This window comes from Streptacidiphilus sp. EB103A (assembly GCF_041261405.1).
Classification (GTDB): domain Bacteria; phylum Actinomycetota; class Actinomycetes; order Streptomycetales; family Streptomycetaceae; genus Streptacidiphilus.
The window spans coordinates 112,201-169,351 of record NZ_JBGCAQ010000020.1 but is presented as its reverse complement, the minus strand read 5'-3'; the positions used below and the strand labels follow the sequence as shown (position 1 = coordinate 169,351).

Here is a 57,151-nt window from a genome sequence, read left to right as displayed (position 1 = left end):
TGGTCTCGCTCGTGTCAGCCACGTGTGCCTGCTCCTGTCGTCAACTCGCCCGAGCCGCGCCGGATCAGGCGGGTGGGCACGGTGAGGGTCCCGGCCTGCGAGGTGTCGCCGTCGAGTCGGCGGAAGAGGGTCCCGGCGGCGAGCCTGCCCAGCGCGTCGGCGTCCTGGGCGATCACCGAGATCCCCGGTTCCAGCATGTCGGCGAGCGGGAAGTCGTCGAAGCCGACCATGGCCACCGCGTGGTGCCGCCTCAGCCGGCGCAGCGCTCGGCAGGTGGCGATGGTGACCAGGTTCTGACTGGTGAACAGGGCGGTGGGTGGGTCGGGGAGGGCGAGCAGCTGCTCGACGGTCTGCTCCGCGGCCTCGGCGGTGCGCAGACCGTGGCGGATCAGGGCCGGGTCGAGGGGGATGCGGGCGAAGCCCAGGGCGTGCTGGTAGCCGTCGAAGCGCTGGGCGGCGGTGGGGATGGAGATCTGGTCCCCGAGGTAGGCGATGCGCCGGTGTCCTGCGGCGAGGAGGTGCTCGACCGCGGTGATCGCGCCGTGCCGGTTGTCGGACACGACTGCGTCGGCGTTGAGCAGGCTGGGTTCGCGGTCGACGAAGACCAGTCGGGTGCCGGCCTGCTGCTCGGTGACCAGGTAGCTGTGGTCGAGCCCGGCGGGCACGATCACCAGCCCGTCCACGCGCCGGTCGAGGAGCGCGCCGACCAGCTCCCGCTCGCGCGCCGGGTCCTCGTCCAGACTGCCGAAGAGCACCAGGACGCCGCGGCTGCGGGCGATGTTCTCGACCGCGCGCATCAGCGCCGCGGAGAACGGGTTCGCGGCGTCCTCGACGAGCATGCCGATGGTCGCGGTGCGCCCGTCCCGGCGGCGCAGGTTGCTCGCCGTCAGGTTCGGTCGGTAGCCGAGCTTGCGGGCGGCTTCCTGGACCCGGGCGGCCAGTTCGGGATCCACCGTGCTGACGCCGTTGACGACCCGGGAGACGGTCTTGATGGAGATCCCGGCCAGTGCCGCGACGTCCTTCATCGTGGGCCGGGCGCCGCGCGCCTCAGCCCCGAGCTCGCCCTCGGGCATCGTTGTCTCCAGGAGTCCCTGCGTTGCCAACTTGTTACTGATGGGCTTCCATCAGCGTCTTGACGCAGTCTGGCACGGAGAGAACTATCACGTCGAGTCAACGTTGTCTCACCATCGCGATGTGATGGCCACGAAGGGACGAACCCTCATGAACCACTCCGACACCGTTCATGTCCCGAACTCGCGCCGTCAGGTCGGGCGCACGACAGCGACAGCGGGCCTCGCGCTCTGCGTCGCGACCGCGCTGGCCGCCTGCAGCTCCTCCAGCACCACCGCCGGCTCCGGAAGCAGCTCCTCCAGCTCCTCCGGCGGCTCCGGCGGCAGCAGGGTCGGGGTCTCCCTCATCCTGAAGACCCTGACCAACCCCTACTTCGTGAGCATGGAGAACGACGCCAAGGCCGCGGCCGCCAAGGACAACGTGAGCCTCACGGTGGCCGCGGGCACCAAGGACGGCGACACCCAGACCCAGATCAGTGCCATCGACAACGCCATCTCCCGGGGCGACAAGGGCATCCTGATCACGACCAACGGGGACGCGGTCAACGCCGCACTCAACCAGGCCAAGCAGGCCGGCCTCTTCGTCATCGCGCTGGACACCTCGCCGAACCCGCCCAGCACCGCCGACATCACCTTCGCCACCGACAACACCGCGGCGGGCAAGCTCGACGGCCAGTACGCGGCGACGGCCCTGGGCGGCAAGCCCGCCGTCATCGCCATGCTCGACCTCTTCAACAACCAGGTGGTCTCCGTCGACATCGACCGCGACCACGGATTCCTCCAGGGCCTGGGCATCAACCCCGGCAGCACCACCCAGAACGGTCAGGAGGCCAAGACCGGCAGCTACTCCGGCGGCAGCTACACCATTGCCTGCCACCAGCCCACCCAGGGCGCCATCGACGGCGGACGCACCGCGATGGAGAACTGCCTGTCCGCCAATCCCAACATCAACGTCGTCTACGCCATCAACGAGCCGGCCGCCGAGGGCGCCTACAACGCGCTGAAGGCCGCGGGCAAGGCCGGCCAGGTCGCGGTCTACGCGATCGACGGCAGCTGCGCCGGACTGAAGTTCGTCACCAGCGGCGAATTCACCGCCGACGCCGTGCAGTACCCCGGCAAGATGGCCTCGCTCGGAGTCGACTCGATCGCCAAGCTCGCCCGCGGCGGCTCCAAGCCGAGTGTGACCTCCGGCAAGTCCTTCTACGACACCGGCACGGCCCTGGTCGCGACCAAGAGCGTCTCGGGTGTCACCATCCAGTCGCCCACCGACGCCGCCTCCGCCTGCTGGGGCAGCTGAACCTCCGGGCCACCCCCGGGCCACCCCGCGGGCCCTCCTCCCCGGGCCCCGTGGTGCCCCGGGGGTGCCGGCGGCATCCGCGCCTGCCGCCGGCGCCCCCGGCCGACCACCCCGACCAGACCTTCGAGGTCGACCGACCAGCCTCGACGTTAGGACAGTTGTGACCATCCAATCGAGCGGCGATACCGCGCCCGTGACGGCGGAGGACTTCCTCAACCGCCCCGCCGGCATCGGCCAGCGCGTTCACTCGGTACTGCACCGGCAGCCGGCGCTCAGCCCGGCGATCGTCCTGCTGCTGGCAGGCATCGCTTTCGCGCTGCTCAACAGCCGTTTCTACTCGCTGCAGAACCTCTCCCTGGTCGCCCAGCAGGTGGCCGTCGTCGGCGCCCTCGCGGCCGGCCAGACCCTGGTCGTCCTCACCGCCGGAATCGACCTGTCGATCGGCGCGGTGATGGTGCTCGCCTCACTGGTGATGTCCAAGCTGGTCTTCGACAGCCACGTCAACGGGCTCCTCGCCCTGCTGATCGGAGCGGCTGTCGCGATCGCGGCCCAGGCGGTCAACGGCCTGCTGGTCACCCGGATCAAGCTGCCCCCGTTCATCGTCACCCTCGGCTCGCTCAGCGTCTTCACCGCGATCACGCTGATCTACGCCAAGGGGCAGACCGTCGCGCTGCAGCCGGGCAGCTTCCTGCTGTGGACCGCGGACACCATCTCCATCGGCTCACTCCACGTCACCACCGGTGTGCTGCTGATGATCGCCCTCTACGCGGTGCTCGGATTCGCGCTGCGCTACACCGCCTGGGGACGCCACCTCTACGCGGTGGGCGACGACGTCGAGGCATCCCGACTGGCCGGCATCTCGGTCAGCCGCGTGCTGCTCAGCGCCTACATGGTCGCCGGGCTCGCCATCGCGGTGGCGGCCTGGATCCTGGTCGGCCGCGTCGGCGGCGGCGACCCCAACAGCGGCATCAACGCCAACCTGGAGTCGATCACCGCCGTCGTCATCGGCGGCACCAGCCTCTTCGGCGGCCGTGGCGTCATCTTCGGCTCGCTGATCGGCGCGCTGATCGTCCAGGTCTTCGACAACGGCCTGGCGCTGGCCGGCTTCGACCCGAACTACCAGGTCCTCGCGGTCGGCCTGCTGGTCATCGCCGCGGTGTCCGTCGACCAGTGGATCCGGAGCGTGAAGGCATGACCACCCCCATCCTCCAGGCCAGGGGCCTGGTCAAGACCTTCGGCCGGGTCGTCGGCCTGGACGACGTCGACCTCACCCTGCGCCAGGGCGAGGTGCTGGCCGTCATCGGCGACAACGGCGCCGGCAAGTCCACCCTGATCAAGTGCCTGTCCGGCGCGCTCGTCCCGGACGAGGGCACCATCCTCGTCGACGGCGCGCCCGTCCACTTCAAGCGCCCGCAGGACGCCCGCGAGGCCGGGATCGAGACGGTCTACCAGACCCTGGCCGTCGCGCCGGCCCTGGACGTCGCCAGCAACCTCTTCCTCGCCCGGGAGATCCGGCGCAAGGGCCCGCTGGGCTCGGTGCTCCGGATGCTCGACACCGGGGAGATGAAGCGTCAGGCCGAAGCCCACGTCAAGCGGTTGGGCATCAGCACCCTGCAGAACATCAACCAGGCGGTGGAGACCCTGTCCGGCGGCCAGCGCCAGGCCGTCGCGGTCGCCCGGGCCGGGGCCTTCGGCGGCAAGGTCGTCATCCTGGACGAGCCGACGGCGGCGCTCGGCGTCCGCGAGACCGGCCAGGTCCTCAAACTGGTCCGCGACCTGCGCGACCAGGGCCTCGGCGTGATCCTGATCAGCCACAACATGCCGAACGTCTTCGAGGTCGCCGACCGCATCCACATCCAGCGGCTCGGCGCCTGCGTGGGCGTCATCACCCCGGACACGCACTCCATGGAGGACGCGGTGGCCATCATGACCGGCGCCAAGAAGCTCCCCCCGGCAGTCGCATGAGCGGGTGGACCGTCGAGCCGTTCAGCTGGGAAGGCGAACCCTGCCTGGCGGTCGGCAGCCACGGCGGCACCGTGCGCGCCGCCGTGGCCCTGCACGGGGCGACCCTGCTCAGCTGGCGGATCGACCAGGACGGCGAGCCCCTTGAGCTCACCGACGGCTACCACGACCCCGCCGAGCTGCACGAGCAGTCCGGCGTGCGCAACGGCGTGCTGGCGCCCTTCCCCAACCGCATCGCCGACGGCCGCTACCGTTTCGACGCCCGGGAGCACGACCTGCTCCCGGGCGTGACCGGCGACCGGACCGTCTACCACGGCTTCGCCCGCACCGCGCCCTTCGTCCTGGAACGCGCCACCACCACGGCCGACAGCGCCCAACTGGTCCTGCGCAGCCACGGGATCCGGCCGGGACGCTTCGACGGCTACCCCTTCTCGCTCGACCTCACCGTCACCTACACCGTCACCGAGGACGAACTCGTCCTCGACATCCACGCCGTGAACACCGGCGACGTGGCAGCGCCGTACGCAGCCGGCTGGCACCCCTACTTCCGACTCGGCAACGGCGCCGCGGACATCGACGACCTGGAACTGCGCATCCCGGCCCGCACCCTCGTCCGCACCGACGACGAACTCATCCCCGTCGACGGCGCCGACTGTCGCATCGACCTGAACGACCTGCCGGAGATGGACTTCCGTGGCGCGAATCCGGTCGGCCAACGCGTCATCGACGCCTGCTACGCCGACCTCCACTTCGGGCCCGACGGCCGCGCCGAGACCGTCCTGCGCGACCCGAAGACCGGCCGCGAGCTGCGGATCTGGCAGGAGAGCGGTTTCCTGCACGTCTTCACCGGTGACACCCTGCCCAGAGACCGGCGCACATCCATAGCCATCGAGCCGGTCGAGACCATGACGAACTCCTTCAACCGCGACGAATTCGCAACCGCGATCACCATCGCCCCCGGGCAGAGCCGCCGCTTCCGCTGCGGCGTCAGGCTCGTCCGCCCCGCGAAGGGCGGTACGAAGGCTCCGACACGCAAGCCGTAGCCCGAGTCGACGGAGGATCACATCTGCTGCGCTGTACACGAACCCGACAAAAGGAGCACCGTGTCCAGACCCACCCGCCGGAGCCGTAGCCTCCTCGCCGCCACGGCCGTCCTGTCCGGACTGGCCCTCGTCGCCTCTTCACCCGCCACTGCCGACACTCTCTACCACGAGCAGTACCGGCCCCAGTTCCACTTCACCCCGGCCCAGAACTGGATGAACGACCCCAACGGCCTGATCTGGTACAAGGGCCGGTACCACCTCTTCTTCCAGTACAACCCCTCCGGCAACACCTGGGGCAACATGTCCTGGGGCCACGCTGTGAGCACCGACCTCGTGCACTGGACGCAGCTCCCGGTCGCCATCCCGCAGGATGCCGACGAGATGGTCTTCTCCGGCAGCGTCGTCCTGGACAAGGACAACAGCTCCGGCCTCGGCACCAAGGCAGACCCGCCCCTGGTCGCCGTCTACACCAGCCTGGTGAAGGCCACCGGGATCCAGCGGCAGTCCCTCGCCTACAGCACCGACGGCGGCCTGACCTGGAAGAAGTACGCCGCCAACCCGGTGCTCGACCTCAACTCGCAGAACTTCCGCGACCCCAAGGTCTTCTGGTACGCCCCCACCCACAGCTGGCTGATGGCAGTCGCCCTCTCCGACCAGCACAAGGTCTCCCTCTACAGCTCCACCGACCTCAGGAACTGGACCCACCTGAGCGACTTCGGCCCTGCCGGAGCCACCGGCGGGGCCTGGGAGTGCCCGGACCTCTTCCCGCTCGCGGTGGACGGGGACCCGAGGAAGACCACGTGGGTGCTGGCAGTCGGAACCCAGTCGATCGCCGGCGGCACGGGAGTCCAGTACTTCACCGGCGACTTCGACGGTACCCACTTCACCTCCGACGACGCCGGCACCTACACCGCGCCCCCCGGCACCGCGCTGCAGGACTTCGAGTCCGGAACCTACGGCGCCTGGGCGCCCTCCGGCACCGCGTTCGGCGACGCGCCGGCGGCCGGCGCGCTGGCCGGCCAGTCCACGGTCACGGGCGCGGAGGGCGCGTACTTCGCCGACAGCTTCAACGGCGGCGACGCCTCCACCGGCACCCTCACCTCCCCGGCGTTCACCGTCACCAGCAACTACATCAACTTCAAGGTCGGCGGCGGCAACCACCCCTACGTCCCCGGAACCGTCCTGGGGAATGAACCGGTACCCACCGGCGAAGTCCTCTCCGACTTCGAGGGCACGACCTATTCCAGCCCCATCGGGGACTGGACGACCACCGGCACCGCCTTCGGGACCGGCCCGGCCCAGGGCACCCTCCCCAACCAGCAGCAGGTCTCCGGCTACCTCGGCCACGGGCTGGTCAACAGCTACCTCAACGGCGACGCCTCCACCGGCACCCTCACCTCCCCGGCGTTCACCATCGACAAGAAGTACGTGGACTTCCTCATCGGCGGCGGTGACCACCCGGCCTCCTCCGACGCTCCCACCGCGGTCGAACTCGTCGTCGACGGCCAGGTGGTGCGCTCTGCCACCGGCACCAACGACGAAGCCCTGAACTGGGCCTCCTGGGACCTGTCCGACCTGCAGGGCAAGCAGGCCCAGATCAAGGTCGTGGACGCCGATACCGGCGGCTGGGGCCACATCAACCTCGACCAGGTCGTCCTGTCCGACACCCGGGCCCAGCCCGTCTCCACCGAGACCGGCGTCAACCTCCTCGTCAACGGCCAGGTGGTGCAGAGCGCCACTGGCACCGACTCCGAGAACCTCGACTGGGCCTCCTTCAACGCCACCGCCTACCGGGGCAAGCAGGTCCAGATCCAGATCGTCGACAACAACACCGGCGGCTGGGGCCACGTCCTGGCCGATCAGTTCGCAACCGCCGACCAGCCTGCGCTGTCCGTCCTCCAACGCGCCCACTGGATCGACTACGGCGAGGACTTCTACGCCTCCCAGACCTACAACGACGCCCCCGGCGGCCGCCGCATCATGATCGGCTGGATGAACAACTGGAACTACGGCGGGAGCATCCCCACCAGCCCGTGGCGCAGCGCCGACACCTTCCCCCGCCGGCTCGCGCTGCGAACGGTGGACGGCAAGGTCCAGCTGATCCAGCAGCCGGTCGACGGACTGGCCGGCCTGCGCCGCGCCGGTGCCCACGTCTCCACCACCCGCGTCACCAACACCACCGCGGCCCTCGGCGTGCAGGGCAGCAGCCTGGAGCTCCAGGCCGACCTCACCGCGGGCAGCGCCACCGACTTCGGCCTCGACGTGCGTACCGGGTCCGGGCAACGCACCCGGATCGGCTACGACACCACCACCGGCGAGGTGTACATCGACCGCACCGCTTCAGGAGCAGTCGACTTCGACCCCTCCTTCCCCGGCGTCCAGCGCGCCCCCCTCGCTCTCCACGGCGGGACCCTGCGCCTGCACGTCCTCGTCGACTCCTCCTCGGTCGAGGTGTACGCCGAGAACGCCCGCGGCGAACAGGTCGTCCTCACCGACCAGGTCTTCCCCGACCCTTCCAGCACCGGAGTCGACCTCTTCGCCGACAACGGCACCGCCACCCTCCGCAGCATGAAGGCCTGGCAACTGGGGTCCATCCAGCCATGACTGAGTTGAGCCTTCAAGTCGATGGGTCTAGAGTTCGACTTGAAGGCTCAAGTTATGGAGGAGATCGTCATGACCGCCCGCCGCAACCCTCCGCTCGCGTTCGCAGGTTCGTACGCTCTCGGCCCCTGGCGGGTGCGCCGGATCGGCTATGGCGCGATGCAGCTGGCCGGTGACAACGTCTTCGGCCCGCCCCGCGACCGCGACGAGGCGCTGCGCGTGCTGCGCGCCGCGGTCGCCGAAGGCGTCAACCACATCGACACCGCGCAGTACTACGGCCCCGGCGTCGTCAACGAGTTGATCCGTGAGGCACTGCACCCCTACCCGGACGACCTGGCCATCGTCAGCAAGGTCGCCGCACGGCGCGACGAGAGCGGCGCCGTCCTGCCCTACGACGAGCCCGACCAGCTGCGCGAAGGCGTCGAGGAGAATCTCGCCACCCTCGGCGTGGAGCGCCTGGCCGCGGTGAACCTGCGGATGGTCGACCGGACGGCCGCACCGGGCAGGCGTTTCGACGCCCAGCTGGCGGCGCTCGTCCGGGCCCGCGACGAGGGGCTGATCGACGGCATCGGCCTCAGCAACATCTCGCGGGAGCACCTGCTGCGGGCGGTCGACCAGACGGAGATCGTCTGCGTCCAGAACCTCTTCAACCTCGCGGACCAGGGCTCCCTCGACGTGCTCCAGGAGTGCACGAACAGAGGGATCGCGTTCGTGCCCTTCTGCCCGCTCGGCTGGCCGCGCGGCGTCCAGAACCGGATCCTCTCCAGTCCCGTCCTCGGTGACCTCGGCAGACGTCTGGGGGCCACCCCGGCGCAGCTCGCCCTGGCCTGGCTGCTCGACCTCGCGCCCAACATCCTGCTCATCCCCGGCACCCGCACCCGCACGCACCTGGCCGAGAACGTCGCCACCGCGTCGGTGCGACTCGACGAGGCGTCACGGGAGGAGCTGGCCCGGGAGTTCCCCGCGCGTGTCAGCCGAGAGCGCGGTCGAGGTTGAAGGCGGCGCTGATCAGCGAGAGGTGCGTGAAGGCCTGGGGGAAGTTGCCGAGTTGTTCGCCGGTCGGGCCGATCTCCTCGGCGAAGAGGCCGAGGTGGTTGGCGTAGGTGAGCATCTTCTCGAAGGCCAGCCGGGCCTCCTCCAGCCGGCCGGCGCGGGCCAGTGCCTCGACGTACCAGAAGGAGCAGATCGAGAAGGTGCCCTCGGGGCCGTGCAGGCCGTCCGGGCTGGTGGCCGGGTCGTAGCGGTAGACCAGCGAGTCGGAGACCAGATCGGCAGTGAGGGCGTCCAGGGTGGAGAGCCACTTGGGGTCGGTGGGTGAGACGAACTTGGCCATCGGCATCATCAGCAGTGAGGCGTCCAGCACGTCGTCGTCCAGGGCCTGGACGAACGCGCCGCGCCGGGCCGACCAGCCGCGCCGCATGATCTGCCGGTAGATCGCGTCGCGGGACGCCTGCCAGCGGGGCAGGTCGGCCGGCAGGCCGCGGCGGTTCGCCAGCCGGATCGCCCGCTCCAGCGCCACCCAGCACATCAGCCGCGAGTACACGAAGTTCCTGCGGCCCGCCCGGGTCTCCCAGACACCTTCGTCGGGCTGGTCCCAGTGCTCGCACAGCCAGTCGACCACCGCGCCGACCTCGTCCCAGCGGTCGCTGCTGATCGGCTGTCCCCACTTGTCGTAGAGGTAGATCGAGTCGATCAGGGCCCCGTAGATGTCCAGCTGGAGCTGACCGGTGGCGGCGTTGCCCACGCGGACCGGCGCCGACCCCAGGTGGCCCTCCAGGTGCGGCAGCTCGTACTCGGGCAGCTCGCTGCGCCCGTCGATGCCGTACATGATCTGCAACGGGCCGGTGGCGCCGGTGCCGCGCAGGATGCCGCGTTCGGAGAGGAATCCCATGAACGCCTCGGCCTCCGAGGTGAACCCGAGGCGCAGCATGGCGTAGACGCAGAAGGCGGCGTCGCGGACCCAGACGTACCGGTAGTCCCAGTTGCGCTCGCCGCCGATCTGCTCGGGCAGGCTGGTGGTGGGCGCGGCGACGATCGCCCCGGTCGGCGCGTAGGTGAGCAGTTTCAGCACCAGCGCGGAGCGGTTCACCATCTCCCGCCACCGCCCGTGGTAGCGCGAACCGGCCAGCCAGTGGCGCCAGAACCTGACCGTCGCCTCGGCCTGCTCCTGCGCCTCGGCGCGCAGGCAGGACCGGGCCGGGACGTCGTCGCCGATCCGGTCGAGGGCGAAGACGTTGGACTCGCCCTCAAGGAGCTTGAAGTGCGACCGCACGTCCAGGCCGTCGCACTCCAGCGGTGCGGTGGAGGTCAGCGCGAGCGTCAGGGACGGGGAGCGGAACACCGCCGCGTCGCCTTCGAGGTGCGCGGTGTGCGCCTCGGCGCCGTAGCCGAAGCGTGGGGCGATCCGCGCCCTGAACGGGAGGGTGCCGCGGACGCAGACCACCCGCCGGATCAGCCGGTGCCGGGCCGCCTCCCGCGACTCGTCGACCACCGGCATGAAGTCCTGGATCTCCGCCACCCCGTCCGCCGCGAAGAACCGCGTGATCAGGACGTTGGTGTCGGGGAAGTAGAACTGCCTGGTGCGGGTCGGCACATCGGCCGCCAGCTCGAACGAGCCGCCGCGGTCGGTGTCGAGGATGGACCCGAAGACGCTGGGCGCGTCGAAGCGCGGGCAGCAGTACCAGTCGATGGTGCCGTCCGTGCCGACCAGGGCGGCGGTACGGAGATCGCCGATCAGGCCGTGTTCGGAGATCGGCAGGTAGCGGCAGCTGTCCGCCTGCTCATAACCGGTCGTGTTGAACGTGTTGAACGCCATGCCGGCCTCCCTGCCGCTGTGGCGCGGGCCCGGAGATGATGCCTTGCTCTTCATGCTAGATCGCGGCGGTCTGCCGATCCTGGTGACCCGGGGTGCGGGCGAGGGCGCGCAGCCCCGCGCGCACCTCCGCGACGAACTCGGCCGGAGCCTCGTAGGCGGCGAAATGACCGCCCCGCGCCGGCGTGCCGTAGTAACGCAGATCGGTGTAGCGGGTCCGCGCCCAGCGCTCCGACAGCGCGACGTTGTCCGCGGGAAAGCGGGAGTACGCGGACGGCGCGGGCACCTCGTCGAAGCTCCCCACGCTCGACGCGAGCGAGTGCCAGTACAGGCGGGCCGAGGAGGCCGCCGCGGCGCAGGTCCAGTAGACCATCACATGGTCCAGCAGCTCGTCCTTGGTGAAGGAGTTCTCCGGGTCGTCGCCGCAGTCCGACCAGGTCTTGAACTTCTCGACGATCCAGGCGAGCTGGCCGGTCGGCGAATCGGTCAGGCCGTATCCGAGCGTCTGCGGCTTGGTCGCCTGCTCGATCGCGTAGCCGCCCTCGGCCTCGCCGGCCTGCCGGAGTCTCGCGAGGTAGCGCTGCTCCTCCTCGGTCGGCCCGCCGAGCTCCGTCAGCTTCGCCGGGTCGGCGAGCGCCCAGTTGAGGTGGATCCCGATCAGCTTCTCGGGATCGGCCAGCCGTCCGATCGCCGAACTGACCAGAGCTCCCCAGTCGCCGCCCTGTGCCGCCCAGCGTTTATGGCCGAGCCGGTCCATCAGCTCGATCCACGCCTGCGCGATCTTCTCGACGGTCCAACCGGTCACGGCCGGCTTCCCGCTCCACCCGTGGCCCGGGAGCGACGGGATCACGAGTTCGAGCGCGTCGGACGCCTCCCCGCCGTGGCCGACCGGATCCACCAGCGGATCGATGACCTTGACGAACTCCACCACCGACCCCGGCCAGCCGTGCGTCATGATGCACGGCGTCGCCCCGGCGACGGGGGAGCGGACGCGCAGGAAGTGGATGTCGACCCCGTCGATCGTCGTCATGAACTGCTCGTAGCGGTTCAGCTGATCGGCGACGCGCCGCATGTCGTAGGACTCCGCCCAGTACCCGGCGAGTTCCCGCACGTACGCCAGTGGGATCCCCATCGACCAGTCGTCGACGGGCTCCCGCTCCGGCCATCGGGTCCGCGCCAGCCGCGCGCGGAGGTCGTCGATCACCGCGCCGCTGATCCCGACGCGGAAGGGACGGATCTCGTTCATGTCGCTCCCTGCCTACCTGCGGCCCCGCTCAGTACGGGGAGGGCTGGGTGAAGATGACGGTCAGGCTGGTGATCCTGCCGTCGCGGATGGCGAAGTAGCTGGTCATGACCAGCACCTCGGGCAGGTTGGTCTTGTCGTAGTCGCCGTCGTACTCGGCGCGGACGATGATGTCGCCGTGGTGGTCGATGACCTCGCGCACCTCCATGGTGACGCGATCGCCGACGAACTCCTTGTCCATGAACCTGCGGATCGCGTCGGTGCCCCAGATCTCGCGCCGGTTGTCGTTGACGTACGCGTCGGGCGCGAAGGTCGCCACGATGCGTTCGGTGTCGAAGGCGTTGACCGCGGCGATGTGCTCGGCCACGACGGCGGGGAGGCCGGTTGTGGTGCTGGACATGGCTTGGATCCCTCTCTCTCGGTCGGTCTGCCATGGTCCAGGCTCACCGCTCCCGCGGTGTGAGGGTCAAGGCCGCGATGTCGCGTTGACCCTCACATGACTGGAGGGTTGATGATGAGCGGATGAGCCACGCGCTGACGATCGGTGACTTCTCCAAGGCGACGCACCTGAGCATTCGAACGCTCCGGCACTACCACCAGATCGGACTGCTGGAGCCGACCGACGTCGACCCGGACACCGGCTACCGCCGCTACGCGACCGAGCAGATCCCGGCAGCTCAGGTGATCCGCCGGTTCCGGGCCCTGGACATGCCGCTGGACGACATCCAGGCCGTGCTGTCCGCGCCCGACCTGCGGACCCGGGACCACCTCATCGCGGCCCACCTCGCCCGGATGGAGGCCGGCCTGGCCCGGACGCAGCAGGCCGTGGCGTCACTGCGCGACCTGCTGGAGCACCGGGCCGCACCGGCGGCGATCGGGCACCGCAGCGTGCGGGCGACGCCCGCCGCGGCGATCAGCGAGGACGTCGGCGTCACCGACGCCCTGCTGTGGTACCGGGGAGCGCTGGGGGAACTGCACGCCACGCTGACCGCCCAGGGCCTGCGCGCGGACGGCCCTGCCGGCGGGATGTTCGCCGACGAGCTGTTCGCCGACGAGTACGGCCGGTCGACCGTCTTCATCCCCTGCCACGGACGGCTCCGGCCGATGGGCCGCGTCACGCCGATGACGGTGCCCGCCGCCGAGCTGGCCACCATCACCCACCCGGGCCCGCACGACGACATCGACCGCGCGTACGGGACCCTCGCCGCTCACGTCGCCGAGCACGAACTGGCGCTCGACGGGCCACTGCGCGAGTACTACCTGGTCGGCCCGGACGACACCGCCGACGAGGGAGCCTGGCGGACCGAGATCGGCTGGCCCGTCTTCGCCACCGGGACCACCGGCTAGCACCCCGAGGCCGCCGCTCGGCCTACCGCGCCGCCGACCGGTCGCCGCGCAGGAACACGGCGCTGGTGAGGAGGCCGAGGAGCACGATGGCGGCGTTCACCGCGATTGCCGCCTTCAGACCGCCGAGCATGGCCGAGGCCCCGGTGCCGACCATGGCGGCGGTGGCGACGGCGCTCATGATCGGCGTGCCCATGGTGATGCCGACCTGCTGGGTCATGGTGGCGAGGCCGGTGGCCAGACCCTGTTCATGGTCGGCCAGCCCCGAGGTGGCGGTGACCATGAAGCTCACGATGACGAGCATGTTGCCGACACCGCCGATGAAGCTGGCGACCAGCATCAGCCACATCGAGGAGCGGTCCTGGCCGAGGCCGAGCAGGGCCGCGGTGAACACGGTCTGCAGGATGCCGCCCACGATCAGCGTCCGCTTGGTGCCGATCCTCCCGATGACCCTCGCGGCGGTGAAGCCGCCGGTGACCGTTCCCAGGCCGAGGACGCCGAAGGACAGGCCGGCCGTGAGCGGGGAGAAGCCGAGCACATCCTGCAGGTAGAGGGTCAGCGGGAAGACCAGGGAGGTCTCGGTGAGGAACGCGATCAGACCGGCGAGGTTGCCCCAGGCCACCGACCGCTTGCCGAGCACACTGAGCGGCACCAGCGGCGCGGACACCTTGCGCTCGACGGCGTAGAACACCGCCAGCAGCAGCGCGCCGGCCACCAGCGACAGCAGGGCGGTGGCCGAGCCCCAGCCGTTCTGGCCCGCCCGGGTGAGCCCGAAGACGACGGCCAGCAGGCCGAGCGTGACGCTGACGGCGCCGGGCAGGTCCAGCTCGGGACGCTCGTCGGGCCGGGACTCCTTGATCACCCTCGGGGCGATGATCAGCACGGTGAGCGCGACGGGCACATTGATGAAGAACGCCCACCGCCACGACAGCAGGTCGGTCAGCACGCCGCCGAGGACGGCGCCGGTGGTGAATCCGCTGGACATCAGCGCCCCGTTGAGGCCGAGCGCCTTCTGACGGAGCGGGCCCTCCGGGAACGAGGTCGTCATCAGCGACAGCGCGGCAGGGGTCACGGCCGCGGTGGCCAGCCCCTGGAGGACGCGGGCGGTGATCAGCATCGCCGGGTTCTGCGCCAGCCCGCCCACCAGCGAGGCCGCGCCCAGGACCACGAGGCCCCAGAGGAACAGCCGGCGCCGGCCGAACAGGTCCGCGACCCGGCCGAAGAGCAGGGTGAAACCCGCCGCGCACAGCGCGAACGAGGTGGCGATCCAGGTCAGATGCGCGATCGAGAAGCCCAGGTCCTTGCCGATCACCGGCAGTGCCACATTCAGGATGGCGAAGTCCACGGCAAGCATGAACTGCGTCGAGAGCAGCAGAACCAGCACCAGCCGAAGCCGTGGCGTCAGCGCTTCCGGTGCCGTGCCGACGGCGGTGCCGGGCGCGGTACCGGCCGCCTCCGTATCAGTGACAGACATGAAGTCGAGTCCCTTTCCTCATGGTTCGGGTCACCGAAAAGGCTCGTCGGCGTCCGGCCTCCCAGCCAGAGCCCTGCCTTGCACAGCCGGCGCGAGGGTAGTCACCACAGCACCACCCTTACGGCGTTCGGTCCCCGGGACCGGCGGGCATCATGGGAAGTCGGTGGTCACTTCCTGCCGCACTCCGCCGACCTGGAGGCATGCATGGACGCCCCGTCCGAGCTGGGAGACTTCCTCAAGTCGCGCCGTGCCGCGCTGCGCCCCGAGGACGTCGGCATCACCCCGCACCCGACCCGTCGCCGCGTCACCGGGCTGCGCCGTGAGGAGTTGGCGACGCTCGCCAGCGTCAGCATCACCCACTACACCCGCCTCGAACAGGGCCGCGCGACCCATGCCTCCGAGGGCCTGCTGGAGGCGATCGCGCGCACCCTGCGCCTCACCGACGACGAGACGGCCCACCTGAAGGACCTCGCCCGCCCGGCTGCAGCGTCACACCGCGTCGCACCGCACCGGGTGGCGCACGCCAGCGCCTCGGCCCGGCAGCTGCTGGCGGCCATGACCGACGTACCGGCCGTCGTCATGGACCGGCGCGGCGACGTCCTTGCCTGGAACCGACTGGGCCACGCGCTGCTCGCCGGACATCTGCCGCCCGAGGGCCCCGGTACGCCCGCCACCCGCCCCAACCTGACCCGAATGCTGTTCCTGGACCAGCAGTACCGGGCGTTGTACACCGACTGGCACGACCAGGCCCAACTCGCCGTGGCCTCCCTGCGCCTGGTCGCCGGCCGCCACCCCGACGACCGCTCCCTGGCCGAGCTCATCGGTCAACTCGCCATGAACTGCGACGAGTTCGCCTCTCTCTGGGCCCGGCACCCGGTGCGCACCTGCACGTCAGGGGTGAAGCAACTGCGTCACCCGCTGGTCGGTGCAATGGAACTCAGCTTCGAGAATCTGGTCATCCCCGGCACCTCGGGCCAGCGCCTGATCGCCTACACGTCCGAGCCCGGCTCGCCGTCGGAGGCGGCACTACGGCTCCTGGGCAGCGCGACGGACTGTCCGACCGCCTCCGGCGCCGCCTGCGCCGCCGGTCGACCTCCACGGTGAAGACGTCGGGGCGGCTGTAGTGGCCGGTCGGGGGGCGACGACGACTACACCGAGCACATCGCGGCCGAACACCGCGAACTCGCACGCGCCCTGCGCTCAGGTGACGCCGACCGTGTCCTGCCCCTGTTCGCCGAGCACCGGAACCACGCCTTCGACGTCCTCACGGCGGGTTACGCCGCCGACAGTGAAGGCGGGCAGCACCTCGTGCTCGAAGAGGCGCAGGCTCGACCAGGCCAGCTCCATCGGCATCCCTCCGCACAGCGGGTGGAACTGGACGAACGGTGAGGACGACGCCTGCTGCTCGGCCACGAACTGAGCGGGCGTCAGCACCTGGTACTGGCCGGTGACCCGCAGCGCCGCACCGTCGGCGACGGTTCGGTAGGGTGCGGCCACGTCGGCCCGGGCCTGCCAGGCGCCGTAGGCGTTGGTCTCGTGCAGGAAGTACGGCGCCATCTGCTCCCACCCCTTCTCGGGGTCCTCGGCGAGCGCCACCACACGGTTCCCGCCGACCGGGCTGGGGCCGGGGTCGGGGCGGCCGAGCCGCTGGACCTCGTCCCGGTAGAACTCCCACACCTCGGGCACCGAGGGGACGAACCCGTCGGCGATGCGGGCGGCCCGCCGCGCGGCCGGCTCGCTGCTTCCGCCCAGCAGCACGCTCGGCCCGCCGGGGCGGAACGGCGCCGGCGTCAGGTGCACGGTGCGGCCCCGGTAGGCGAACGGCTCCCCGGTGAAGGCCGCCTTCAGGGTGTGCACCGCCTCGGTCACCCGCCTGCCCCGCTCACGCATCGGGACGTCGAAGAGGGCGAACTCCTCGTCCACATAGCCGCCCGCGGCGATCAGGTCGACCCGGCCCCGGCTCAGGTTGTCGAGCACGATCAGGTCCTCGGCCAGCCGCAGCGGGTCGTGGAACGGGGCGATCAGCGCGGCTATGAGGAAGCGGACGTCGCTGGTGCGGGCGGCCATCGCCGCGAGCATCGGGATCGGGCTGGGCAGGTATCCGTCCGGGGAGCCGTGGTGCTCGGAGACGGTGATCCTGGTGCAGCCGAGCCGGTCGGCCCAGGCGGCCATGTCGAGGGCCGCCGCATAGCGGTCGGCCATGGTGGTGCCGGACATGTCCGGATTGCGGAAGTCGAAGCGCAGGGCGAACTTCATGGCCCCAGGCTACCCAGTCGTGTTCTCAAAATCGAGAGGACGATTCTCGCCGAGGCCCCGCAGGTCCGGCGAGCCCCGTCCCCCGTTGCCGCTGCGTCAACAGCCGGTGACGGGCGGATTTCGAAAGCCTTTCGGCAACGCAGCGGTGACATGGCGGCGAAGCGCCACAATACTGTCTGCATCCGGCTCACGCCTCATTCGGCGCAATTCGCATCCCCCCGTGCGGTGGCACTGGCGAATGGGTCGCGAAATGGATTTCCATTCGGCCGCACAGAGGAACTGAAATGATCCATCGATTGGTACGGAGGGCTGTCGCGGCTGCGACGGCCTTCTGTGTCGGAGCGGTATTCGCCGTCGCCTCCGCGACGAGCGCGGCGGCGTATCAGCCGAGCTCGTCCAACCTGTACGTGGCGACCAATTCCGCCTCGTGCAACAAGAGTCCGTGCGTTCTCTACCCGAAGGCGGCCCAGCTTCCGAGCGGCCGGCTCGTGGCCGCGTTCGAGGACAGCGAGAGCGCTCCGGTGGGGCAGACGATACCCATCCACGCGAGCGACGACAATGGCACGACCTGGACGAAGCTGTCCGATGTCAAAGCGCCCGCCTACCTTTCCAGCGACTCCAAGTACGCGGCATACACCAGCAATTGGACGAACCCTTATCTCTATGTGCTGCCGCAGGCGGTCGGTTCGCTGAGCGCGGGCACGCTGATGCTCGCGAGCATCGTCTCGGGTGACGACCAGTACTACGAGGAGCAGAAGGCCGCCAACTCGTCCTGGACCCCGTCCGGTGACGGTGACCGCCAGAACGTGGCACTCGCGCTGTACTCCAGCACCGACAACGGCGTGACCTGGAGCATCGACAACATCATCGCGGCCGGCGGATGGCAGGGCGGCAGCGCCGGAAACCTCGGCCGGGTCTCGACCGCCAACACCTACGCCCAGGCGGACGCCGTCTGGGAGCCGTATCTGATGGCCCACAACGGCCAGTTGATCGCCTACTACTCCGACGAGAACGACTACACCGGCTACGACACCACCACCGGGGCTCCGACGCTCGACTCGGCCAATGCCACGGCGACGGATTCGGGCGGCCAGGTGCTGATGCACCGGACCTGGGACGGCGTCAGCGCCGACTCCTGGAGCTCGCCGGTCGTCGACGTGCCGGGCAGCACCGTGACCATGAGCAGCAGCAAGACCGAGATCGGCGGCGGCCGTCCGGGCATGGAGACGATCGTCCCCACCACCGACGGCAAGTGGCTGCTGACCTACGAGTACTGGGGCGGCGGGACCAACGTCCGCTACCGGATCTCCAGCGACCCGCTGAAGTTCTTCTCGGCCACCGACGCCGCGATCACCTCGCTGCCGGTGCCCTCGGGCGGAAACACGCTGGCGACCGGCGGCAGCCCGGTACTTGAGGCCATGCCGGACGGACGCATCGTCTACAACGCGGCCGGCAGCGGCAGCGTCTGGGTGAACGAGTCCGGTCTGAGCACCGGCACCTGGAAGCAGTACCAGACGCCGATGGCCGCCGGTTACAGCCGGGCCCTCCAGTACGTCCAGGGAACAGGACGGATCCTCATCCTGCAGGCCGCCTGGAGCGGCGGCAGCGTCGGACCCGTGCACTACGCCGAGGTCGACCTCGGCCGGTCCGACGGCACCTACGACACCCTGGTCAACCGGCTGACGGGGCAGGTCCTCAGCCCCACCTCCGGGAAGACCCAGGACGCCAACCTCACCGGGAACGTCCCCGACCTGATCACGCGGGCGGCGGACTCCACCGACGCCTCGCAGCGCTGGCATCTGACGGCCAAGGGCAGCAGCGTGACCCTGCTCAACAAGGCGGGCGGTCGCGCCGCCGCGATCTGGACCGGCAGCGCGACCGCGGGTCAGCAGCTCGCCCAGTGGGTCGACGACGGGGCCACCGACAAGCAGTGGAACATGGTGCTCCAGAGCGACGGGTACTACAAGATCCAGTCGGTTCTCAACACCTCGATGTACATGACGGGCGCGACCGCCGGCGGCGCCGTCACCCTGGGAACGCTGATCGACACCTCCAGCAACGCTGCGGCGGGCTACTCGCAGGAGTGGCAGGTGGTCGCGGACGCCTCGACCGTCGGTGTGGCCTCCACTCTGGTCGGCAGCGCCTCCGGCCGCTGCCTCGACGTGCCGAACGGCGCGCTGGGTGTGCAGGTGCAGCTCTACGACTGCTCCGGGAACGCCAACCAGGAGATCACGCCGACCGCCGCCGGCGAGCTGCGGGTCTCCGGCAGCTGCCTCGCCGCGAACGGTGACGGCACCACCGCGGGCACCAAGCTCATCCTCTGGACCTGCAACGGCAAGAGCAGCCAGCAGTGGTCGTTCCGGCTGAACGGGTCCATCGCCAACCGCTCCAACGGTCTGGTGATCGACGTCACCGGTGCGGCGACGGCCAACGGATCGCCGGTGGAACTGTGGACCGGTCTCGGCACCACCAACCAGACCTGGAGCCGCGGCTAGTCACAACGGAAGAAGCCCCAGGCCGGTGAACCGGCCTGGGGCTTCTTGCTGTGCTGGGGTTCAGTCCTGATCCACCGTCACCGGGGCGCTCAGCGTCCGGGTGTGGTCGACGATGCGGGTGTCGCCCTCCAGGGTGACCAGGACGGTGGTCCCGGGGTCCCCGGCTGACTGGGCGAGACGCAGCAGCACCCGTCCGGGCTCCACCCGCCGCTGCAGGTCCTGACCGGTGAAGCTGGTCAGGTCCGCGTGGACCCCGAACCGCACCGTGCGGTTCTGGCCGGCCTCCAGGTCGACGCGGGTGAAGCCGATCAGCTGCCGGACCGGGCGGGTGACGGTGGCGACCAGGTCGGTGAGGTAGAGCTGGGGCACCGCGGTGCCGGCCCGGTCGCCGGTGTTGGTCACCGTGGCGGTCACCGTCACCGAGCCGTCCACGGCGATGACGCTCTCGGAGGCCTGGACGTCGCCGATGGTGAAGCCGGTGTAGGACAGCCCGTGCCCGAAGGGGAAGGCGGGGGTGGGGTCGATGTTGCTCACGCCGTCGCTCTTCAGCGCGAGCGCGACCGCCAGGTAGGTGCCCGGCTGGCCGGCGAGGTCGCCGGGGATCTGGACCGGCAGGCGCCCGGACGGGTTGACCCGTCCGGAGAGCACGCCGGCGATGGCCGCCGCGCCCTCCTGCCCGGGGAAGAACGCCTGCAGGGTCGCGTCCGCCGCCGCGGCGTGACGGCCGACGGCGTAGGGGCGGCCGGAGACGACCACCAGCACGGCCCGGTCGGCGGCGGCCAGCACGGCCTGCGCCAGGTCGTCCTGCACACCGGGGAGTTGCAGCGACGAGACATCGCAGCCCTCGCCCGAGGTCCCGTGGCCGAACAGGCCGGAACGGTCGCCCACCACGAGCAGCGTCAGGTCCGCGCCCGTGGCTGCGGCCACCGCCGCTTCGATGCCGCTGCGATCCTCGCCGGTGATCTGACAGCCGGTCACATACTCGACCGTCGCCTGCGGGAACTCCCGCCGGACCGCGTCGAGCACGGTCGGCGCCTGGACGCCGAGGGGGAGGTCGGGGTGGTGCGGCAGTACGTGGTTGGGGAAGGAGTAGCAGCCGAAGAGGCACTGGGCGTCGTCGGCGGCGGGCCCGACGACCGCGATGGTCCGCGGGCCGGCCAGCGGGGCCAGCGGCAGCAGGTCCGCGCCGTTGTCGAGCAGCACCACCGACTCCTCCGCCATCCGGCGGGCGATGTCCCGGTTGCCGGGCGAGTCGAAGTCCGCGGGCGCGGTGTACTGCGCGGGGTGCCAGTCGCTGTCGAGCAGGCCGAGTTCGGCCTTCTGGGTCAGCACCCGCAGCACGGCCCGGTCCAGGAGTTCGACCGGGACTCTGCCGTCCTCCACCGCCGCGCGCAGTGGATCGCCGTAGCCGGAGGTGTGCGGCAGTTCCACGTCGAGGCCCGCCCGCAGCGCGAGGTGGGCCGCGTCGGGTATGCCGTCGGCGAGGTGGTGCATGGAGGCGAGGAAGGCGACCGACCAGTAGTCGGAGACCACCGTCCCGGTGAAGCCCCAGGTGTCCCGCAGCAGCCCGGTGAGCAGCCGCTCGTCGGCGGCGCACGGGACGCCGTCGACGTCGTTGTAGGCGTTCATCACCGAGCCGACGCGGCCGTGCAGCACGGCCTTCTCGAACGGGGGCAGGATGACGTCGGCGAACTCGCGGGGACCGAGGGCGGCCGGTGCGTGGTTGCGTGCGGCCCGGGAGGTGGAGTAGCCGGCGAAGTGCTTCAGGGTGGCCACGACACCGGCCGACTGCAGGCCCTGGACATAGGCGAGACCGAGCTCGGAGACCAGGTAGGGGTCCTCGCCGAGGGTCTCCTCGACCCGTCCCCAGCGGTAGTCGCGCACCACGTCGAGGACGGGGGACAGGCCCTGGTGGACGCCGACGGCCGCCATGTCCGTGCCGATGGCGCGGGCCATCGCCCGGACCAGGTCGGGGTTCCAGGTGGCGGCCCAGGCGAGCGCGGTCGGGTAGACGGTGGCCTGCCAGGTGGTGAACCCGGTCAGGCACTCCTCGTGGGCGACGGCCGGGATGCCGAACCGGTTGGCGGCCACCACCTGGGCCTGCAGCTCCGCGAGACGTTCGCGGCCGGCCTGGGGGGTGACCGGGCCGGTGCCGAAGACCCGGGTCAGCTGCCCGAGGCCGTCGACGACGGCCTCCTCGAAGGTTTCGGCGTCCTGGAAGGTCTCCTGCATCGGGGCGACGTCGCCGCCGTCGTCGTGCCCCGGCCAGGAGCTGCCGAGCTGGCGGGCCTTCTCGGAAATGGTCATGGAGTCGAGCAGGGCCTTGGCGCGGACGGACGCCGGAAGGCCGGTGTCGTTCCAGGGCCCGGTCGCGGGGCGTTCATCACTGGTCGTCAAGACAGGTCCGTTTCTCTGCGCGCACGCCAAAGGCGGCCCGCGCGGGCAAGTAGAGGGCAGTGCAGGCAAGGGGCGGGGCGGGCAAGGGGCGGGCAGGGGCGTTACGTGCTGAAGGGCCGGGGGACTCCCCGGCCCGTCATCACTTGCCGCCGGCTCCCATGAGTCCCGCCACCAGGGCCCTGCGGGCGAAGAGGTAGACGAGGAGGATCGGGATCGCGGACATCAGTACCGCGGCGAGCAGGGCCGGGATGTTGGCCCCGTACTCGGAGACGAAGTTGTAAAGCCCGAGGGTGACCAGCTTGTTGGAGTCGGACTGCGTCATGATCAGCGGGAAGAGGAAGCCGTTCCAGGCCTGCAGGGCGGCGAACACCGAGGCGCTCGCGATGCTGGAACGCGACAGCGGGACCACCAGGTCCCGCAGGATCCGGGCGGGTGTGGCGCCGTCCAGCGTCATGGCCTCGTAGAGCTCGACCGAGATCTCCCGCATCCCGCCGCTGATCACCAGCACGCTGACCGGCAGCGAGAAGGCCGCAGTGGGCAGGATGACGCCCCACAAGCTGTCGTAGAAGCCCAGGCGGTTGATGATCAGGAAGAGCGGGATGATCACCGCCTGGGCCGGGATCGCCAGCCCCAGCAGGAACAGCCGGAACACGCCTCTGGTCAGCCAGCTGGTCCCGCGGACCACGGCGTAGCTGATGGGCACCGCGAACAGCAGCACGATGGCGACGGTGGCGGCCGCGACCAGGATGGTGTTCCACAGGTAGCGCAGGAAGCCGCTGTCCACCACGGTGGCGAAGTTCCCGAAGGTGATGCCGGAGAAGGGGAGGGACAGCGGCCCCCGGTCGCTGTACGCGGACTGCGACATGAACGCGGAGTTCACCAGCGCGTAGATCGGGGTGCCGATGATCAGCAGCCAGGCGAACGCGGCGATGCCGGCCAGGTAGTTCGGGCGGCTTCTCACATTCCCTCCAGGGTGCTGGTCATCTTGTCGTAGCCGCTGAGCTTCACCATGACGAAGGAGGCGCCGGTGGCGAGCAGCAGCAGGAAGCTGGCGATCACGCTGGCGTATCCGTAGTCGTAGGTCCGGAAAGCGGTCTGGTACATCGCGAAGGGCAGGATCGACGTGTCCGTGCCGGGCCCTCCGTCGGTGAGCAGCAGCACGATGTCGAACGCGGTGAGCCCGCCGACGACCATGAAGATGGTCGAGGTCACGATGGTGTTGCGGAGCTGCGGGAGGGTGATGGAGAAGAACTGCCGCACCCTTCCCGCGCCGTCGATCGCCGCCGCCTGGTACAGGGTCTCCGGGACGGTACGGGCGGCGCCCTGGTAGAGCAGGGTGTGGAAGGGGATGAACTGCCAGCTGGTGACCAGGACCAGGCAGGCGACGGCGCCGCTCTGGCTGCCGAGCAGGTCGGTGCTGCCGATGAGGCCGGACAGCTTGGCCGGGATGCCGAAGTTCGGGTCCAGCAGCTGCCGCCACATGACGGCGGTGGCCGCCGTGGAGAACAGCAGCGGCACGAAGAAGACCGCGGACAGCACGGCCCGGTTGCGTTGCCGGCCGGCCGACCAGACCCCCAGCAGGATGCTGATCGGCGCCTGCACCAGGATGTTGCCCACCAGCAGGACCGCGGTGACGACGGTGTCCGTCCACATCTGGCCGTCGCCGAGGAACCGGGACCAGTTGTTCAGCCCGGTGAACTGCGGAGAGCTGAGACCGTCCCAGCTGGTGAGGGACAGGTAGACGACCCCCACCATCGGCACCAGCGCGAAGAGGGCGAAGAAGACCAGCCCGGGAACCGCCCAGGCCGCGCCCGGCCGCGCCTGAGTGGCGGCGGCCGGACGCACCTCACGGCTCCGATGTCGCGGGGTACTCGTTACGGAGACCACGTGCCTTGCCTTTCTAGTGCTTGATCGCCAGCACGCCGCTGACGAACTGCGCGGGCGAGCTCTGCCCGTTGAACAGCTTCTGGATCTCGGTGAGCAGCGGCGTGCCCAGGGTCAGGCCGAGCGCCTGGTCCCAGGACTGCGTGAAGGCGGGGGCGTTGCGCACCAGGTCGTACTGGAACAGGGCGTACGAGGGGTCGGGCGCCTTGCCGAGCAGGCTCGCGGCGTTCGAGGTGACCGGCACCTCGCCCTTCTCGACCAGACCCTGGACGTAGCTGTCGCTGTAGGTGGTCTTGAGGAAGGCCGCCGCGGTCTCGGCGGGAGCGGAGGTGGTCACCGAGAGGTAGTTGGTGGGGTTGCCGACCACGTCGCTCGGGTTGCCCTGGCCGCCGTCGACGGATGGGAAGGCCACGTAGCCCAGACCGGACTTGGCGAAGGTCGGGTCGGCGCCCTGCTGGACGGCGTACTCCCACGACCCCATCAGGACCATGGCGGCCTTGCCCTTGTCCAGCAGGGTCGAGGTGCCGCCGGCGCCGTAGCTGACCGAGCCGAAGCTGCTGCCGAAGGCGCCGGTGTCCACCAGTTCCTTGACCATCTGGGCGGTCTTGAGGATCGCCGGGTCGTTCCACTGGGTCCAGTCGCCGGCCGCGATCTTCTTGAAGAGGTCGGGCCCGGCCAGGCGGTCGACCAGGTACTCGATCCACATCAGCTCGGTCCACGAGTCGGTGGCGGTGCCCGCGACGGTGAAGGGGGTGATGCCCTTGGCCTTGAACACCTTGACCAGGTTGGTCAGGTCGACCCAGGTCTTGGGCGGCTGCACACCGGCGTCGGTGAAGACCTTCTTGTTGTAGAAGAGGAACACCGGCTGGGTGCCGCGGCTCGGGACCCCGACCAGCTTGCCGTCGACCGTGCCTGCCTGCAGCGCTGCGGGCAGGAAGTGGGACTTGAGCGAGTCGTCCAGGGTGACCAGCTTGCCGGCCTTGACGTAGTCGTTGAGGCTGCCGCCGCCCCAGTTGAAGAAGATGTTGGGCATCGACGAGGAGCCCATCGCGGTGCGGAGCTTGTCCTTGTACCCGGCGGTCGCGATGACGTTCATGGTGACCTTGCCGGGGCCGGTGGCGTTGTAGGCGTCGACCGCGGACTGGCTGACCGAGTTGGTCGGGTCCTGCAGCATCCACAGCGAGGCGTTGCCCCCGGCGGACTTGGCCGTGCCCGAGGACGACGATCCGCAGCCCGCCGCGGTGACCACGAGCGCGGCGCTGACAGCGAGGGTGACGCAGGCCCGCTTTCTGGATGCGGTGATGTTCTTCATTGAACGCCTTCTTTCAACTCTGAAAGGTGCCCCGTCGGGGTTCGCTGTCACCCGGCGGGCGGTGGGACGACCTGGTGCGCGCTCGGTGGGGAGCGGCGGGTTGTCACGTTAAGCGCCGGGATTCGGGGGCGGCAATGAAACGGACATCCTTGGTTTCGAAAGAGTTTCGAGAATTGGGCGGTTGGATGTCGGCCATGCACGCACTCGGCATGCGGTGGGTACGACCGAATGACCCCGTGTGACGGCTTAAATCGAAAGACTTTCGGAAGCCTTCCGTTACTTCCGCTACTTCCGGGCCAGGTGGCGGGGGGCCGCGGTGGACGTCCGCAGCACCAGTTCGGTGGCCAGCTCGACCCGCAGCGACGCCGGGGGCCGGCCCTCGGCGAGTTGCAGCAGCACCCGGGTCGCCTCGTGCCCCAGCTCCTCGAACGGCTGCCGCACCGCGCTCAGCGGCGGGCAGGCCATGGCGGCCACCAGGGTGTCGTCGAAGGACATCACCGCCAGATCCCGGGGGACGCTCAGCCCGTACTGCCGGGCCGCCTCCAGGACCCCCAGCGCCTGGGCGTCACTGGCCGCGAAGAAGGCCGTGGGCGGCTCTGCGGAGGCCATCACCTGCAGGCTGGCGACCAGTGCCTCGTCGAAGTCGAAGTCGGTGGAGCGGACGATGGCGGGGTCGTAGGCGATCCCCGCCTCCTCCAGCGCGGCCCGGTAGCCGTGCAGCCGCGCCGCCCCGGCCAGCGAGTGCGACCGGCCCGCGACCATGCCGATCCGGGTGTGCCCGAGCCCCAGCAGGTGCTGCACCGCGTCCCTGGCGCCGCTCCAGTTGGTCACCCCGATGCTCGGGATGTCCAGCGAGGGCGAGCTGAGCGGGTCGATCAGCACCACCGGGAGCTGCTGGGCCACGATGCGGCGCTGGTCCTCCTCGGTCAGCATCGAGATGACGATGATCATCCCGGCCGCGTGCAGCGCCACGCACTCCTCCAGCCACTGGGAGATGGAGCGCCTGCTGGTGGTCCCGGTCACCACGTCCACGCCGAGCGCGCCCGCCGCGTCCACGATCCCCCGGACCACCTCCAGGGTGAACGGCCCCGACAGGTCCCGGAAGACGGCGACTATCTGGCGCGGGGCCGAGGGGTCCTGCTCCCAGACCCGGACGTAGCCGTACCGCCCGAGCAGTTCCTCGACCCGGGCCCGCGTCGACGCGGCGACGTCGCGCCGCCGGTGCACCACCTTGGAGACCGTGCTGAGCGAGACCTCCGCCTCGGCGGCGATGGTGGTCAGCAGACCGTACTGCGCGTCCACGTGCGCCCTGTCCTGAGCTGTCATTCGACGCCGTCCCACTCGCCGGCACTGCTGCGCCTGGTTCTGCGTTCCGCGTGGGAACCTCGCCGCAAGCTAACCGGCGCGGGGCTGCCGGGCAACCCTCCGGGCCTGGTCACCTGCTGCTCACCTGCTGCTCAGGTCGGCCAGGGCCCGGTCCAGGGCGGCGGTGAAGAAGTCGGCGGCCGCGGCGTCCAGGCACAGCGGCGGCTTGATCTTCAGGATGTTGAGGTGGTCCCCGGTCGGCTGGACCACCACGCCCAGGTCCAGCATCCGCTCGCAGAGCTCGGCGGTCTCCTCGGTGGCCGGCTCCAGCGTGTCGCGGTCGCGCACCAGCTCCAGGCCCAGGTAGAGGCCCGACCCGTGGACGGCCCCGACCAGCCGGTGCCGCTCGCCGAGTGCCTGGAGCCCGGCCTTCAGCCGGCCGCCGGTGCGCACGGCGTTGCCCTGCAGGTCCTCGTCGCGCAGGGCGTCGAGCACGGTGAGACCGGCCACGCTGGAGACCGGGCTGCCCCCGGTGGAGGAGAAGAAGTAGCCCTGCTCACGGTAGCGTTCGGCGATCTCCCGGGAGGTGATCACGGCGCCCAGCGGGTGGCCGTTGCCCATCGCCTTGGCCACGCAGACGATGTCGGGGACGACGCCCTGCTGCTGGAATCCCCAGAACCAGTGGCCCAACCGGCCGTAGCCGACCTGGATCTCGTCCGCGACCGCCAGGCCGCCGTGGCGCCGCACCGCGGCGTAGAGCTGTTCCAGGTAGCCGTCGGGGAGGGCGACCCCGCCCGCGTTGCCGTAGTAGGACTCGGCGACGAAGGCGCCGGGAGCCCGGCCCGAGGCGGCCAGCTCGTCGACCACCCGTACCGCGTCCGGCGCGTAGCGGTGCGCGTCGGCGCCGCGGTGGCGGCCCCGGTAGGAGTTGGGCGAGTCCACCATGTGCACCCAGTCCGGCCTGGTGGTCAGGGCGTTGGGGTTGTCCTGCAGCGAGGTGGAGACCGCGTCGGAGGCGTAGGTCCAGCCGTGGTACGCCTCGCGCAGGGCGACCACGTCGTGCTGCCCGGTCGCGCCGATCGCCAGCCGTAGGCCCAGGTCCACCGCCTCGGAGCCGGAGTTGACCAGGAAGACGGTGTCCAGCGGCTCGGGCAGCAGCGCGGCCAGCCGCTCGGTGAACTCGACCACGGCGGCGTAGTGGAAGCGGCTGTTGGTGTTCAGCCTCCGCAGCTGCCGGGCGACGGCCTGCTCAAGGCCCGGATGGGCGTGCCCGAGCGGGGTGACGTTGTTGACGATGTCCAGGTACGACCGGCCGTCCTCGGAGACCAGATGGTGCCGCCAGCCGCGCTCGATGCGCGGGGGGTTGTCGTAGTAGTGCCCCTGCACGGCGGCGAAGGAGGCGGCCCGGCGGGCCAGCAGGTCCGGCTCCGGGGACGGACCGGCCGGTTCCAGGCCGAGCAGCGGGGAGGGGTCGGCGGTCAGCGCCAGCCAGCCGGCCGCGTACTCGGGACGGACCAGGGCGGGGATCTCCGGCGCCGCAGGCTGCCGCAGCGAGAGGTGGATCCGGCGGGCGGCCGGCAGCGCGAGCAGGGCGTCGCCGGCCCGCAGCCGGGTGCCGGGGGCCGTCTTAGGTGCCGCGCCCTCGTCCCCGGCCCAGGTGAGGGTCAGCTCGTACGGGCCGCCGCTGAGCACGGTGCGGCCCGGGGTGGGGCGGTGCAGCTCGCCGTCCCAGGGGGCTCGAAGCGTCGTCGGGGCGGCGGTCCACAGGTCGATCCCGGTGGCGACGGTCGCCGGCGACGCCATGGCGAGGGCCGGTGCGGCGGTGAGGCGAGGCGCGGCGTAGCCGGTGGCCACGGCGGGGCTGCCCCGGTCCAGCAACTCCCCGGCGAGCCGGTCCTCCACCCCGGCCTCCAGCCAGGCGCCCCGGTCCATCGCGTCGGCGCCGCTGGACAGGTCGAGCACGGCGGGGGCGGTTGCCAGCAGCGGTACCTCCGGTACGGCGACCGCTCGCTGACGGTCCGACAGGCCGAGGGCGTCGGCGAGCAGACCGGTCATCACCGGCGTCGGCACCGAGACGGCCGACTCGAAGATCCGCCACTCGCGGTCGAGCCCGTCCTGGACGTAGTCGTTGTCCCCGTCCAGCGCGGCCTGGTGCCGGCCGCTGACGACCAGGGTCGCCCCGCGCAGCACCACCAGCGGCCACAGCGCCGCCACCTCCTCGGCGGAGAGCGGACGGGCCCGGTGGAAGGCCAGCACGGCCCGCAGCACCCGGTACGGCTCCAGGCCGCGGTGGTGCAGCAGCGAGGAGAGGCAGATCGCCAGCTCGTTGACGGCCCAGCTGGTGGTCAGGTCGCCGAAGTCGATGATCCCGTCGGGGTGGGGGAGCGGGCTGTCCTCGGCCCGGACCAGATTGTCGTCGGTCAGGTCCAGATGGACCGCCTGCAGCGGCAGCCGGTCGCTCACCTCGGTCAGCCGGGCCCAGGCGTCGGCGCCGGCCGCGCGGACCTGTTCCTGTTCTTCCGCGTCGGAGACGTGCCCCGCGAGCAGGCCGATGACCCGGTCGGCGTAGCGCAGGTCCCACTGCAGCGTGCGGTCCAGGCCGGGGTGGCGGAAGTCGCGCAGGGCCGCGCTGACCCGGCCGGCGATGGAGCCCATCGCCGCGACGGTGCGCGGGGAGAGGTGGCGGCCCCCGTTGAGGGTGCCGCCGCCGAGGTGCCGCAGCAGCCGCGCGATGACCGGCCCCTCGCCGACGTCCACGGTGGCGGTGCGCGCCGCACCGTCGGGGTCGCGGAGCACGGTGGCGGTCCGCAGGTCGGGGCAGGCGGCAGCGATGAGCTCGGCGGCGGTGTCCTGGGCGTCGATCTCGGTCGCGTTGAACGCCGGGTTGGCGATCTTCAGGATGACCGGGGTGGAGCCGTCGTCCGGCCGCAGCAGGAAGGTGGCGTCCTGCTGGCTGCCGAGGGACTGCGCGCGGGCGGGCAGCCCGAAGGCGTCGGTGGCGATCCGCTCGGCCTGCGCCGGGCTCACCTTCGGGGCCGGCAGGGCCTCCCGGGCGAAGAAGTCGATGTTGGCCGGCTGGGGGCTGGTCATGGAGTGGGTGTCCTCGACAGGGGGAGGTGGGGCAGAGGCGGCTGACGGCCAGGGTAGCGAGCCCGGGGATGCCCGATTCGGGAGTGTTTCACGTGAATGTAACCGCGGCGACCCCAAAACCAATGGTCCAGCTCTGAACCATTGGATCGGCAACAACCCCCGACCGCTGAGGACGCTCCATGGCGACAACCGACCAGACCGGCTCATCGCCGGTCGCCACCATCACCCCCGACGCCCCTGCCGCCGAGCACAAGAAGCTCAAGGGCGGCGTCCTAGGGATGTCCGGCGTCGTATTCACTGTGCTGGCCACGGCCGCTCCGATCACCGCGATGACCGGAAACGTGCCGATCGCCATCGGATACGGCAGCGGAACCGGCACCCCGGCCGGCTTCATCTTCGCCACCGCGGTTCTGGTGATCTTCACCATCGGCTATTCCGCGATGGCCCGGCACATCACCGCGACCGGCGCGTTCTACGGGTTCATCACCCGTGGACTCGGCCGGGTCGCCGGGCTGGCCAGCGGCCTGATGGCGACTCTCGCCTACGTGGTCTTCGAGGCGTCGCTGATCGGCATCTTCGCCTCGTTCTTCAAGACGGATGTGGAGAACTTCGGCGGCCCGCACCTGAGCTGGATCGTCTACGGGCTCGTCGGCATAGCCCTGATCGCCGGGCTCGGGTACTTCGACATCTCACTCTCCGGCAAGGTCCTCGCGATCTTCCTCGTCGCCGAGGTGCTGATCCTGCTGCTGATGGGCGGCGGGGTGCTGTTCCACGGCGGTGGCCCGGACGGGCTGGTGGCCGGAGCGCTCAACCCCGGCAAGGCGTTCACCGCGGTGGCCGGCGGCAGCTCGGCGATCGGACTGTTCTTCGCCTTCTGGTCCTGGGTCGGGTTCGAGACCACGGCGGTGTACGGCGAGGAGTCGCGCAACCCCACCAAGATCATCCCTCGGGCCACGCTGATCGTGGTGGTCGCGCTGGGCCTGCTCTACACCTTCATCTCCTGGATGACCATCGCCGGCAACGGCGTGCACCAGTCGGTCGCCATCGCCCAGGGCTCCACCGGCAACCCGTTCGACCTGTTCTTCGGAGTGACCCAGAAGTTCGTCGGCACCTGGGCCAAGGACCTGTACCTGATCCTGACCGTGACCGGCTCCTTCGCCTGCGCGCTGGCCTTCCACAACTCGGCCTCCCGCTACCTGTACGCGCTCGGCCGCGAGGGACTGCACAAGGCGGTCGCGCCGCTGGGCCGGACCCACGACAAGCACAAGTCCCCGCATGTGGCGTCGATCGTGCAGAGCGTGATCACCCTCGTCATCACGCTGTACTTCTTCCTGTTCCAGGCTCCGTCCAAGGCGGCCCCGGACGTGGCGTACTACTACCAGTTCGGCCTGCTGGCGATCATGGGCACGATGGCGATCCTGATCGTGCAGGCGATCTGCTCGATCTCGGTGGTGTGGTACTTCCACGTCGGCAAGCGGCACCCGGAGACCAGGACCTGGTGGCGCACGCTGGTCGCACCGCTGGCCGGCGCGGCGGGCATGGGGTACGTGGTGTACCTGCTCTTCACCCACCTCAGCTTCGCCGCCGGCGCGGCCTCCGACAGCCCGGTCTACACGATCACTCCGTACCTGGTCATCGGCATCGGCGTGGTCGGCGCGATCATCGCGCTGGTGCTGCGGGCCACTGACCGGGGCCGCTACGAGCTGATCGGCAGCACCGTCCTCGCCGAGTCCCACGAGCGCTGAACCATGACCTATCGAAGCACGCTGCGCGGCGAGCGGTTCGCCTTCGCCTCGCTCGCCGAGCTGCTGGCCAAGGCGAACGAGGAGAAGGCCGGCGACCGGCTGGCCGGACTGGCCGCGCGGGACGAACGGGAGCGGGTCGCCGCCAAGCTGGCCCTGGCCGACGTCAGTCTGGGCGAGATCGCGGCCACCGCGGTCGTCGAGGACGCGGTCACCGACGCGGTCTCGCTCCCCGCCGACCGGGCCCGCTTCGCGGAGATCGCCGGCCTGACCGTCGGCGAACTGCGCGAACTGGTCCTGACACCGGGCTTCGAGGGACCGTGGGCAGCGGGTCTGGCGGCGGCGATCACCCCGGAGGTCGCCGCCGCCTGCGCCAAGCTGATGAGCAATCTCGACCTGGTGGTCGCCGCGGCCCCGCTGCGGCGCACCACCCGCTGCCGCAACACCATGGGCGAGCCCGGCGTCCTGGGTGTGCGGATCCAGCCCAACCACCCCACCGACAGTGTCCAGGGCATCGTCCTCTCCGCCCTGGACGGCCTGGCCTTCGGCTGCGGCGACGCGATGATCGGTGTCAATCCGGCGACGGACTCGGTGCCGGCCATCGGCGCGGTGCTGCGGGCGCTGCACCAGCTGATCGCCGATCTCGGGGTGCCCACCCAGACCTGCGTGCTGGCGCACATCACCACCCAGCTGGCCGCGCTGGACGCGGGCGCGCCGGTCGACCTGCTGTTCCAGTCGGTCGCCGGGACCGAGGACGCCAACACCAGCTTCGGCATCGACCTGCCGATGCTGGCCCAGGGCCGGGAGGCGGTGCTCGCCCACCACCGGCAGCGGCCCGGCGAGTTCGTCGGCGACCAGGTCATGTACTTCGAGACCGGCCAGGGCAGCGCCCTGTCCGCGGAGGCCCACCACGGCGTCGACCAGCTGACCCTGGAGGCCCGCGCCCAGGCGGTGGCCCGGCTGTACGACCCGTTCCTGGTCAACTCGGTGGTCGGCTTCATCGGCCCCGAGTACCTGGCCGACTCGGTCCAGATCACCCGGGCCGGCCTGGAGGACCACTTCGTCGGCAAGCTGATGGGCCTGCCGACGGGAGTCGACATCTGCTACACCAACCACGCCGACGCCGACCAGAACAGCAACGACAACCTGCTGCTGCTGCTCGCCTCGGCCGGCTGCACCTTCGTCATGGGCGTCCCCGCCGGGGACGACGTGATGCTGAACTACCAGAGCACCAGCTACCACGACGTCAGCAGCGTGCGCCGGACGCTCGGCCTCGGCCCCTCGCCCGCGTTCGGCCGCTGGCTCACCGAGGTGGGGCTGCGCCACGACGGGCCACCGCTGCCCGGCTCGGGCTGGCCGTCCAGCCTCCCCGAACTCGCCGCGGCGCTGGCCCCGGGTGGGCCGATGCGTGCGCTGGTGCCGTGATTTTCGGCTGCGGCGTGTGCCGGGCTGGTCGCGCAGTACCCCGCGCCCCTGATAGTGCAACGTGCCCACAGTGGGTCAGTTGCAGCCCCCAGGGGCGCGAGGCTCTGCTTGCTGAAAAGCGTGCGCGACCAGCCCGGCACACGCCGCAGTCAAACTCCGACCCTCACCCCGAAGGAGCCGCCTGATGCCGCCTCCCACTGAAGCCGTTCCCGCCGCAGACCCGCACCGGGTCCGCCTGCGGGAGACCACCCCGGCCCGGCTCTTCACCGGCCGGGCGGGCAGCTCCTACCCGACCGCCACCCTGCTCTCGCTCCGCGCCGACCACGCCGCGGCCCGCGACGCCGTCGGCGCGCACCTGGACCTCGACCTGCCGGAGATGGCCGCCCTCCGCGACCGGCACGCCCTGCTGCTCGCGGAGACCCGCGCCGACACCCGCCGGGAGTATCTGCACCGCCCCGACCTGGGCCGCCGCCTCTCCGCCGCCGCGCGCGAGCTCATCGTCGAGCAGTGCCCGGCCGGAGCGGACGTCCAGATCGCCGTCGGCGACGGACTCTCGGCCACGGCGGTCCACCGCCAGGTCCCCGACCTGCTGCCGCGGCTGATCGCCGGCTGCGCGAGCCGGGGCTGGACCACCGGCCGTCCGATCGCGATCCGGCAGTGCCGGGTGGGGGTGCTCAACGAACTCGGTGAACTGCTGCGCCCGCGGGTGGTCGTGCTGCTGATCGGCGAACGCCCGGGCCTGGCCACCGCGGAGAGCCTCTCCGCCTACCTCGCCCACCGCCCCCGCCCGGGCCACACCGACGCCGACCGCAACCTCATCTCCAACATCCACGACTCCGGCGTCCCGGTCCCCGAGGCCGCCGACCGCATCCTCGCCCTCGCCGCCGCACTGATGGCGGCAGGACGCAGCGGCGTGGGGGTGTCGGGTGACCTCCCCGAAGGGCTCAGCGGGAGCGGTTCCTGACGTCTGCTCAGCTTTTAAGGATCAAGCTCAGATCGAGGTGAACTCGACCGGGAGGGCGGACGGGCCGCGCATCCAGATCGAGGGACGCCACTCGACCTCCTCGGCCGGCACGGTCAGCATCACGTCGGGAAGGCGGTCGAGCAGCACCTCGACCGCAGCCCGGGCGATCACCTCGGCCATCTCCGGCGCGGGGACCGGGCAGCGGTGCTCGCCGTGGCCGAACGACAGATGGGCCTGGTTGCCCACCGAGCCGGCGCTGAAGTCCGGCTGCACCTCCGGGTCGGTGTTGGCCGCCGCGAGTCCCAGCACCAGGCAGTCGCCCTTGCGGATCCGACGGCCCGCCAGCTGGGTGTCCCGCGCCGCCCAGCGCCCGACGAAGTTCTGGGTCGGGGTGTCCGCCCACAGCACCTCGTTGAGGGCCTGGCCGACGCTGCGCCTGCCGCCGGAGAGGGTGACCGCGAAGCGGTCGTCGGTGAGCATCAGCCGCAGCGCGTTGCCGATCCAGTTGGCCGTCGGCTGCTGCCCGGTGGCCATGATCGAGATCATGTCCTGGACGATCTCCTGGTCCTGCAAGCCGGCCGGGTGCGCCAGCATCCTCGAGGGCAGGTCCGGCCCGGGAGTGCTGCGGCCGCGCTCCAGTAACCCGGTCATGGTGGCGTGGATGCGCATATAGGCGTCCAGGGCGCCGGGGCCTTCGTCCAGCGAACCGGCCATGTCCCGTTCCAGCGTGACGATCTGGTCCTGGTCCAGGCCGAAGAGCCCGGCCAGCACCCGCAGCGGGACCTGGGCGGCGTAGTCGGCCATCAGCTCGGCCTGGCCGGCCCCGGCGAAGCCGTCGATCAGCGCGTCCGCGACCCGTTCGCTGGTGGAGTGCAGCTCGAACTGGTCCACCGCGGAGAGCACGTCGGTGATCACCCCGGCCCGGCGCTGGTGCTCGGCCCCCTCCTTGAACAGCACCGAGGGGGTGTAGCTGACATAGGGCCTCAGCGGCCAGTCGGCGGGGATCGCGTCCCAGGCGTGCCAGCGACGCGAGTCCCTGGCGAACAGCTCGGAGTTGCTGGTGACGTAGTGGACCTCGCGGTAGCCCAGCACCAGCCAGGCCGGGACGTCGCCGTCCAGCAGGATCGGCGCGACCGGGCCGTGCTCGCGCCGCAGCAGCCGGTAGAGCTCGGCCGGGTCCCGCTGGAAGCGCGGCGAGTGCATGCGGACTGCGCCGCCGGGGCCGGTGCTCTCGCCGTTCGTCTCGGGGGTGTGGGCGGGGCAGCCGGGTGATGGGACGGCGGCTTCCTGGCGCAGCTCGTCCTGATGGGTCGTCACGGGGTCGGCTCCAGGGCGTGGGAGAGGGAGTGCAGGTGGCGGACGAGGGCGATCAGGACGTCCCCGCTCGACTCCCGCTTCCGCGCGTCGCAGTCCAGCAGCGGGACGTCCGGGCCGAGCGACAGGGCCGCGCGTACCTGCTCCAGCGAATGGGTCGGCTCGTCGAAGTTGTTGCGGGCCACCACGAAGGGCAGGCCGTGGTGTTCCAGACGGTCGATGGCGTACCAGCAGTCGGACAGCCTGCGGGTGTCGACCAGCACCACCGCGCCCAGGGTGCCGGCGAACAGCCGGTCCCAGAGGAACCAGAAGCGCTCCTGCCCGGGGGCGCCGAAGAGGTAGAGCACCTTCTCGTCGTCGAGGGTGATCCGGCCGAAGTCGAAGGCGACCGTGGTGGTGGTCTTGGTCAGCACCCCCTCGCGGTCGTCGATGCCGATGCCGGCCTGCGTCATCACCTCCTCGGTGCTGAGCGGACGGATCTCGCTGACGGAGTTGACCAGGGTGGTCTTGCCCGCGCCGAAGCCGCCCACGATGACGATCTTCAGGGCGTCCCTGGCGGTTTCCCTGAGCGGCTGATCAGAGGTTCTGGAGGGCAACGAGTACCTTCTTCAGGGTTTCGGGCGGCGGCATCTGCCTGCCGCGCCCGGACGACTGCGGATGGCGGGCGGTGATCCGGCCCATGTCGAGCAGGTCGCAGAGCAGGATCTTCACCACGCCGACCGGAAGTTCCAGCCGGGACGCCAACTCCACGACGGCGACCGGGCGTTCGCTCAGCTCCAGGATCCGGACCAGCTCGGACTGCATCCCCGGGGTCGGCCCGCTCTCCCGCACGATCAGCGTGACCAGGTCGAAAGCCTGCTCGTAGGCCCTGCTCCGGCCGCCGGTGACGGTGTAGAGCCGGTCCGGGTCGCCGCTGTCGACCGGGCGGCGGATCATGCGTGCTGCCTCGGCTCGGCCCGCAGATGTACCCCGATCTGTTCGACCAGCTCGCCCATGTTGTGGCCGACGATGCCCGGGTCGGCGTCCTCCCCGGCGACGACCGCAAGATGCGCGCCGAGCCCCGCCCCGACGATGAACAGGATGCCGCCGTGGAACTCGGTCATGGACTGGCGGACGCCGCCGCTGCCGTCGCCGAACTCGATGGAGGCGCCGTGGGACAGGCTCTGGATGCCGGACGCGATCGCGGCGAGCTGGTCGGCCTGGTCCACGGTGAGGCCGGAGGACAGGCAGAGCTTGAGGCCGTCGCGCGAGAGCACCAGGGCGTGCCGGGTCCCCGGGGTCTTCTGCAGCAGGTTCTCCAGCAGCCAGTCGAGGCTGCGGTCGGTGGTGGTCATCGCTCGGTGTCCTCTTCGGTCGGGTCGGACGGTCGGTCGGTCTCGACGGGTTCGGCTTCTTGGGGTCGGGGTGCCGGGCCTTCGCTGCGGACGGCCGCGCGGAAGGCGCCGAAGCGGGCGCCCGCCTCGGCGCGGGAGGGCAGGTCCTCGGCAGCGGCGGGCGCCACGACGGGGGTGGTGCGCCGGGCGGCGGCGAGGGTCCGTCCCGGCGGCCGCTTGGGCAGGTCCGGGGCGGGCTCGGCGGGCTCGGCGGGCTCGTCCGTGGCTACCGGTTCCGGCGCTGGTGCCGGCGCCGGAACCGTGGTCCGGCTCCCGTCGCCGCTCTCCCGCACTGCGGGGAGCCGGTCCGCGCCGCCGCGCACGATGAGCTGCTGCGGGATCAGCACCACCACACCCGTTCCGCCGCGCGAGGACGGCCGGAAGGACACGGTGAGGCCGTGCTTGCGGGCCAGGCAGCCGACCACGGCCAGCCCGAGCCGGGTGCCGCCCAGCGTCATCAGGTCCAGCGGTTCCGTGGAGACCAGCCGCTCGGCCTTGGCCAGGGTGGCGGCCGGCATCACCAGTCCGCCGTCCTCGATGGTGACCACCACGCCGGAGTGCATCTCCTGGACGTAGACGTGCACCTCCTCGGTGGGCGGGGAGAAGGTGGTGGCGTTGTCCATCAGCTCGGCCAGGGCGTGCATCACGCCCTCCGCCGCGTACCCGGCCACCGCCACCGTGCTCGCCGAGTGCAGCCTGACCCGCTGGTAGGCGCTGATCCGGCCCATCGCGCCGCGCAGCACGCTCTCCATCACGATCGGCTTGGTCCAGCGCCGCCCGGAGCGGGCCCCGGTGAGCACCGCGATGCTGTCGGCGAGCCGGCCGGCCTGGGCGGTGCCGTGGTCCAGCCGGAGCAGGTCGCCGAGGACCTCCTCGTTGTGCCGGTTCTCCATCTCGCGCAGGTCGGCGAGCATGCTGGTGGCCAGCGCCTGGACCCGGCCGGCGGCATTGGCGCAGGCGGCCATGGAGGAGGCGCGCAGACGCTCGCTGGTGCCGACCTCCTGGACCAGGGTCCGCAGCACCTGCTGGTGCGTCTCGTCGAAGTGCGCCGGCGCGTCCGCGAGCACGCGCTCCATGGAGACGCCCTCGCGGAGCTGCTGCACCGCCTCCGGGATGGCCTGACCGGTCAGCTGCTCGGCCTCGCCGACGAACTGGTCGACCTGCGCCACGAGTTGGGTGATCTCGGCCTCCAGCGCCGCGGACCGGGCCTTCTCGGCCTCCAGTGCGGTGCGCATCGCGGCCTCGGCGGCGACGGCCGTCTTGCGCTCGGCGTCCGCGTTCCAGGCGTCGTGGCGGGCGGCCTGGGCGTCGCCCGCGGCCTGGCCGACCGCGGCGGCCTGCTCGGCGGCGGAGCGCTCGGCCTCCGCCCGTACCGCGTCCAGCCGGGCCTGGTTGGCCCGCGCGGCGCCGGAGCGGAGCATGAGCAGCGCGACGACCGCGCCCAGGAGCAGGGCCGCGGCACCGCCGAAGCAGGCGAGGGGAACCCGGTCCGTCGCACCGGCCCGGGCCGTGAACCAGGCGACGACCGCCCCGGCCAGCACCGCCGCCAGTGGGGGGAGGAGCCCGGACCACACCCGAGACCTGCGGCGGAGATCCGGCGGACGGGGGGACATCTGGACAGACATCAATCGGTTCCTCGTGGCGGGCGGAAGAAATATCGTATGACCACGCAGGCCACACCCTACCCGCTGAAAACACCTGTAACGGCCGTTACTTGACGCTGTCCCAGCAAAATCGGAGTCATCGAATCCGGGGTGCGCGAAAGGCGCCGTACCCCGGGAATCGCCCGGGGTACGGCGCCTGCTCCTGCGGTCGGCTCAGCGGACCAGGGCGAGCTCGGCCTCCTCGGCGGTGGGAATGCCGGCCGCCACCGGTGTGCTCGTCGCAGCCTTGCGAGGCAGTGCGAACATCAGCACGAAGGCCACCAACAGGCCGCCCGCGACCCACCACAGCGAGTTGCTGAAGGCTGTGCCGAATATCTGTGCGGTGCTGTGCCGGGCCCGGTCGGCGTGCTCGACCACATTGAGGAAGCAGACCGAGACCAGGCCCATCCCCAGCGCCGCGCCCAGCTGCATGGTGGTGTTGATCAGACCGGACGCCGAACCGGCGTGCTCCCTGGGCACATCGGACAGCACCGCGTCGGTCAGCGGGGCGACGATCAGCCCCATGCCGGCGCCCATCACCAGCAGCGGCAGGATCATCTGCCAGGAGTGCAGCCCGCCGCCGTAGCGCCCGACCTCCCAGGCGTAGAGGGCCGCGCCCAGGGCCATCACCAGGGCGCCCGCCTGCAGCACCCGGCGTCCGAACCGGGGCACCAGCAGCTGGACCGAGAGCCCGGCGGCGGTGGAGATGCTCAGCGCGAACGGCAGCCCGGTCAGTCCGGCGTGCAGCGGCGTCCAGCCGAGGCCGAGCTGCATGTAGAGGGTCCAGACCAGGAAGAAGATGCCGCAGACCACGCCCTGCACCAGCTGGATGCCGATGCCTGCCGCGAAGCTCCGCACCCGGAACAGCGAGAGCTCCACCAGCGGCGAGCCGTCCCGCGCCGCTTTGGCCCGCTCGTAGCGGACGAACGCGGCGAACACCGGGACGCTCGCGCCCATCGAGACGAAGCCCCACAGCGGCCAGCCCGACTGCTGGCCCTGCATCAGCGGGTACAGCAGCATCAGCAGGCCGAGGCTGCCCAGCGCGACACCGACCAGGTCCAGCCGCAGCGCCTTCGGGGCCTTGGACTCGGTGATGTAGCGGACGCCCAGGACCAGTCCGGCGATGCCCAGCGGCAGGTTGATCAGGAAGATCGGCCGCCACTGCAGGCCGAACAGGTTCCACTGGGTCAGCAGCGCGCCGAACATGGGTCCGGTGACGGCGCCGAGGCCGATCATGGCCCCGAACATCCCGAACACCTTGCCGCGCTCCTCGGCCGGGAAGGTGGCGTGGATGATCGCCAGCACCTGCGGCACCATCATCGCGGCCGCCGCGCCCTGCAGCAGCCGGGTGGAGACCAGCATCTCCGGGCTCACGGCCAGCCCGCACAGCGCCGAGGCGACGGTGAAGCCGCCGATGCCGATCAGGAACATCCGCTTGCGGCCGACGATGTCACCGAGCCGTCCACCGGTGATCAGGCCGATGGCGAAGGCCAGCGCATAACCCGCGGTGATCCACTGGACCGCGCTGAACGAGGCGCCGGTGTCCTTCTGGATGCTGGGGACGGCGATGTTGACGATGGTCACGTCCACCATGTCCATCAGGCTGGCGGTCATCACCACTGCGAGCGCCAGCCACCTCCTGGGGTCCAACGGAGCTGCTGCCTCGTCCTGAGCGTTCATCACATTCCCTTTCCACGGGTTCGCTTTCCACGGGTTCGCTGCGGCACGTCTTCGACTCTAGGAGGCATGTAGGTCAGATCCTGTCCGCCTTGTCGGGCATCCTTGAACCCATGACGGACACACCGGCACGGCTGCTGAACCTGCTGTCACTGCTGCAGACCCCGCGCGAATGGCCCGGCAGCGAACTGGCCGAGCGCCTGGCGGTCAGCCCGCGGACCATCCGCCGCGACATCGACCGGCTGCGCGAGCTCGGCTATCCGGTCGAGGCCACCATGGGCGCGGTCGGCGGGTACCGGCTGGTGGCCGGAAAGGCGATGCCGCCGCTGCTGCTCGACGACGAGGAGGCGGTGGCCATCGCGGTGGGACTGCGGGCCGCGGCGGGCAGCCCGGTGGACGGCATCGAGGAGGCCTCGATGCGGGCGCTGGCCAAGCTCCAGCAGGTGCTGCCGTCCCGGCTGCGGCACCGGGTGGGGTCGCTGAGCGCGGCCACCGTCTCACTGGCCGGCTGGGGCGGCGCCACGGTGGACCCGGAGGTGCTGACGGTGCTCGCGTCCGGCACCGCCGGGCACGAGAAGCTGCGCTTCGGCTACCTGGCCGCGGACCGGGCCGAGAGCCGCCGACTGGTCGAGCCGTACCGGCTGGTCACGGCCGGGCGCCGCTGGTACCTGGTCGCCTACGACACCGACCGCGCGGACTGGCGGCTGTTCCGGGTGGACCGGATCAGTGCGCCGCAGCTCACCGGTGCGAGGTTCGCTCCGCGGGCCCTGCCGGGGGACGACCCGGCGGCCTTCGTCCAGCAGAAGCTCAGGGGCCTGCAGCGGACGGTCGAGGCCGTGGTGACCCTGCAGGCTCCCGCGGAGCAGATCGCGGCGAAGCTCGGCGGCAGCGCGCAGCGGATCGACCCGATCGACGAGAACAGCTGCGTGCTGCACACCCGGGCGGACGCGATGGAGTGGCTGGCGATGCGGTTGGCCATGCTGGGCTGCGAGTTCGTCGTCGACGAGCCGGTTGAACTCAGGGAGTACCTGGCTGAGCTCGGTGCGAGGGTTTCACGTTCGGTGCGTGGTTGATCGCGCAGTTCCCCGCGCCCCTAGATAGTGCAACTGGGCCAGTTGCAGCACCTCAGGGGCGCGGGGAACTGCGCGAACAGCAACCATGCACCGAGCGGCACCTACCACCGTCGGCTGAGCAACCGCTCCACGAAGTTGGGCCGGTCCACCGGCAACCGGCCTTCCGCCTGGTACCGCACGGTGCTCCGCTCCCAGTCGAAGTACCCCCGCATCCACCCGGCCATGCCGTCCCGGTACTGCTCGACCGCCTGACGCTCACCCCGGTCCAGCCCCAGCCGCTTGCAGAGTCGCGGCAGCTCCTCGGACAGCCGGACCCACTCGTCGACCATCCACTGGGCCTGCGCCTGCACCGCCGCCTGGGCCTCCTCGCGCCCGCACTGCCGCTCGTGCTGCAGGATCACCACCAGGTTGTAGACGTCACCCCGCGGCGCCTCCTTGTCGTAGGACCAGACGTCGTTGTTGATCGCCGGGGCGTCCCCGGCCAGCAGCCGCATCTGCCGCAACTCCGGGCTGTGGAACGCGATCGCGGGCACCTCCCGGTGGAACCGCTCGACCATGTCCAGGACGGTCTCCACCCCGGACGCACCGCGTCGCAGCAGCATGTAGGCGTCCCTGCTGGGAATCGCCGCCCCGGTGCCGTTCCGCTCGGCCTCCGCCGCGAGGGTCCGGCCCAGCGCCTCGTTGGGGTGGGCCGCGAAGTACCACTCCCAGTGGTACGAGGCCCGGGCCCGCCACCGCGGCGACATGCCCTTGCTGCCGCGCCGCCACAGATCGGCGAAGGCGGAGTTCACCGGGGTGTCCGGGATCTCGATGGCGGGTCGTTCGCCGGGCTCGGTCCGGGCCAGTTCGATCAGCGGAGCGCAGACCCTGGCGACCTCGGCCGGGTCCAGCCCCAGCTCACTGTCGAACTGGTCGTCGAAGAGGAAGTAGAAGGCACACTGGTCTACGGCCAGGCAGAGGTCGTCGAGTTCCAGGTCGGGGAAGCTGGCCGCGGCCAGCCCCGCTATGTTCCAGCGCTCGTAGAGCGCGGCGGCTTCCGAGCCCCGCAGCATGTCGTGCGCGCGGAGCCATTCGAGATTGCGCTGTGCGGCAGTGCCCCTGCGGGGGTTGGTCCGCTCGGGGAAGGGGAGCTGCAAGTCCACGTCCAGTCCCTTCGTCAGGCGCAGTCGGCTTGTGTGACGCTACCGGATGTGATCTTTTCCAGTGAGGCTTTGATCGGTCATATGTTCAAGTATCAACCGTAGTTGGCCAAGAAGGCCCGCTCTGTTCTGCTGAGTCCTCGCCTGCCGGTGCCTGGCTGGCATAGTTTTGGAGGAGACGGCGATGGACGGAGCACAAGCGGTGACCGATCGGGAACTGTACGAGCGCGACGAGGCTACAGCGCTGGCCGAACAGGCCTTGCAGGACCTCTGCGAAGGAGCCCGGTCCGGGCTCACCGGCCTGGGCAGCCTGCTCCTCTACAGCGGATCGGCCGGCCAGGGGAAGACCAGTCTGCTGGCCCGGCTGCGCCAGGCGGCGGCCCGCGAGCCCGGCTGCGTCGTGCTGTACTCCCGCGGCGGTGAGCAGCAGCGCAACGTCCCCTTCAACATCGTCAGGCAGTTGCTGCTGCCGGTGCTGGCCAAGCGCACCCCGGAGGGGCGCAGGGAGCTCCTGGACGGGTCCAACTACGACCTGGCCGCGCCGGCCCTGGGGCTGGCGGCGCCCGCGCCGGGCGCGTCGAACGACCCCCAGGGCGTCCAGGACGCGCTCAACTGGGTGGTCACCCAACTCGCGGTCCGCGAGGGTCCGTTGCTGCTCATCATCGACGACCTGCACTGGGCCGACCCCGAGTCGCTGGCCTGGCTCAGCTCCTTCACCTCGCGCATCCCCGGTCTGCCGCTGCTGGTGGCCGCCGCCTACCGGCCCGAGGAGCTGGAGCCCGAGGGTGCGGCGATCCCGGCGGCCGCGAACCGGGGCAATCTGCTGAAGCTGCGCAACCTCACCCCGGGCGCCGTCGAGGAGCTGCTCAGGAGCGAGTTCGGCGCGGAGGACTGCGACGACCTGTTCTGCCGCCAGTGCTGGGAGCTGACCGGGGGCAATCCCTACGACATCAGCCAGGTCGTCGGCAAGATGAAGGAGCGTCAGCTCGATCCGGTGGAGGAGAGCATCCCGCTGCTGCGCGACCTGGTGGCCGCCGGGCGCGGGCCCGCCATCGTCGAGACCCTGGAACGGATGCCGGCCGACACCTACCGCTTCGCGCTGGCCGCGGCCGTGCTGGACAACGAGATCAACCCCGACGTCGCGGCCAGTGTCGCGGCGGTCTCCCCGGCCGCGGCCCGCAGCGCAGTCGAGACGCTGCGCGAGGAGGGAATCCTGCGGGAGGACCACCACTCGGTGTCGGGTCACACGGTGCTGGAGTTCTGCCACCCCACCATCGGCACCGCCATCTACCAGTCGATGCGGCTGACCGCCTTCCGCACCTCGCTGCACGGCCAGGCCGCGAAGGCGGTGCTGCTGGCCGGCGGCACGGAGGCGGCCGCCTCCCGGCACCTGCTCGAAGTGCTGCCCGAGGACGATCTGGAGGTCGTCAAGCTGCTGCGCAGGGCCGCCGAGCAGCACCTGGCCGTCGGCGCCCCCGACGCGGCCCGCCGCTGTCTGGAACGCGCGCTGCGTGAGCCCCCGGCCGACGAGGACCGCGCCGACGTGCTGTACGAACTGGGCTGCTCGACGCTGCTCACCGCGCCGGACGTGACCATCAACCACCTGCGTCAGGCCCTGGAGGCCAACCCCGGTCTCAGCGCCCAGCGCCGCGAGCTGGCCACCCTGCGCCTCAGCTCCGCGCTCGGGCACAGCAACCTGGTCAAGGAGGCCGCGGCGGCCGCTGCCGAGGAGATCGAGCGCACCGAACCCGGGCTGAGCCGCACCCGGCTGCAGGCCGCGTACTTCATGTGGCGGGCCTTCCTGCGCGAGGAGCCCGACGGCGTCGAGCGCTCCCGGCTGCTCGCCGAGCTCTCCGACAGCCTGACCGGGTCGGACTCCGGGGCGCGGGCGGTCCGGGTGCTCCGGGCCTTCGACCTCACCCAGCGCGGCGAGGACTCGGCCGTGGCCCTGTCGCTCGCCGAGCAGGCGTTCGACCGCGGTCGGCTGGCCCAGGGGATCGACTGGACCAACCAGGTCTGGGGCTTCGAGATCCCGGTGCTGCTCGGCCTCACCTTCGTCTACAACGACCGACTGGACGTGGCCTCCGAGCTGTTCAACCAGGCGGCCCAGGAGTTCGAACTGGCCGGCTGGAGCGGCGGCCACCTCGCCTTCGCCAACTTCATGCGCGGCCTGGTGCTGTTCCGCTGGGGCCGGCTGGAGGAGGCCGAGAAGTTCCTCCGGGACACCCTGAAGCGCTCCGACCGGCTGGGCCGGGGCACCCCGCTGCAGTGGGACCTGGTGGCGCTGCTCTGCGACACCCTGATGGCGCGCGGCGAGATCGACCAGGCCGTCGGGCTCGCCGAGGAGTACGCGTTCAAGCCGCCCTTCTCCCCGGTGATGGTGGTCCCGGACGCGGCCACGCTGTACGGGAGGCTGCTGGTCGAGCAGAAGCGCTACAAGGAGGCCGCGGAGATCCTGACCGAGGCCGCACGCGGGCTGCAGGACAAGGAGTGGCACAACGGGCTGTGGGCGCAGTGGGCCGGTCCGCTGGCCGTCTCCATCGCCGAGGAGGAGCCGGAGCGGGCCAGGGAGATCGCCACCGACGCGCTCAAGCGCGCGATGCGGATCGGCGTCAACTCGGCGGTGGGCAGCGCCCTGCGCTGGTGCGCCGCGGTGAACGCCCCGCAGCAGGCGGTGACGCTGCTGCGGCAGGCCGTGGAGCACCTCGAACAGTCCCCGGCCGCCTACGAGCTGGCGCTCGCGCTGGTCGACTACGGGTCGGCGCTGCGCCGGACCGGCCGTCCGCGCGAGGCCGGCGACGCCCTCGGCCAGGGCGTCCAGCTGGCGGCGCAGTGCGGGGCGGACGGGCTGGTCGTCCGGGCCAGGTCCGAACTGGCGGCCGCCGGTGCCAGCTCGGAGCGGCTGCACGCGATCGCCGCCCGGGTGCTCAGCGAGCCGGAGCGGGCGGTCGCCGAGCGCGCCGCGCGGGGTGTCCCGCCCCAGCGGATCGCGGCGGATCTGGGCATCACCCAGGCGGTGGTGGCCCAGCGGCTCGCCTCGGTGTACCGGAAGGTGGGCACCGGGCCGGAGGGCCTGGCGGCGGCGATCGGTCTGGAATAGTGGCTGCTCGCCCTCTGTTGACGGCAGCAGACCGTACACGTCAAGGCAGGAAGCGGGGCAGCACACATGGGCACGCGCGAACTCACCAAGGACAACTTCAACGAGATCGTCGAGGAGAACCCCTTCGTTCTGGTCGACTTCTGGGCGTCCTGGTGCGGCCCCTGCCGGAGCTTCGCGCCGGTGTACGACAAGGCGGCGGAGGCCAACCCCGACCTGGTCTTCGCCAAGGTCGACACCGAGGCCCAGCAGGAGCTGGCCGCCGCGTTCGAGATCCGCTCGATCCCCACGCTGATGATCATCCGTGACCGCACGGTCGTCTTCTCGCAGCCGGGTGCGCTTCCCGCTCCCGCGCTGGAGGACCTGATCAAGCAGGCCAGGGCGCTGGACATGGACGAGGTCCGCCGCGAGATCGGCCAGGACCCGAAGGCTGCCGAGGAGGCCTGAGCCTCCCGGCTCGTACGCCCAGCCCCAGCCCCCGCCCCAGCCTCAGCCGCGTCCCGCCGACCAGGAGCGGTGCGGGCGGTACTCGACGATCGTCAGCGCGATCGCCACATGGCGGTCGACCAGTTCGTCCAGGCTGATCGCCCCGTCCGGGCGGAACCACTGGGCGACGGCGTTGCACATCGCGATGACCGCCCGGCGGGCCTCGTCCGGGTACGGGGTGAGGAAGATCCCGGCCTTCACGCCCGCGTCGATGGCGTGGCGGAACAGATTGGTCGCCTCGGCATGCCGGCGGCTGTAGCTGGCCAGGCGTTCCGGGTCCAGGCTGCGCTCCTCGGAGAGCAGGATGTTGCTCCGGGTCCGGTTCTCGGCGCGGAACCGGGTGGTCGCGGCCACCACGGCGGACAGCCGGTCCGCGGGCTCCTCGCCGACCTCGGCGAGGGCGCGGGTGCAGGTGGCGAAGTAGGTGTCCAGGCTCTCTTCCAGGATGGCGTGCAGCAGCTCCTGTTTGCCCGAGTAGTAGTGGTACATCGCGGAGAGGCTCATCCCGGCGCGCTGCGCGATCGCGCGGATCGAGGCGCTGCCGAAGCCCTGCTCGGAGAACTCCTGTCGGGCGGCCTCCAGTAGTGCGTCCTGTCCGGAGGGTCGCATCGGCGGTGTCCTTGCTGGGGTGGCTGGGGTGGGGGCTTTACGGCGGGGGCCTTACAGATCGATCGTTAAGATCCTAGCCGGGAATCACCGGAAAGCACCCGGTGGATGGCGTCCGTCACATCACCGCACGGGACTGGACAGTGACCCCTGGCATCCGTAATTTAACGATCGTTCGAGTTGCCGACCAGTGCTGGGGAGTGATCCGCCATGCCGACCGCCGAGCAGGTCTTCCAGGATGGGCTCGCCCTCGGGGAACTGCGCTACCAGCGCTGCCGGTGGTGCGCCGGCCGCTCCGCCCAGCTCCGGCTGCTCTGCGCGACCTGCGGCGGCACCGAGTTCGACTGGAAGCGCAGCAGCGGCCAGGGCAGGATCTACCGGATGGCGGCGCCGACCAGCGCGGGCGAGGCCGGCGGCACCGCGGTGGTGGAACTCGACGAGGGCTTCCGGATGAACGCCCGGCTGGTGCCGGTCCCGGCGCACCGGCTCTGGCCCGGAGCCCCGGTCCGGCTGGAGGTCACCGAGGACGGCGGGGCGCTGCGCGCGGCGTTTCGCCCGGTGGCGGCCTGACCGGCGGCCTGACTGCGGGACGCTGCCCCACAGCTACCCCACAGCTCCGGAAAAATTGGCTACGCTGCGGCTGCTCGACGCCTCGCTTCGTTCAAGGACGGTCCCATGCAGAGCCTCACCCGCCGCGTCAGCACCCTGGCCGTCGCCACCGCGGTCGCGACCGCGGGTCTCGCCGTCTGCTCGACGGCTGCCTCGGCCAAGTCCGACCTGGGCATCTCCGTCAGTAGCCGCACCACGGCGGTCGGCGGCCCGGTCCGGGTGCAGGCGAACGGCAACTCCGACGACTTCGGCGGCGCCACCGTCCGGATCTGCATCGACGAGCAGGTCGGCCGGGGCGCCTGGCGCCAGCTGGCCTGCGGTCCGCAGGGCCGTCGGCTCCAGGTGAAGGTCAAGGCCGGGCGCCGCGGCACGCTCCGCTTCCGCGCCCAGCTCATCGCCCTGACCGGCCCCCGCCACCACGTCGTCGACCGCACCTCGGCGCCGGTCGCGGTACAGGTGCGCTGACGGCCGACCGTCCTGATGTGCTCTCAGCGACCGCTGTCACCAGGGGTGCTGTTGCTTTGTCAGTGGCTGTGGGTACTCTGCGGTGGCACGTGACAGGACGGCCTGTCAATCCTCTTCGGCTATCCGTGCGATTAACGGGCAGGGAACCAGGAGAGGCCGTAGGACCGTCCCGTACGGCACGAGAACGGGAGTACGCCATGACCACCATGATCGACACCACGGCCCTCGCGACGGCGACCTGCCACCTCTGCCCGCCGGGCGGCGGCACCGTCGTGGCGACCTACTCGGGGGACGGCCCGGCCCGCCGGGCGGGGGACCGCGCCTGGTCCGAGACCCGGGCGACGGGTGTGCAGCACCACGACCACTACGACCCGGCGCAGGACGCCTTCGTGGTGGTCCGCCACCCGGCGTAGGACGGACGCCGGGCGCCGACCTGTACGAGGCGAGAACGTACGGGACGAGAACATAGGGGACGAGAACATACGGGACGAGGCCGACAGCCCCATCTGCTGTCGGCCTCGAACGACCCTCTCCGGCCCGCTCACCCACCCGCTCCGGCGCTGGTGGAGCGGGGTGGTGCCGGGCAGGGGCGGTGCGGCTAGTAGTAGACGTCCACCGCCGACCAGTTGCTGTTGGACTGCCCTGCGGCCACCGTGCCGGCGTTGCCCGCCACGCCGCCGGTGTTGGCACTGTTGGAGGCCCCGCCTCCGGTGCCGGTCTGCTGGGACGCGTCGGCGTTGCCCTTGACCGCGCCGCTGAGGCCGCCAGAGCCGTCATTGCTGACGATGCTGCTGTTGGACTGCTGCGAGGCGCCGGAGGCGTTGCTCGCCGCGGCTGCCTGTCCGATGCCGAGGCACATGAAGGCTGCCAGCGCGGTGAACGCCGCGAAGGTGCGCAAACGGGACACGCGATCTCCCTGTTCATGGTGTGGATGGTGACGGGGGGTTGGCCGACCCCTGCCGTCGGTCCTGACGTCGCGTGCCCAGCATTCACCAACAAGTCGATAAAGTTCCATCCAGATCGGGACATGTCCCCCGAATGGGGTCAGTAACCGATGGTCGCCCCTTTCGTTGAGCCGGGGCCGCGTCAACCCGCAGGTGTGCGTCACCCCGCCTGATCAGGCACAGTTGAGCCCGACTCCAATCATTCAGGAGCTGAGAGGGACAAGGAGCCGAGGGTGCCCGAGGGCAGCAAGCCTGAGCAGGACGACGACACCCGGGGGACCGTCACCCCCGGGCTGCTCGGACACGCCGAACCCGTGGGCACCACACCCTCGTCCCTGGAGCAGAGCCCGGCGCCCGTCCCGCCGCCGGGCGAGGACTGGGTCGCCCTCGGCTACACCCCTCCCTCCGGCATCTCCCTCACCAAGCTGACCGTCGGCGCCCCCGGCGCCGCCCCCTGGCCGGACCGGATGCGCACCCTGCTGCGCACCCCCATGTACGAACGCCCCGCCTTCGAGCGCACCGCCGCCCCCGAGCAGGCCGAGGTCGGCCCCAACGTGCCCCGCGTCCTCGACCTGACGCTCCGTATCGGCGAGCTGCTGCTCGCCAGCGGCGAGAGCGCCGAGGACGTCGAGGCGGCCATGCTGGGCGTCAGCCACGCCTACGGCCTGGACCGCTGCGAGCCGCAGGTCACCTTCACGCTGATCTCCATCTCGTACCAGCCCTCACTGGTGGAGCCGCCGGTCACCGCCTCCCGGGTGGTCCGCCGCCGGGGCTCGGACTACACCCGGCTCGGTGCGGTCTACCGGCTGGTCGCCGACATCACCGCGGAGCAGGTCAGCACCGAGGACGCCTACCGCAGGCTCGCCGAGATCCGCCGCAACCGGCACCCCTACCCCGGCTGGGTGCTGTCGCTGGGCACCGGACTGCTGGCCGGCTCGGCGACGCTGCTGGTCGGCGGCAGGGGCGACGCCCAGGCCTGGCTGGTGTTCGCCGCCGCCTTCGTCGCCGCGGTCATCGGCGACCGGCTGGCCTGGGGCGTCGCCAGGAAGGGACTGCCGGAGTTCTACCAGTTCGTGGTCGCGGCCATGCCGGCCGCCGGGATGGGCGTGGTGCTCACCCTGGGCGACTCCGGGCTGCGCGGCTCGGTGGTGATCACCGGCGGCCTGTTCGCGCTGCTGCCCGGACGCGCCCTGGTCGCCGCCGTCGCCGACGGCCTCACCGGCTTCTACATCACCGCGGCGGCGCGGCTGCTGGAGGTGCTCTATCTGGTCGTCGGCATCGTCCTGGGCGTCCTGCTGGTGCTCTACGTCGGCGTCAACGTCAGCGCCTCGCTGCACCCCGAGCAGACCTTCGCCACCCACGCGTTCCCGGCGCTGCAACTGCCCGCCGCGATGGCGCTCACCCTGTTCTTCGCGGTCCTGCTGCAGACCTCCCGCCGGGTGCTGCCCTTCGTCACCTGCTTCGGCGGCATCGGCTGGGCGGTGTACGGGGTGCTCACCGTCGAGGGCAGGCTCTCGCCGATCATCGCCACCGGGCTGGCCTCCGGGACGGTGGGCCTGTTCGGCCAGCTCGCCTCGCGCTACCGTTACGCCTCCTCGCTGCCGTACGTCACCGCCGCCCTGGGACCGCTGATGCCGGGCTCGGTGATCTACCTGGGCCTGCTCTCCTTCGCCAAGGGCGAGCCGATCAACGGCCTGGTCTCGATCAGCCGGGCCGCGGCCATCGCCCTGGCCCTGGCCGTCGGGGTGAACCTCGGCGGCGAGGTGGCCCGGATGTTCCTGAGGGTCCCCCAGGGCGACGCTCCCGCAGTGGTGCGCCGCGCCGCCAAGCGCACCCGCGGGTTCTGACGGACCGGGCCGGAAGGGAGAGACGACCATGTGGCAGCACTTCTGGGAGCTCTACGCCCGGCACATCCAGGACCCGGGCAAGCAGCCGCTGTTCCTGGTCCTGGTCGGCTTCATCAGCTCCTTCCTGTTCATCCGCTTCAGCGTGCGCATGATCCGCCGGGGGGTGCGCTGGTGGCCGGGCAATGTCACCCCCGGCGGCCTGCACATCCACCATGTCGTCTTCGGCATGTTCTTCCTGCTGCTCGGGGGGATCGGCGCGTTCGCCACCGCCGGGACCCACCCCTGGCTGGACGCCTTCGGCCTGGTCTTCGGCGTCGGCTGCGGACTGGTGCTGGACGAGTTCGCGCTGCTGCTGCACCTGGAGGACGTCTACTGGAGCGAGCAGGGCCGCAAATCCGTGGACGCGGTCATCGTCGGCATCCTTCTGACCGGGCTGCTGCTGGTCGGTTACCTGCCGCTGGGCGTCACCCCGGACAGCAACGCCCGCTGGGGCCTGATCGGGATCATCTGCGCCAATGCGCTGTTCACCGTGGCGACGCTGCTGAAGGGGAAGTTCTGGAGCGGCATGATCGGCATCATGCTGCCCGGCGTCTCCTGGATCGCCGCGGTCCGGCTCGCCCGGCCCAACAGCCCGTGGGCGCGCTGGCGCTACACCGGCAACCCGCGCAAGTTCGCCCGGGCGAGGCGGCGCGAGGGCCGCTGGCACCGTCGCGCCGACATCGCCCGGCAGTGGCTCTTCGACCTGATCGCCGGCAAACCGACGCCCCCCGGAGTACGGCCCACCCGGGCCCACCTGCTCGCCGAACGCATGGCCGCGAAGCTGGAGCGGCCGGCGCGTCCCGCGCACGACGACGAACGCATCCGCCGCCTCCGGGCCGCGAGGGCCCGCCGCAGCACGGTCACCGCGGGGCGGCCACGGCGGGGGGCGGCTCGCCGTCGGGGGTGAGGTGCACGGGGCTGCATGGTTTCTGTTCGCGCAGTTCCCCGCGCCCCGATAGGGGCGCGGGGAACTGCGCGACAAGCCCCCCCACCTGGCGGCACGTTCGCTGCGAACCTCCCGTACCTGTGACAACACTGGTGACGAGTCGTCAGTTAAGCCCCGCTCAGGAGGTGTGCTCCCGCGTGCGCAGCCGAACCCTAGCCCTCGCGTTGGTCCTCGGACTCCTCCCCGCCGGTGCGGCCCTCGCAGACGAGCAACCGCCCAGCGCCGACCAGGTGCAAGCCGCCCAGCAGGCGGCAGCCCGCCGCGCCGGCGAGGCGTCCGCCGCCACCCGGGCCCTCGCCGCCGCGCAGGCGACCGCGCAGGCCATGGACATCCGGGTCGAGCAGGCCGTGGAACGGCACAACGGCGCGGTGCTGCACCAGCAGCAGGCGGAGGCGCAGGCCGCCGAGGCCCAGCGCACGGCAGCGACCGCCGCCGCCACCGCCGATACGGCCCGCGCCGCCGCCGCGGCCCTGGCCGCCGCCCAGTACCGCGGCGATGTTCGGCCCGGTCTCGCCGCCTTCGCCGGGCTGCTCTCGGCCCGGGACATGCACGCCGCCAGCGTCCGGCGGGAGGCGGTCCGCTCGGTCGTCGACGAGACCCGCAGGGTGGTGGACACCGCGACCGCCGCCTCCGCGGACGCGACCGCGTCCTCCGCCGCCGCGGCGCGAGCCGCCGGCGCCGCACGGGCGGCCACCGCCGAGGTGGCGCAGGCTCAGCAGCAGATGCAGGCGCAGCTGACGGCCCAGCAGACCGAGGTCGCCCGGCTCGCCGCCGAGCGCACCACCCTGCTGGCGCAGCTCGCCGCCGCCCAGCAGATCTCCGTGGCCCTGGCCGGCGCCCGCCAGCAGGCCCTCGCGGAGGCCGCCGCCAAGGCGGCAGCCGACGCCGCCCGCAAGGCCGCCCTGGCGGCCGCCGCCGGCCACTCCTCCGACGCGTCCCCGTACCGCCCCGGCGACGCCTCGGCGGCCGTCGCCTTCGCCCGCGCCCAGCTCGGCCTCCCGTATGTCTGGGGCGGCGCGGGCCCGGGGACCTACGACTGCTCGGGTCTCACCATGCGCTCCTGGCAACGCGCCGGCGTCGAACTGCCCCACTTCGCCGCCGACCAGTACGCCCGCTCGACCCCGCTCTCCTACAGCAGTCTCCGCCCCGGCGACCTGGTCTTCTGGTCCCACGACGGGACCCCCCAGGACATCCACCACGTCGCCCTCTACCTCGGCGACGACCAGATGATCGAGGCCCCCCGCACCGGCGACGTCGTCAAGGTCGCCAGCCTCTGGATCATGGGCACCCCCAACTTCTACGCCCGCCCCTGACACCGGCCCACCACCGTGTCGTCTCATACTGTGTCGTCTCATGAACTCGGACGGCTGGTTGGCCGACACCCGTACCTCCTACGACACGGTCGCGGTCAGCTACGCCGACCGACTGCGCGATGCGCTCGACGACAAGCCGTACCTCCGGGCCGCGCTGGCTCTGTTCGCCGAAGCGGTTCATGACGCCGGCGGTGGGCCGGTGGCGGACATCGGATGCGGGCCCGGCCACGTCACCGCCCACCTGCACGAACTGGGCGTCGACGCGTTCGGCATCGACGTCTCGCCCGGGATGGTCGACGTGGCCCGAAGGGACCACCCCGAACTCCGGTTCGAGGTGGGCTCGATGACGGACCTCGACCTCGTCGACGCCTCGATCGCCGGCGCGCTCGCCTTCTGGTCGCTGATCCACGTCCCCGACGACGAGATCCCGGCTGTCCTCGACGGCTTCAGGCGAGCCCTGCGCCCCGGCGCACCCCTGCTGATCGGCTTTCACATGGGAGACGGGTCGCGTCTGAAGACCGAGGGCTACGGCGGCCACCCCATGAAGGTCCACGTCCACCGCCGCCGACCCGCCCGGCTGAGCGCCTGGCTCCGCGACGCCGGCTTCACCGTCGAGGCCGAGATGCTGCTCGACCCGGAGGGGAGCGCCCCGGGCGCCATCCTCTTCGCCCGAGCCGAACGCCAGGGATAGGGTGGCGGTGTGTCGCGCTATCACGAGCTCAAGTTCCGCGCTGTGACAACGTTCCAGCGCAGGATCGCCAACCCGCTCTCCAGGCGGATGCCGAGTCAGGTCCTGCTGGAGACCAAGGGGCGGAAGTCCGGGCTGCCCAGGCAGACCCCGGTCGGCGGGCGCCGTATCGAAGACGCGTTCTGGCTGGTCTCGGAGTACGGCGACAAGTCGCAGTACGTGAGGAACATCCAGGCCGACCCGCAGGTCCGGGTCCGTATCAAGGGCACCTGGTACACCGGTACCGCGCACCTGCTCCCGGAGGACGACCCCCGCGCCCGGCTCAGGACCCTGCCCCGCTCCAACAGCTCCGCCGTCCAGGCATTCGGCACCAACCTGCTGACGGTCCGCATCGACCTCAGCTAGGCCTGACGGCCCCTCAGCGCCGCACCGCCGCCCCGGCTCCCGTCGAACAACCAACTGGGGCCGAGGCGGCGGTGGGGCGGTGCGGGGCGGTCAGTGGGACTGGCCGGAGTCCGCGAGGCGCTTGATGGAGTTGACGATCTCCTCCTCGGCCTCGACGCGGCCGACCCAGTGGGCGCCCTCGACCGACTTGCCGGGCTCCAGGTCCTTGTAGACCTCGAAGAAGTGCTGGATCTCCAGGCGGTCGAACTCCGACACGTGGTGGATGTCGCGCAGGTGCTCCCAGCGCGGGTCCGAGGCCGGGACGCAGAGCAGCTTGTCGTCGCCGCCCGCCTCGTCGGTCATGTGGAACATGCCGATCGCACGGCACTTGATCAGGCAGCCGGGGAAGGTGGGCTCCTCCAGGATGACCAGGGCGTCCAGCGGGTCGCCGTCCTCACCGAGGGTGCCCTCGACGAAGCCGTAGTCGGCCGGGTAGCGCGTCGAGGTGAAGAGCATCCGGTCCAGGAAGATGCGACCAGTCTCGTGGTCGACCTCGTACTTATTCCGCGAGCCCTTCGGAATCTCGATCGTGACGTCGAACTCCACAGCTCCTCCATTGCTTCCTATAGATGTGCGCAGTCAGTCGTTCGCAGCCAATAGTGTCTCCTACAGCAAGGGGTGCTCGGGAAAGGGGCAGGTCCGGATGGGTTCTTGGTGGGGGACTGCGGCGCGGAACTACGCGCAGGCGCCGACGCGGACCGTTGCGGCGGTGTCCGGGGCGGTGGGACTCGCGCTGGCGGCGGGTGGTGTCGCCGCCGCCGGCCCCTGGCACGGCGGCCAGCGGACCTCCGAGTGGGAGTGGGCCCGGGGGGCGGTGGTCTACCGCGGGGGGTACGCGCAGGTCCGACCAAGGCCCGTGCCCCGACCGGCCTGGGTCGCGCCGCAGACCGTGCTGAGCGGGGCCGTCGTCGGCAGCTCGGTCGACGGATCAGTCGGCGGCAGCCCCACCGCGGGGCCGAGCGGCAGCGTGGACGCCGCTCCCACCGCGAAGGGCCTCGCCGCCGCGCTGGGCCCGGCCCTGGCCGCCCCGGTGCTCGGCCAGTTCACCGCCTCGGTCGTGGACGCCGCCACCGGGAAGACCCTCTACGCCAAGGGCCAGGACACCCCGCAGGCGCCCGCCTCCACCAACAAGATCGCCACCTCGGTCGCCGCCCTCTCCCTGCTCGGCCCCGAGCACCGCTTCACCACCCGGGTGGTCAGCACCGCCCCCGGCCAGATCGTCCTGGTCGGCGGTGGCGACCCCACCCTCACCGCCGCCCCGACCAGCGGCGCCGACCCCCGGGCCAGCCTCGCCACGCTGGCCGACCGCACCGCTGCGGCCCTGAAAGCGAGCGGTTCCAGCACGGTGCGCCTGGGGTACGACATCTCCCTGTTCAGCGGACCCGCGCAGACCCCGGCCGCGAACGTCGGCGACAACATCGCGCTGGTCCAGGCCCTGACCGTGGACGAGGGCCGGATCGACCCCAACAGCACCGAGAACGCCCCCCGGTACAGCGACCCCGCCGCGACCGCCGCCGCCCGGTTCGCCGCGCTGCTCGTCAAGCGCGGCATCGCCGTCCAGCAGAGCTCGCCGTCCAGAACCACCGTGTCCGCGGCGGTGAAGGCCGCCGCGCCGCTCGCCCAGGTCCGGTCGCAGCCGCTGAGCGAGATCGTCGAGCAGATGCTGACCGCGAGCGACAACGACTACGCCGAGGCCCTCGGCCACCAGGCGGCCCTCGCCTCCGGCCGGCCGGCCACCTTCGCCGGCGGCGCGGCCGCGGTGACCCAGGCCCTCACCGCGCTCGGCGTTCCGCTGGGGAGCACCCGCCTCGTCGACGCCAGCGGACTCTCCGCCGACGACGGCATCCCGGCCGCCGTGCTCACCAAGCTGCTGCTGCTCGCCGCCTCCTCGGCCCACCCGGAACTGCGCGCCGTCGTCACCGGACTGCCGATCGCCGGCTACACCGGCACCCTCGCCGACCGCTTCGCCGGCGACAGCAGCAACTCCGGAGTGGGACTGGTCCGGGCCAAGACCGGCTCCCTGAGTACCGTCAACACCCTTGCGGGGCTTGTCATGGACCGCGACGGCAGGCTGCTGGCCTTCTCCTTCATGTCCAACGCGAGCGGCGATGTGACCGCCGCCCGCAACGCCCTGGACCGTCTCGCCGGGCGCGTCGCAGTATGCGGCTGCCGCTAAAGGGCAGGAGCACGTACGGTTGCTGACATGACGAGCCAGAGCGGCGGTGCGGATATGGCGGACGCGGCAGACGCGACAGGCATGGTCGACTGGAATCTCGCGGTGGCGACCGCGACCCGGTTGGCACGTCCGGGACCCGAGGTCACCCGGGAGGAGGCACGCGCCGCGGTCAAGGAGCTCCGGCTGTACGCGGCCGAGGCGGAGGAGCACGTCCGAGCGTTCACCGGGATGCAGGCGCCGGGCGCCTCGGGCACTCCGGTGCTGGTGGTGGACCGCCCCGGCTGGATCAAGGCCAATGTGGCCGGCTTCCGCACGATCATCACCCCGCTCGCGGACCGGATGCAGGCCCGCCGGGCGGCGCTGCCGGGCGGTGCCGTCCTGGGCAGTGGGGCGCTGGGCGCGGTGGGCGGCAAGGTCACCGGCATCGAGCTGGGGATGCTGCTGGCCTTCCTCTCCTCCAAGGTGCTCGGCCAGTACGAGACCTTCGCCCCGGCGGAGGTCCCCTCCGACCTCTCCTCGCTCGACGACGAGCACCCGGTCCAGCCCGGACGGCTGCTGCTGGTGGCCCCCAACATCGTCGCCGTCGAGCGCGAGCTCGACGTCGACCCGCGCGACTTCCGGCTCTGGGTCTGCCTGCACGAGGAGACCCACCGCACCCAGTTCACCGCGGTGCCGTGGCTGCGCGACCACATCGAGGGCGAGATCCACGCGTTCCTCGCCGAGACCGACATCGACCCGGCGACGCTGCTGGAGCGGCTGCGGGACGCGGCCGGCTCGCTGCCCGGGTTCGGCGGGGCGTCGGACACGGAGGAGAGCGGGGCCGGTGGCGGCACCGGCAGCCTGATCGACATCGTGCAGACGCCCGCGCAGCGGGAGATCCTGGGGCGGCTCACCGCGGTGATGTCGCTGCTGGAGGGCCACGCCGACGTGGTGATGGACGGGGTCGGCCCGCAGGTGGTGCCGAGTGTCGCGGAGATCCGCGAGAAGTTCCAGAAGCGCCGGGCGAAGGGCACCGGGCGGCTGGACCAGCTGCTGCGGAAGGCGCTGGGGCTGGACGCGAAGATGCGGCAGTACCAGGACGGGGCGGTGTTCGTGCGCGGGGTGGTGGACGCGGTCGGGATGGAGGGGTTCAACCGGGTGTGGACTTCGCCGAACACGTTGCCCACGAAGGAAGAGATTCACGAACCCGGTGCTTGGGTTGCGCGGGTGCACAAGTAGCCCGTCCAGGGTGGTTTCTGTTCGCGCAGTTCCCCGCGCCCCTGGGGGACTGCGTGGCTGGCGTCCGCTGAGAGATTCACCCTTCCGGGGGGACCATGGGTGTTGCGGGGACGCGGGTGGGCCAAGTCACGGAAGACTTCTGCGACCATCGGCGTACGACAGAGCGTTGTCATCCCGTCACTTTGAGATATCACCGTGTGGGACGATGCGCCGATCAACCCTCCGCTCCGGTCCGCTCATAGGAGTGATCAACACATGGGTCCGCATCCCGCAGTGGCCGCGATACGCCTGGCAGTACGCCGGGTCCTCAACGATGTCGCCGCCCAGGTTCCTGACAC

Annotated in this window: 49 protein-coding genes (2 of these 49 running past the window's edge); 26 read left to right on the top strand and 23 right to left on the bottom strand. The window is 71.2% G+C overall.

Features of this window, described 5'->3' with window-relative positions:
* Both ABH941_RS30465 and ABH941_RS30460 read right to left on the bottom strand, forming a co-directional pair.
* Positions 1–22 carry the 5' portion of a carbohydrate kinase gene (locus tag ABH941_RS30465; RefSeq protein ID WP_370132792.1) on the bottom strand. The gene continues 1,022 nt to the left of window position 1, outside the view, so 22 of the gene's 1,044 nt are visible here — the first part of the coding sequence; the start codon lies at positions 20–22; its stop codon lies off the left edge, out of view.
* The gene (locus ABH941_RS30460) at positions 15–1,073 is read right to left on the bottom strand and encodes a LacI family DNA-binding transcriptional regulator (RefSeq protein WP_370132791.1); all 1,059 of its coding nucleotides are present in this window, start codon (positions 1,071–1,073) and stop codon (positions 15–17) included. The genes ABH941_RS30465 and ABH941_RS30460 overlap by 8 nt, the downstream gene beginning before the upstream one ends.
* Positions 1,074–1,221: 148 nt before the next feature.
* On the opposite strand from ABH941_RS30460, the gene ABH941_RS30455 reads away from it, so the two are divergent.
* The 6 genes from ABH941_RS30455 (at position 1,222) to ABH941_RS30430 (ending at position 8,969) form a co-directional block, all read left to right on the top strand.
* Positions 1,222–2,367, top strand: a complete 1,146-nt coding sequence (locus ABH941_RS30455) for a substrate-binding domain-containing protein (RefSeq protein WP_370132790.1) — start codon at positions 1,222–1,224, stop codon at positions 2,365–2,367.
* 160 nt (positions 2,368–2,527) lie between these two features.
* The gene (locus ABH941_RS30450) at positions 2,528–3,562 is read left to right on the top strand and encodes an ABC transporter permease (RefSeq protein ID WP_370132789.1); all 1,035 of its coding nucleotides are present in this window, start codon (positions 2,528–2,530) and stop codon (positions 3,560–3,562) included.
* Positions 3,559–4,332 (top strand): ATP-binding cassette domain-containing protein, encoded by a 774-nt coding sequence (locus tag ABH941_RS30445; RefSeq protein WP_370132788.1) that lies wholly within the window; start codon positions 3,559–3,561, stop codon positions 4,330–4,332. Before ABH941_RS30450 ends, ABH941_RS30445 begins: the two co-directional genes overlap by 4 nt.
* Complete coding sequence (locus tag ABH941_RS30440) at positions 4,329–5,372, top strand: aldose 1-epimerase (RefSeq protein ID WP_370132787.1); 1,044 nt, start codon at positions 4,329–4,331, stop codon at positions 5,370–5,372. The genes ABH941_RS30445 and ABH941_RS30440 overlap by 4 nt, the downstream gene beginning before the upstream one ends.
* A gap of 60 nt (positions 5,373–5,432) precedes the next feature.
* Positions 5,433–7,976, top strand: coding sequence for a GH32 C-terminal domain-containing protein (locus ABH941_RS30435; protein WP_370132786.1), 2,544 nt, complete (start codon positions 5,433–5,435; stop codon positions 7,974–7,976).
* A 69-nt stretch (positions 7,977–8,045) separates the two neighbouring features.
* On the top strand, positions 8,046–8,969 hold the full coding sequence (locus ABH941_RS30430; protein WP_370132785.1) for an oxidoreductase: 924 nt from the start codon (positions 8,046–8,048) through the stop codon (positions 8,967–8,969).
* Here ABH941_RS30430 and ABH941_RS30425 read toward each other — a convergent pair.
* The 3 genes from ABH941_RS30425 to ABH941_RS30415 are packed head-to-tail and all read right to left on the bottom strand — an operon-like array spanning position 8,944 to position 12,428.
* Positions 8,944–10,788 (bottom strand): glycoside hydrolase family 15 protein, encoded by a 1,845-nt coding sequence (locus ABH941_RS30425; RefSeq protein WP_370132784.1) that lies wholly within the window; start codon positions 10,786–10,788, stop codon positions 8,944–8,946. The genes ABH941_RS30430 and ABH941_RS30425 overlap by 26 nt on opposite strands.
* A 55-nt stretch (positions 10,789–10,843) precedes the next feature.
* Positions 10,844–12,031 (bottom strand): epoxide hydrolase family protein, encoded by a 1,188-nt coding sequence (locus ABH941_RS30420; protein ID WP_370132783.1) that lies wholly within the window; start codon positions 12,029–12,031, stop codon positions 10,844–10,846.
* A gap of 28 nt (positions 12,032–12,059) precedes the next feature.
* The gene (locus ABH941_RS30415) at positions 12,060–12,428 is read right to left on the bottom strand and encodes a nuclear transport factor 2 family protein (protein WP_370132782.1); all 369 of its coding nucleotides are present in this window, start codon (positions 12,426–12,428) and stop codon (positions 12,060–12,062) included.
* Positions 12,429–12,550: 122 nt separating this feature from the next.
* Between ABH941_RS30415 and ABH941_RS30410 the strand changes: the two genes are divergently transcribed.
* On the top strand, positions 12,551–13,375 hold the full coding sequence (locus ABH941_RS30410; protein ID WP_370132781.1) for a MerR family transcriptional regulator: 825 nt from the start codon (positions 12,551–12,553) through the stop codon (positions 13,373–13,375).
* Between the two features lie 22 nt (positions 13,376–13,397).
* Here the strand turns inward: ABH941_RS30410 and ABH941_RS30405 are convergent, their stop codons facing one another.
* Positions 13,398–14,846, bottom strand: a complete 1,449-nt coding sequence (locus ABH941_RS30405) for an MFS transporter (RefSeq protein ID WP_370132780.1) — start codon at positions 14,844–14,846, stop codon at positions 13,398–13,400.
* A gap of 204 nt (positions 14,847–15,050) precedes the next feature.
* On the opposite strand from ABH941_RS30405, the gene ABH941_RS30400 reads away from it, so the two are divergent.
* Entirely contained in the window at positions 15,051–15,950 is a 900-nt protein-coding gene (locus ABH941_RS30400) for a helix-turn-helix transcriptional regulator (protein WP_370132779.1), read from the top strand.
* A gap of 96 nt (positions 15,951–16,046) precedes the next feature.
* On the opposite strand, the gene ABH941_RS30395 is transcribed toward ABH941_RS30400, so the two are convergent.
* A complete protein-coding gene (locus ABH941_RS30395) occupies positions 16,047–17,102 on the bottom strand; it encodes an LLM class flavin-dependent oxidoreductase (protein ID WP_370132778.1) in 1,056 nt (351 codons plus the stop codon).
* 284 nt (positions 17,103–17,386) lie between these two features.
* Between ABH941_RS30395 and ABH941_RS30390 the strand changes: the two genes are divergently transcribed.
* The gene (locus ABH941_RS30390) at positions 17,387–19,597 is read left to right on the top strand and encodes an RICIN domain-containing protein (protein WP_370132777.1); all 2,211 of its coding nucleotides are present in this window, start codon (positions 17,387–17,389) and stop codon (positions 19,595–19,597) included.
* Positions 19,598–19,657: 60 nt separating this feature from the next.
* Here ABH941_RS30390 and ABH941_RS30385 read toward each other — a convergent pair whose 3' ends face one another.
* The 6 genes from ABH941_RS30385 to ABH941_RS30360 all read right to left on the bottom strand — a co-directional run bounded on the left by ABH941_RS30385 (position 19,658) and on the right by ABH941_RS30360 (position 29,585).
* Positions 19,658–21,994, bottom strand: coding sequence for a beta-glucosidase (locus tag ABH941_RS30385; protein ID WP_370132776.1), 2,337 nt, complete (start codon positions 21,992–21,994; stop codon positions 19,658–19,660).
* A 139-nt stretch (positions 21,995–22,133) separates the two neighbouring features.
* A complete protein-coding gene (locus ABH941_RS30380) occupies positions 22,134–22,955 on the bottom strand; it encodes a carbohydrate ABC transporter permease (protein ID WP_370132775.1) in 822 nt (273 codons plus the stop codon).
* Complete coding sequence (locus ABH941_RS30375; RefSeq protein ID WP_370132774.1) at positions 22,952–23,839, bottom strand: carbohydrate ABC transporter permease; 888 nt, start codon at positions 23,837–23,839, stop codon at positions 22,952–22,954. Before ABH941_RS30375 ends, ABH941_RS30380 begins: the two co-directional genes overlap by 4 nt.
* 55 nt (positions 23,840–23,894) lie before the next feature.
* Positions 23,895–25,190: an ABC transporter substrate-binding protein gene (locus ABH941_RS30370; protein ID WP_370132773.1), complete on the bottom strand. Its 1,296-nt coding sequence runs from the start codon at positions 25,188–25,190 to the stop codon at positions 23,895–23,897.
* A 285-nt stretch (positions 25,191–25,475) separates the two neighbouring features.
* Positions 25,476–26,516 (bottom strand): LacI family DNA-binding transcriptional regulator, encoded by a 1,041-nt coding sequence (locus ABH941_RS30365; RefSeq protein ID WP_370132772.1) that lies wholly within the window; start codon positions 26,514–26,516, stop codon positions 25,476–25,478.
* Positions 26,517–26,636: 120 nt separating this feature from the next.
* On the bottom strand, positions 26,637–29,585 hold the full coding sequence (locus ABH941_RS30360) for an aminotransferase (RefSeq protein WP_370132771.1): 2,949 nt from the start codon (positions 29,583–29,585) through the stop codon (positions 26,637–26,639).
* A gap of 179 nt (positions 29,586–29,764) precedes the next feature.
* Between ABH941_RS30360 and ABH941_RS30355 the strand changes: the two genes are divergently transcribed.
* The 3 genes from ABH941_RS30355 to eutC all read left to right on the top strand — a co-directional run bounded on the left by ABH941_RS30355 (position 29,765) and on the right by eutC (position 33,716).
* Complete coding sequence (locus tag ABH941_RS30355) at positions 29,765–31,330, top strand: APC family permease (protein WP_370132770.1); 1,566 nt, start codon at positions 29,765–29,767, stop codon at positions 31,328–31,330.
* Between the two features lie 3 nt (positions 31,331–31,333).
* Entirely contained in the window at positions 31,334–32,752 is a 1,419-nt protein-coding gene (gene eutB / locus ABH941_RS30350) for an ethanolamine ammonia-lyase subunit EutB (protein WP_370132769.1), read from the top strand.
* Between the two features lie 184 nt (positions 32,753–32,936).
* Positions 32,937–33,716, top strand: a complete 780-nt coding sequence (gene eutC / locus ABH941_RS30345; protein ID WP_370132768.1) for an ethanolamine ammonia-lyase subunit EutC — start codon at positions 32,937–32,939, stop codon at positions 33,714–33,716.
* 27 nt (positions 33,717–33,743) lie between these two features.
* Here eutC and ABH941_RS30340 read toward each other — a convergent pair whose 3' ends face one another.
* The 6 genes from ABH941_RS30340 to ABH941_RS30315 all read right to left on the bottom strand — a co-directional run bounded on the left by ABH941_RS30340 (position 33,744) and on the right by ABH941_RS30315 (position 39,726).
* The gene (locus ABH941_RS30340) at positions 33,744–35,033 is read right to left on the bottom strand and encodes a cytochrome P450 (protein WP_370132767.1); all 1,290 of its coding nucleotides are present in this window, start codon (positions 35,031–35,033) and stop codon (positions 33,744–33,746) included.
* Positions 35,030–35,626, bottom strand: coding sequence for an ATP/GTP-binding protein (locus ABH941_RS30335; RefSeq protein ID WP_370132766.1), 597 nt, complete (start codon positions 35,624–35,626; stop codon positions 35,030–35,032). The genes ABH941_RS30340 and ABH941_RS30335 overlap by 4 nt, the downstream gene beginning before the upstream one ends.
* A complete protein-coding gene (locus ABH941_RS30330; RefSeq protein WP_370132765.1) occupies positions 35,607–35,966 on the bottom strand; it encodes a DUF742 domain-containing protein in 360 nt (119 codons plus the stop codon). Before ABH941_RS30330 ends, ABH941_RS30335 begins: the two co-directional genes overlap by 20 nt.
* Positions 35,963–36,364: a roadblock/LC7 domain-containing protein gene (locus ABH941_RS30325; RefSeq protein ID WP_370132764.1), complete on the bottom strand. Its 402-nt coding sequence runs from the start codon at positions 36,362–36,364 to the stop codon at positions 35,963–35,965. Before ABH941_RS30325 ends, ABH941_RS30330 begins: the two co-directional genes overlap by 4 nt.
* A complete protein-coding gene (locus tag ABH941_RS30320) occupies positions 36,361–38,028 on the bottom strand; it encodes a sensor histidine kinase (protein WP_370132763.1) in 1,668 nt (555 codons plus the stop codon). Before ABH941_RS30320 ends, ABH941_RS30325 begins: the two co-directional genes overlap by 4 nt.
* A gap of 192 nt (positions 38,029–38,220) precedes the next feature.
* Complete coding sequence (locus ABH941_RS30315; protein WP_370132762.1) at positions 38,221–39,726, bottom strand: MFS transporter; 1,506 nt, start codon at positions 39,724–39,726, stop codon at positions 38,221–38,223.
* Positions 39,727–39,836: 110 nt separating this feature from the next.
* Here ABH941_RS30315 and ABH941_RS30310 point away from each other — a divergent pair, with 110 nt between their 5' ends.
* Positions 39,837–40,796, top strand: coding sequence for a helix-turn-helix transcriptional regulator (locus ABH941_RS30310; RefSeq protein ID WP_370132761.1), 960 nt, complete (start codon positions 39,837–39,839; stop codon positions 40,794–40,796).
* A 101-nt stretch (positions 40,797–40,897) separates the two neighbouring features.
* Here ABH941_RS30310 and ABH941_RS30305 read toward each other — a convergent pair whose 3' ends face one another.
* Positions 40,898–41,938: a hypothetical protein gene (locus ABH941_RS30305; protein WP_370132760.1), complete on the bottom strand. Its 1,041-nt coding sequence runs from the start codon at positions 41,936–41,938 to the stop codon at positions 40,898–40,900.
* Between the two features lie 181 nt (positions 41,939–42,119).
* Here ABH941_RS30305 and ABH941_RS30300 point away from each other — a divergent pair, with 181 nt between their 5' ends.
* Complete coding sequence (locus tag ABH941_RS30300) at positions 42,120–45,035, top strand: AAA family ATPase (RefSeq protein WP_370132759.1); 2,916 nt, start codon at positions 42,120–42,122, stop codon at positions 45,033–45,035.
* 66 nt (positions 45,036–45,101) lie between these two features.
* Positions 45,102–45,479: a thioredoxin gene (gene trxA / locus ABH941_RS30295; protein WP_370132758.1), complete on the top strand. Its 378-nt coding sequence runs from the start codon at positions 45,102–45,104 to the stop codon at positions 45,477–45,479.
* A gap of 42 nt (positions 45,480–45,521) precedes the next feature.
* On the opposite strand, the gene ABH941_RS30290 is transcribed toward trxA, so the two are convergent.
* On the bottom strand, positions 45,522–46,127 hold the full coding sequence (locus ABH941_RS30290; RefSeq protein ID WP_370132757.1) for a TetR/AcrR family transcriptional regulator: 606 nt from the start codon (positions 46,125–46,127) through the stop codon (positions 45,522–45,524).
* Between the two features lie 207 nt (positions 46,128–46,334).
* Here ABH941_RS30290 and ABH941_RS30285 point away from each other — a divergent pair, with 207 nt between their 5' ends.
* The 3 genes from ABH941_RS30285 to ABH941_RS30275 all read left to right on the top strand — a co-directional run bounded on the left by ABH941_RS30285 (position 46,335) and on the right by ABH941_RS30275 (position 47,611).
* Positions 46,335–46,694 (top strand): Zn-ribbon domain-containing OB-fold protein, encoded by a 360-nt coding sequence (locus tag ABH941_RS30285; RefSeq protein WP_370132756.1) that lies wholly within the window; start codon positions 46,335–46,337, stop codon positions 46,692–46,694.
* Positions 46,695–46,799: 105 nt separating this feature from the next.
* Positions 46,800–47,198, top strand: a complete 399-nt coding sequence (locus ABH941_RS30280) for a hypothetical protein (RefSeq protein WP_370132755.1) — start codon at positions 46,800–46,802, stop codon at positions 47,196–47,198.
* 197 nt (positions 47,199–47,395) lie between these two features.
* Positions 47,396–47,611 carry a hypothetical protein gene (locus tag ABH941_RS30275; protein WP_370132754.1) on the top strand — a complete coding sequence of 72 codons (216 nt, stop codon included), beginning with the start codon at positions 47,396–47,398 and terminating at the stop codon, positions 47,609–47,611.
* 185 nt (positions 47,612–47,796) lie between these two features.
* Here the strand turns inward: ABH941_RS30275 and ABH941_RS30270 are convergent, their stop codons facing one another.
* Positions 47,797–48,105, bottom strand: coding sequence for a hypothetical protein (locus tag ABH941_RS30270; protein ID WP_370132753.1), 309 nt, complete (start codon positions 48,103–48,105; stop codon positions 47,797–47,799).
* Between the two features lie 270 nt (positions 48,106–48,375).
* Between ABH941_RS30270 and ABH941_RS30265 the strand changes: the two genes are divergently transcribed.
* From ABH941_RS30265 to ABH941_RS30245, 5 genes are all read left to right on the top strand, one after another.
* A complete protein-coding gene (locus ABH941_RS30265) occupies positions 48,376–49,989 on the top strand; it encodes a threonine/serine exporter ThrE family protein (RefSeq protein WP_370132752.1) in 1,614 nt (537 codons plus the stop codon).
* Positions 49,990–50,017: 28 nt separating this feature from the next.
* Positions 50,018–50,935, top strand: coding sequence for a hypothetical protein (locus ABH941_RS30260; protein ID WP_370132751.1), 918 nt, complete (start codon positions 50,018–50,020; stop codon positions 50,933–50,935).
* A gap of 176 nt (positions 50,936–51,111) precedes the next feature.
* Positions 51,112–52,287, top strand: a complete 1,176-nt coding sequence (locus tag ABH941_RS30255; protein ID WP_370132750.1) for a C40 family peptidase — start codon at positions 51,112–51,114, stop codon at positions 52,285–52,287.
* 40 nt (positions 52,288–52,327) lie between these two features.
* Positions 52,328–52,978: a class I SAM-dependent methyltransferase gene (locus ABH941_RS30250; protein ID WP_370132749.1), complete on the top strand. Its 651-nt coding sequence runs from the start codon at positions 52,328–52,330 to the stop codon at positions 52,976–52,978.
* A gap of 9 nt (positions 52,979–52,987) precedes the next feature.
* Positions 52,988–53,380, top strand: a complete 393-nt coding sequence (locus ABH941_RS30245) for a nitroreductase/quinone reductase family protein (RefSeq protein ID WP_370132748.1) — start codon at positions 52,988–52,990, stop codon at positions 53,378–53,380.
* 90 nt (positions 53,381–53,470) lie between these two features.
* Here the strand turns inward: ABH941_RS30245 and ABH941_RS30240 are convergent, their stop codons facing one another.
* Positions 53,471–53,965, bottom strand: coding sequence for an inorganic diphosphatase (locus tag ABH941_RS30240; protein ID WP_030254020.1), 495 nt, complete (start codon positions 53,963–53,965; stop codon positions 53,471–53,473).
* Between the two features lie 97 nt (positions 53,966–54,062).
* Between ABH941_RS30240 and dacB the strand changes: the two genes are divergently transcribed.
* The 3 genes from dacB to tilS all read left to right on the top strand — a co-directional run.
* Positions 54,063–55,595, top strand: coding sequence for a D-alanyl-D-alanine carboxypeptidase/D-alanyl-D-alanine-endopeptidase (gene dacB, locus ABH941_RS30235; RefSeq protein ID WP_370132747.1), 1,533 nt, complete (start codon positions 54,063–54,065; stop codon positions 55,593–55,595).
* A gap of 27 nt (positions 55,596–55,622) precedes the next feature.
* Positions 55,623–56,813, top strand: coding sequence for a zinc-dependent metalloprotease (locus ABH941_RS30230; protein ID WP_370132746.1), 1,191 nt, complete (start codon positions 55,623–55,625; stop codon positions 56,811–56,813).
* Positions 56,814–57,068: 255 nt separating this feature from the next.
* Positions 57,069–57,151: the start of a tRNA lysidine(34) synthetase TilS gene (gene tilS, locus ABH941_RS30225; protein WP_370132745.1), read on the top strand. 1,018 nt of this gene lie beyond the right edge of the window; 83 of the gene's 1,101 nt are visible here — the first part of the coding sequence; its start codon is at positions 57,069–57,071; its stop codon lies beyond the right edge, outside the window.

What these genes read in the sequence shown, in the direction of transcription:
- ABH941_RS30420 (WP_370132783.1), bottom strand. Translation starts at nt 12,031, where the DNA reads ATGAACGAGATCCGTCCCTTCCGCGTCGGGATCAGCGGCGCGGTGATC.
- ABH941_RS30325 (WP_370132764.1), bottom strand. Translation starts at nt 36,364, where the DNA reads ATGACCACCACCGACCGCAGCCTCGACTGGCTGCTGGAGAACCTGCTG.
- ABH941_RS30400 (WP_370132779.1), top strand. Translation starts at nt 15,051, where the DNA reads ATGGACGCCCCGTCCGAGCTGGGAGACTTCCTCAAGTCGCGCCGTGCC.
- ABH941_RS30455 (WP_370132790.1), top strand. Translation starts at nt 1,222, where the DNA reads ATGAACCACTCCGACACCGTTCATGTCCCGAACTCGCGCCGTCAGGTC.
- ABH941_RS30410 (WP_370132781.1), top strand. Translation starts at nt 12,551, where the DNA reads ATGAGCCACGCGCTGACGATCGGTGACTTCTCCAAGGCGACGCACCTG.
- ABH941_RS30425 (WP_370132784.1), bottom strand. Translation starts at nt 10,788, where the DNA reads ATGGCGTTCAACACGTTCAACACGACCGGTTATGAGCAGGCGGACAGC.
- ABH941_RS30280 (WP_370132755.1), top strand. Translation starts at nt 46,800, where the DNA reads ATGCAGAGCCTCACCCGCCGCGTCAGCACCCTGGCCGTCGCCACCGCG.
- ABH941_RS30320 (WP_370132763.1), bottom strand. Translation starts at nt 38,028, where the DNA reads ATGTCTGTCCAGATGTCCCCCCGTCCGCCGGATCTCCGCCGCAGGTCT.
- eutC (WP_370132768.1), top strand. Translation starts at nt 32,937, where the DNA reads ATGCCGCCTCCCACTGAAGCCGTTCCCGCCGCAGACCCGCACCGGGTC.
- ABH941_RS30275 (WP_370132754.1), top strand. Translation starts at nt 47,396, where the DNA reads ATGACCACCATGATCGACACCACGGCCCTCGCGACGGCGACCTGCCAC.
- eutB (WP_370132769.1), top strand. Translation starts at nt 31,334, where the DNA reads ATGACCTATCGAAGCACGCTGCGCGGCGAGCGGTTCGCCTTCGCCTCG.
- ABH941_RS30260 (WP_370132751.1), top strand. Translation starts at nt 50,018, where the DNA reads ATGTGGCAGCACTTCTGGGAGCTCTACGCCCGGCACATCCAGGACCCG.
- ABH941_RS30390 (WP_370132777.1), top strand. Translation starts at nt 17,387, where the DNA reads ATGATCCATCGATTGGTACGGAGGGCTGTCGCGGCTGCGACGGCCTTC.
- ABH941_RS30285 (WP_370132756.1), top strand. Translation starts at nt 46,335, where the DNA reads ATGCCGACCGCCGAGCAGGTCTTCCAGGATGGGCTCGCCCTCGGGGAA.
- ABH941_RS30460 (WP_370132791.1), bottom strand. Translation starts at nt 1,073, where the DNA reads ATGCCCGAGGGCGAGCTCGGGGCTGAGGCGCGCGGCGCCCGGCCCACG.
- ABH941_RS30415 (WP_370132782.1), bottom strand. Translation starts at nt 12,428, where the DNA reads ATGTCCAGCACCACAACCGGCCTCCCCGCCGTCGTGGCCGAGCACATC.
- ABH941_RS30230 (WP_370132746.1), top strand. Translation starts at nt 55,623, where the DNA reads ATGACGAGCCAGAGCGGCGGTGCGGATATGGCGGACGCGGCAGACGCG.
- ABH941_RS30370 (WP_370132773.1), bottom strand. Translation starts at nt 25,190, where the DNA reads ATGAAGAACATCACCGCATCCAGAAAGCGGGCCTGCGTCACCCTCGCT.
- ABH941_RS30430 (WP_370132785.1), top strand. Translation starts at nt 8,046, where the DNA reads ATGACCGCCCGCCGCAACCCTCCGCTCGCGTTCGCAGGTTCGTACGCT.
- ABH941_RS30440 (WP_370132787.1), top strand. Translation starts at nt 4,329, where the DNA reads ATGAGCGGGTGGACCGTCGAGCCGTTCAGCTGGGAAGGCGAACCCTGC.
- trxA (WP_370132758.1), top strand. Translation starts at nt 45,102, where the DNA reads ATGGGCACGCGCGAACTCACCAAGGACAACTTCAACGAGATCGTCGAG.
- ABH941_RS30290 (WP_370132757.1), bottom strand. Translation starts at nt 46,127, where the DNA reads ATGCGACCCTCCGGACAGGACGCACTACTGGAGGCCGCCCGACAGGAG.
- ABH941_RS30300 (WP_370132759.1), top strand. Translation starts at nt 42,120, where the DNA reads ATGGACGGAGCACAAGCGGTGACCGATCGGGAACTGTACGAGCGCGAC.
- ABH941_RS30315 (WP_370132762.1), bottom strand. Translation starts at nt 39,726, where the DNA reads ATGAACGCTCAGGACGAGGCAGCAGCTCCGTTGGACCCCAGGAGGTGG.
- ABH941_RS30355 (WP_370132770.1), top strand. Translation starts at nt 29,765, where the DNA reads ATGGCGACAACCGACCAGACCGGCTCATCGCCGGTCGCCACCATCACC.
- ABH941_RS30405 (WP_370132780.1), bottom strand. Translation starts at nt 14,846, where the DNA reads ATGTCTGTCACTGATACGGAGGCGGCCGGTACCGCGCCCGGCACCGCC.
- dacB (WP_370132747.1), top strand. Translation starts at nt 54,063, where the DNA reads ATGGGTTCTTGGTGGGGGACTGCGGCGCGGAACTACGCGCAGGCGCCG.
- ABH941_RS30395 (WP_370132778.1), bottom strand. Translation starts at nt 17,102, where the DNA reads ATGAAGTTCGCCCTGCGCTTCGACTTCCGCAATCCGGACATGTCCGGC.
- ABH941_RS30360 (WP_370132771.1), bottom strand. Translation starts at nt 29,585, where the DNA reads ATGACCAGCCCCCAGCCGGCCAACATCGACTTCTTCGCCCGGGAGGCC.
- ABH941_RS30445 (WP_370132788.1), top strand. Translation starts at nt 3,559, where the DNA reads ATGACCACCCCCATCCTCCAGGCCAGGGGCCTGGTCAAGACCTTCGGC.
- ABH941_RS30330 (WP_370132765.1), bottom strand. Translation starts at nt 35,966, where the DNA reads ATGATCCGCCGCCCGGTCGACAGCGGCGACCCGGACCGGCTCTACACC.
- ABH941_RS30310 (WP_370132761.1), top strand. Translation starts at nt 39,837, where the DNA reads ATGACGGACACACCGGCACGGCTGCTGAACCTGCTGTCACTGCTGCAG.
- ABH941_RS30365 (WP_370132772.1), bottom strand. Translation starts at nt 26,516, where the DNA reads ATGACAGCTCAGGACAGGGCGCACGTGGACGCGCAGTACGGTCTGCTG.
- ABH941_RS30250 (WP_370132749.1), top strand. Translation starts at nt 52,328, where the DNA reads ATGAACTCGGACGGCTGGTTGGCCGACACCCGTACCTCCTACGACACG.